Annotated in this window: 56 protein-coding genes and 1 pseudogene (2 of these 57 running past the window's edge); 11 read left to right on the forward strand and 46 right to left on the reverse strand. The window is 62.7% G+C overall.

Annotation, left to right across the window (positions count from 1 at the left end; all coding sequences use genetic code 11):
• From pgsA to SB659_RS16175, 17 genes are all read right to left on the reverse strand, one after another.
• Positions 1–310 carry the 5' portion of a CDP-diacylglycerol--glycerol-3-phosphate 3-phosphatidyltransferase gene (pgsA, locus tag SB659_RS16095; protein ID WP_284980013.1) on the reverse strand. 293 nt of this gene lie to the left of the window's left edge, so 310 of the gene's 603 nt are visible here — the first part of the coding sequence; its start codon is at positions 308–310; its stop codon lies beyond the left edge, outside the window.
• A gap of 24 nt (positions 311–334) precedes the next feature.
• A complete protein-coding gene (locus SB659_RS16100) occupies positions 335–3,253 on the reverse strand; it encodes a DNA translocase FtsK (RefSeq protein ID WP_410551052.1) in 2,919 nt (972 codons plus the stop codon).
• A 108-nt stretch (positions 3,254–3,361) separates the two neighbouring features.
• Positions 3,362–5,053 (reverse strand): ribonuclease J, encoded by a 1,692-nt coding sequence (locus tag SB659_RS16105; protein WP_284976609.1) that lies wholly within the window; start codon positions 5,051–5,053, stop codon positions 3,362–3,364.
• 27 nt (positions 5,054–5,080) lie between these two features.
• A complete protein-coding gene (dapA, locus tag SB659_RS16110; protein WP_284980010.1) occupies positions 5,081–5,992 on the reverse strand; it encodes a 4-hydroxy-tetrahydrodipicolinate synthase in 912 nt (303 codons plus the stop codon).
• Positions 5,993–6,072: 80 nt separating this feature from the next.
• Positions 6,073–6,408 (reverse strand): hypothetical protein, encoded by a 336-nt coding sequence (locus tag SB659_RS16115; RefSeq protein ID WP_284980009.1) that lies wholly within the window; start codon positions 6,406–6,408, stop codon positions 6,073–6,075.
• A gap of 88 nt (positions 6,409–6,496) precedes the next feature.
• On the reverse strand, positions 6,497–6,985 hold the full coding sequence (locus SB659_RS16120; protein WP_284976606.1) for a hypothetical protein: 489 nt from the start codon (positions 6,983–6,985) through the stop codon (positions 6,497–6,499).
• Between the two features lie 3 nt (positions 6,986–6,988).
• Positions 6,989–7,747, reverse strand: coding sequence for a 4-hydroxy-tetrahydrodipicolinate reductase (gene dapB, locus SB659_RS16125; protein ID WP_284980008.1), 759 nt, complete (start codon positions 7,745–7,747; stop codon positions 6,989–6,991).
• Between the two features lie 51 nt (positions 7,748–7,798).
• Positions 7,799–8,254, reverse strand: coding sequence for a molybdenum cofactor biosynthesis protein MoaE (locus SB659_RS16130; RefSeq protein WP_284980007.1), 456 nt, complete (start codon positions 8,252–8,254; stop codon positions 7,799–7,801).
• The gene (locus tag SB659_RS16135; RefSeq protein ID WP_410551126.1) at positions 8,244–8,744 is read right to left on the reverse strand and encodes a molybdenum cofactor biosynthesis protein B; all 501 of its coding nucleotides are present in this window, start codon (positions 8,742–8,744) and stop codon (positions 8,244–8,246) included. Before SB659_RS16135 ends, SB659_RS16130 begins: the two co-directional genes overlap by 11 nt.
• A complete protein-coding gene (gene moaC / locus SB659_RS16140) occupies positions 8,741–9,274 on the reverse strand; it encodes a cyclic pyranopterin monophosphate synthase MoaC (protein ID WP_410551053.1) in 534 nt (177 codons plus the stop codon). Before moaC ends, SB659_RS16135 begins: the two co-directional genes overlap by 4 nt.
• Entirely contained in the window at positions 9,262–10,482 is a 1,221-nt protein-coding gene (glp, locus tag SB659_RS16145; RefSeq protein ID WP_410551054.1) for a gephyrin-like molybdotransferase Glp, read from the reverse strand. Before glp ends, moaC begins: the two co-directional genes overlap by 13 nt.
• A 125-nt stretch (positions 10,483–10,607) precedes the next feature.
• Complete coding sequence (locus SB659_RS16150) at positions 10,608–12,155, reverse strand: molybdopterin-dependent oxidoreductase (RefSeq protein ID WP_410551055.1); 1,548 nt, start codon at positions 12,153–12,155, stop codon at positions 10,608–10,610.
• Complete coding sequence (locus SB659_RS16155; protein WP_410551056.1) at positions 12,142–13,365, reverse strand: sensor histidine kinase; 1,224 nt, start codon at positions 13,363–13,365, stop codon at positions 12,142–12,144. Before SB659_RS16155 ends, SB659_RS16150 begins: the two co-directional genes overlap by 14 nt.
• Complete coding sequence (locus SB659_RS16160) at positions 13,352–14,086, reverse strand: response regulator transcription factor (RefSeq protein ID WP_284980002.1); 735 nt, start codon at positions 14,084–14,086, stop codon at positions 13,352–13,354. The genes SB659_RS16155 and SB659_RS16160 overlap by 14 nt, the downstream gene beginning before the upstream one ends.
• Before the next feature lie 350 nt (positions 14,087–14,436).
• The gene (locus tag SB659_RS16165; protein ID WP_410551057.1) at positions 14,437–15,903 is read right to left on the reverse strand and encodes a protein adenylyltransferase SelO; all 1,467 of its coding nucleotides are present in this window, start codon (positions 15,901–15,903) and stop codon (positions 14,437–14,439) included.
• A gap of 89 nt (positions 15,904–15,992) precedes the next feature.
• The gene (locus SB659_RS16170; protein ID WP_410551058.1) at positions 15,993–16,304 is read right to left on the reverse strand and encodes a hypothetical protein; all 312 of its coding nucleotides are present in this window, start codon (positions 16,302–16,304) and stop codon (positions 15,993–15,995) included.
• Between the two features lie 80 nt (positions 16,305–16,384).
• Positions 16,385–17,128: a hypothetical protein gene (locus SB659_RS16175; protein WP_410551059.1), complete on the reverse strand. Its 744-nt coding sequence runs from the start codon at positions 17,126–17,128 to the stop codon at positions 16,385–16,387.
• A gap of 361 nt (positions 17,129–17,489) precedes the next feature.
• On the opposite strand from SB659_RS16175, the gene SB659_RS16180 reads away from it, so the two are divergent.
• From SB659_RS16180 to SB659_RS16195, 4 genes are all read left to right on the forward strand, one after another.
• Positions 17,490–17,786, forward strand: a complete 297-nt coding sequence (locus tag SB659_RS16180) for a hypothetical protein (RefSeq protein ID WP_410551060.1) — start codon at positions 17,490–17,492, stop codon at positions 17,784–17,786.
• 162 nt (positions 17,787–17,948) lie between these two features.
• Positions 17,949–18,569, forward strand: coding sequence for a hypothetical protein (locus SB659_RS16185; RefSeq protein WP_410551061.1), 621 nt, complete (start codon positions 17,949–17,951; stop codon positions 18,567–18,569).
• Positions 18,570–18,604: 35 nt separating this feature from the next.
• Positions 18,605–19,192: an RBBP9/YdeN family alpha/beta hydrolase gene (locus SB659_RS16190; protein WP_284979997.1), complete on the forward strand. Its 588-nt coding sequence runs from the start codon at positions 18,605–18,607 to the stop codon at positions 19,190–19,192.
• A 477-nt stretch (positions 19,193–19,669) separates the two neighbouring features.
• Complete coding sequence (locus tag SB659_RS16195) at positions 19,670–19,873, forward strand: hypothetical protein (RefSeq protein WP_410551062.1); 204 nt, start codon at positions 19,670–19,672, stop codon at positions 19,871–19,873.
• A 153-nt stretch (positions 19,874–20,026) separates the two neighbouring features.
• Here SB659_RS16195 and SB659_RS16200 read toward each other — a convergent pair whose 3' ends face one another.
• The 3 genes from SB659_RS16200 to SB659_RS16210 all read right to left on the reverse strand — a co-directional run bounded on the left by SB659_RS16200 (position 20,027) and on the right by SB659_RS16210 (position 24,015).
• Positions 20,027–21,538, reverse strand: a complete 1,512-nt coding sequence (locus SB659_RS16200; RefSeq protein WP_410551063.1) for an oligosaccharide flippase family protein — start codon at positions 21,536–21,538, stop codon at positions 20,027–20,029.
• A gap of 133 nt (positions 21,539–21,671) precedes the next feature.
• Entirely contained in the window at positions 21,672–22,787 is a 1,116-nt protein-coding gene (locus SB659_RS16205; protein ID WP_410551064.1) for a GNAT family N-acetyltransferase, read from the reverse strand.
• 250 nt (positions 22,788–23,037) lie between these two features.
• Positions 23,038–24,015, reverse strand: coding sequence for a GNAT family N-acetyltransferase (locus SB659_RS16210; protein WP_284979993.1), 978 nt, complete (start codon positions 24,013–24,015; stop codon positions 23,038–23,040).
• Positions 24,016–24,697: 682 nt separating this feature from the next.
• Between SB659_RS16210 and SB659_RS16215 the strand changes: the two genes are divergently transcribed.
• The gene (locus SB659_RS16215; protein ID WP_284979992.1) at positions 24,698–26,281 is read left to right on the forward strand and encodes an ArnT family glycosyltransferase; all 1,584 of its coding nucleotides are present in this window, start codon (positions 24,698–24,700) and stop codon (positions 26,279–26,281) included.
• Positions 26,282–26,342: 61 nt separating this feature from the next.
• On the opposite strand, the gene SB659_RS16220 is transcribed toward SB659_RS16215, so the two are convergent.
• The 6 genes from SB659_RS16220 to speB form a co-directional block, all read right to left on the reverse strand.
• Positions 26,343–27,431, reverse strand: coding sequence for a glycosyl hydrolase family 28-related protein (locus SB659_RS16220; RefSeq protein WP_284979991.1), 1,089 nt, complete (start codon positions 27,429–27,431; stop codon positions 26,343–26,345).
• Positions 27,432–27,869: 438 nt separating this feature from the next.
• Positions 27,870–28,088: a hypothetical protein gene (locus SB659_RS16225; RefSeq protein ID WP_410551065.1), complete on the reverse strand. Its 219-nt coding sequence runs from the start codon at positions 28,086–28,088 to the stop codon at positions 27,870–27,872.
• 194 nt (positions 28,089–28,282) lie between these two features.
• Positions 28,283–29,605 carry a D-arabinono-1,4-lactone oxidase gene (locus tag SB659_RS16230; RefSeq protein ID WP_410551066.1) on the reverse strand — a complete coding sequence of 441 codons (1,323 nt, stop codon included), beginning with the start codon at positions 29,603–29,605 and terminating at the stop codon, positions 28,283–28,285.
• The gene (locus SB659_RS16235; RefSeq protein ID WP_410551067.1) at positions 29,602–31,104 is read right to left on the reverse strand and encodes an aminobutyraldehyde dehydrogenase; all 1,503 of its coding nucleotides are present in this window, start codon (positions 31,102–31,104) and stop codon (positions 29,602–29,604) included. Before SB659_RS16235 ends, SB659_RS16230 begins: the two co-directional genes overlap by 4 nt.
• A gap of 29 nt (positions 31,105–31,133) precedes the next feature.
• Complete coding sequence (locus SB659_RS16240) at positions 31,134–32,576, reverse strand: purine-cytosine permease family protein (RefSeq protein ID WP_410551068.1); 1,443 nt, start codon at positions 32,574–32,576, stop codon at positions 31,134–31,136.
• On the reverse strand, positions 32,573–33,571 hold the full coding sequence (speB, locus tag SB659_RS16245) for an agmatinase (protein ID WP_284979986.1): 999 nt from the start codon (positions 33,569–33,571) through the stop codon (positions 32,573–32,575). Before speB ends, SB659_RS16240 begins: the two co-directional genes overlap by 4 nt.
• Positions 33,572–33,758: 187 nt before the next feature.
• Between speB and SB659_RS16250 the strand changes: the two genes are divergently transcribed.
• A complete protein-coding gene (locus SB659_RS16250; protein ID WP_410551069.1) occupies positions 33,759–35,252 on the forward strand; it encodes a PucR family transcriptional regulator in 1,494 nt (497 codons plus the stop codon).
• On the opposite strand, the gene SB659_RS16255 is transcribed toward SB659_RS16250, so the two are convergent.
• The 7 genes and pseudogenes from SB659_RS16255 to SB659_RS16285 form a co-directional block, all read right to left on the reverse strand.
• A complete protein-coding gene (locus SB659_RS16255) occupies positions 35,140–35,688 on the reverse strand; it encodes a GNAT family N-acetyltransferase (protein ID WP_410551070.1) in 549 nt (182 codons plus the stop codon). The genes SB659_RS16250 and SB659_RS16255 overlap by 113 nt on opposite strands.
• Positions 35,657–36,082 carry a hypothetical protein gene (locus SB659_RS16260; RefSeq protein WP_410551071.1) on the reverse strand — a complete coding sequence of 142 codons (426 nt, stop codon included), beginning with the start codon at positions 36,080–36,082 and terminating at the stop codon, positions 35,657–35,659. The genes SB659_RS16255 and SB659_RS16260 overlap by 32 nt, the downstream gene beginning before the upstream one ends.
• 115 nt (positions 36,083–36,197) lie before the next feature.
• A pseudogene (locus SB659_RS16265) lies at positions 36,198–36,659 on the reverse strand (flavoprotein); the annotation flags it as partial.
• Between the two features lie 235 nt (positions 36,660–36,894).
• Positions 36,895–37,911 (reverse strand): NAD-dependent epimerase/dehydratase family protein, encoded by a 1,017-nt coding sequence (locus tag SB659_RS16270; protein ID WP_410551072.1) that lies wholly within the window; start codon positions 37,909–37,911, stop codon positions 36,895–36,897.
• Between the two features lie 103 nt (positions 37,912–38,014).
• On the reverse strand, positions 38,015–38,425 hold the full coding sequence (locus SB659_RS16275; RefSeq protein ID WP_410551073.1) for a hypothetical protein: 411 nt from the start codon (positions 38,423–38,425) through the stop codon (positions 38,015–38,017).
• 164 nt (positions 38,426–38,589) lie between these two features.
• Positions 38,590–38,811 (reverse strand): hypothetical protein, encoded by a 222-nt coding sequence (locus SB659_RS16280; RefSeq protein WP_284980462.1) that lies wholly within the window; start codon positions 38,809–38,811, stop codon positions 38,590–38,592.
• Positions 38,812–38,933: 122 nt separating this feature from the next.
• Positions 38,934–39,272: a DUF1801 domain-containing protein gene (locus SB659_RS16285; protein ID WP_284980463.1), complete on the reverse strand. Its 339-nt coding sequence runs from the start codon at positions 39,270–39,272 to the stop codon at positions 38,934–38,936.
• Positions 39,273–39,536: 264 nt separating this feature from the next.
• Here SB659_RS16285 and SB659_RS16290 point away from each other — a divergent pair, with 264 nt between their 5' ends.
• From SB659_RS16290 to SB659_RS16305, 4 genes are all read left to right on the forward strand, one after another.
• On the forward strand, positions 39,537–40,091 hold the full coding sequence (locus SB659_RS16290; RefSeq protein WP_410551074.1) for a formate/nitrite transporter family protein: 555 nt from the start codon (positions 39,537–39,539) through the stop codon (positions 40,089–40,091).
• Complete coding sequence (locus SB659_RS16295; RefSeq protein WP_410551075.1) at positions 40,088–40,399, forward strand: hypothetical protein; 312 nt, start codon at positions 40,088–40,090, stop codon at positions 40,397–40,399. The genes SB659_RS16290 and SB659_RS16295 overlap by 4 nt, the downstream gene beginning before the upstream one ends.
• Before the next feature lie 77 nt (positions 40,400–40,476).
• Positions 40,477–41,616 (forward strand): GTP 3',8-cyclase MoaA, encoded by a 1,140-nt coding sequence (gene moaA / locus SB659_RS16300; RefSeq protein WP_410551076.1) that lies wholly within the window; start codon positions 40,477–40,479, stop codon positions 41,614–41,616.
• Between the two features lie 4 nt (positions 41,617–41,620).
• On the forward strand, positions 41,621–41,887 hold the full coding sequence (locus SB659_RS16305) for a MoaD/ThiS family protein (RefSeq protein ID WP_410551077.1): 267 nt from the start codon (positions 41,621–41,623) through the stop codon (positions 41,885–41,887).
• Between the two features lie 28 nt (positions 41,888–41,915).
• On the opposite strand, the gene SB659_RS16310 is transcribed toward SB659_RS16305, so the two are convergent.
• The 7 genes from SB659_RS16310 to truB form a co-directional block, all read right to left on the reverse strand.
• The gene (locus SB659_RS16310) at positions 41,916–43,259 is read right to left on the reverse strand and encodes a M16 family metallopeptidase (RefSeq protein ID WP_284979975.1); all 1,344 of its coding nucleotides are present in this window, start codon (positions 43,257–43,259) and stop codon (positions 41,916–41,918) included.
• 82 nt (positions 43,260–43,341) lie between these two features.
• Positions 43,342–45,594 carry a polyribonucleotide nucleotidyltransferase gene (locus tag SB659_RS16315; RefSeq protein WP_284979974.1) on the reverse strand — a complete coding sequence of 751 codons (2,253 nt, stop codon included), beginning with the start codon at positions 45,592–45,594 and terminating at the stop codon, positions 43,342–43,344.
• A 242-nt stretch (positions 45,595–45,836) separates the two neighbouring features.
• On the reverse strand, positions 45,837–46,106 hold the full coding sequence (gene rpsO, locus SB659_RS16320) for a 30S ribosomal protein S15 (protein WP_039240590.1): 270 nt from the start codon (positions 46,104–46,106) through the stop codon (positions 45,837–45,839).
• Between the two features lie 135 nt (positions 46,107–46,241).
• Entirely contained in the window at positions 46,242–47,240 is a 999-nt protein-coding gene (locus SB659_RS16325) for a bifunctional riboflavin kinase/FAD synthetase (RefSeq protein WP_410551078.1), read from the reverse strand.
• A gap of 87 nt (positions 47,241–47,327) precedes the next feature.
• Positions 47,328–47,777, reverse strand: a complete 450-nt coding sequence (locus SB659_RS16330; protein WP_410551079.1) for a hypothetical protein — start codon at positions 47,775–47,777, stop codon at positions 47,328–47,330.
• A gap of 1 nt (position 47,778) precedes the next feature.
• Positions 47,779–48,132: a hypothetical protein gene (locus SB659_RS16335; protein ID WP_410551080.1), complete on the reverse strand. Its 354-nt coding sequence runs from the start codon at positions 48,130–48,132 to the stop codon at positions 47,779–47,781.
• A gap of 2 nt (positions 48,133–48,134) precedes the next feature.
• Entirely contained in the window at positions 48,135–49,088 is a 954-nt protein-coding gene (gene truB, locus SB659_RS16340) for a tRNA pseudouridine(55) synthase TruB (RefSeq protein WP_410551081.1), read from the reverse strand.
• Positions 49,089–49,122: 34 nt separating this feature from the next.
• Between truB and SB659_RS16345 the strand changes: the two genes are divergently transcribed.
• Entirely contained in the window at positions 49,123–50,286 is a 1,164-nt protein-coding gene (locus tag SB659_RS16345; RefSeq protein WP_284979969.1) for a pyridoxal phosphate-dependent aminotransferase, read from the forward strand.
• Between the two features lie 10 nt (positions 50,287–50,296).
• Here SB659_RS16345 and SB659_RS16350 read toward each other — a convergent pair whose 3' ends face one another.
• The 6 genes from SB659_RS16350 to rimP all read right to left on the reverse strand — a co-directional run.
• The gene (locus SB659_RS16350; RefSeq protein WP_284979968.1) at positions 50,297–50,797 is read right to left on the reverse strand and encodes a nucleoside deaminase; all 501 of its coding nucleotides are present in this window, start codon (positions 50,795–50,797) and stop codon (positions 50,297–50,299) included.
• 72 nt (positions 50,798–50,869) lie between these two features.
• A complete protein-coding gene (gene rbfA, locus SB659_RS16355; protein WP_284976586.1) occupies positions 50,870–51,361 on the reverse strand; it encodes a 30S ribosome-binding factor RbfA in 492 nt (163 codons plus the stop codon).
• Between the two features lie 77 nt (positions 51,362–51,438).
• Positions 51,439–54,378, reverse strand: coding sequence for a translation initiation factor IF-2 (gene infB / locus SB659_RS16360; RefSeq protein WP_410551082.1), 2,940 nt, complete (start codon positions 54,376–54,378; stop codon positions 51,439–51,441).
• 152 nt (positions 54,379–54,530) lie between these two features.
• Positions 54,531–54,872 carry a YlxR family protein gene (locus SB659_RS16365; protein WP_410551083.1) on the reverse strand — a complete coding sequence of 114 codons (342 nt, stop codon included), beginning with the start codon at positions 54,870–54,872 and terminating at the stop codon, positions 54,531–54,533.
• A gap of 176 nt (positions 54,873–55,048) precedes the next feature.
• A complete protein-coding gene (nusA, locus tag SB659_RS16370) occupies positions 55,049–56,029 on the reverse strand; it encodes a transcription termination factor NusA (protein ID WP_410551084.1) in 981 nt (326 codons plus the stop codon).
• Positions 56,029–56,553, reverse strand: the 3' portion of a protein-coding gene (rimP, locus tag SB659_RS16375) for a ribosome maturation factor RimP (protein WP_284979963.1). It continues 87 nt past the right edge of the window; 525 of the gene's 612 nt are visible here — the last part of the coding sequence; its start codon lies beyond the right edge, outside the window; its stop codon occupies positions 56,029–56,031. Before rimP ends, nusA begins: the two co-directional genes overlap by 1 nt.

The raw sequence follows: 56,553 nt of genomic DNA on the forward strand, positions 1-56,553 counted from the left end.
CGCCGAGTACGGACAGAAGGACCAAGGCCGAGCCGATCAGCAGTTTATCGGCAATGGGATCGGCGATCTTCCCGAAGTTCGTGACGAGGCCACGGGCCCTGGCGATGTCGCCGTCGAGCTTGTCTGTGTAGATCGCGACCGCAAAAGTGAGCACGGCGGCCCAGCGCCACAAGCCGTTCCGGGAATCGTCCGCGAGCAGGAACCAGATAAAGAACGGGACCAGGACGATGCGCAGCATCGTGAGGATGTTGGGCAGGTTCCAGATGTCGGAACTTCTCGACGCGGTGGTATCGCCCTCGGCTGTAGTCACCCTTCTAGGCTACAGTCTTTGGAGCTACCGCCCGGTGAGCGACCAGGCGTCCTCGCCGCCGTCGTCGTCATCCGGACCGTCGGCACCGTCGTGGTACTCAATGGCCTTCGTGCGATTGTCCAGGTCTGCTGCCACAAGGTCTTCTGCGTAACCGCCGACGGCGATATTCGAGTTTGCGTTGTCGCTGAGGGCAGCCGTGTACGCGTCAGGAGCAGCCGGTGATTCCTGGCCCTTCATCGCTGCGAGGACCGCCGCGAGATCGTCCGGCTTGACCAGGACGTCCCGCGCTTTGGAGCCTTCGGAAGGGCCCACCACGCCCCGCGATTCAAGAAGATCCATGAGCCTGCCGGCCTTCGCGAAGCCGACGCGAAGCTTGCGCTGGAGCATTGAGGTGGAGCCGAACTGCGTGGTGACCACCAACTCGGTTGCCTGCAACAGGACCTCGAGATCGTCTCCGATGTCGTCGTCGATCTGCTTCTTGGGCGCCTCTGCGGCAACGTCGTCACGGTAGACGGCTTGGAGCTGTCCCTTGACGTGCTCCACCACCTTATGGATCTCCGACTCGGTGACCCAGGCGCCCTGGACGCGCATCGCTTTGGAGGCACCCATCGGCAGGAACAAGGCGTCACCTTGGCCGATGAGTTTCTCGGCACCCGGCTGGTCCAGCACAACGCGGGAGTCGGTAACAGACGAGGTAGCGAAAGCCATCCGGGACGGAACGTTGGCCTTGATCAAACCTGTGACCACGTCAACGGACGGGCGCTGGGTCGCAAGGACCAAGTGGATGCCAGCGGCGCGGGCGAGCTGGGTGATGCGGACAATCGAGTCTTCGACGTCGCGGGGAGCCACCATCATGAGGTCGGCGAGTTCGTCCACGATCACCAGCAAGTACGGGTAGGGCTTGATGACGCGCTTGGAGTCCACAGGCGGCACTACCTTGCCCGCCCTGACCGCTTTGTTGAAGTCGTCGATGTGCTTGTAGCCGTAATTTGCGAGGTCGTCGTAGCGGGCGTCCATTTCCCGGACGACCCACTGCAACGCCTCGGCTGCCTTCTTCGGGTTGGTGATGATGGGCGTGATGAGGTGCGGAACGCCCTCATAAGCCGTCAGTTCCACCCGTTTGGGGTCCACCATGACCATACGGACTTCGTCGGGGGTGGCCCGCATGAGGATCGACGTAATCATGGAGTTCACGAAGCTGGACTTACCGGCACCGGTAGCACCGGCCACCAGCAAGTGCGGCATCTTGGCAAGGTTGGCTACCACGTAGCCGCCCTCAACGTCTTTGCCCACACCCATGACCATGGGGTGGTCCGTTCGGCGGGCATTCTGGCTCCGCAGGACATCGCCCAAAGAGACAGTTTCGCGGTCCGTGTTGGGAATTTCGATGCCGATGGCGGATTTGCCCGGGATGGGGCTCAGGATGCGGACATCGCTCGACGCCACGGCGTACGAAATGTTTTTGGACAGCGCCGTGACGCGTTCAACTTTGGTGCCGGGCGAGAGCTCGATCTCGTAGCGGGTGACCGTTGGACCACGGCTGAACCCGGTCACCGCGGCGTCGACGTTGAACTGGGTGAGCGTATCGGTCAAAGCAGCGACGACGGCGTCATTGGCCTCCGTGCGCTCCTTCGGAATGGAGCCCGGCGCCAGGTAATCGGAGGAAGGCAGCGTATACGTGACATCTCCGGCGAGCGAGAGTTGCTCGGTGCGTTGCGGGATGGGGGTGGGAGGTGGTGCCGGCGCGGCCGGACGGGCCGGAACCTGTTCCATGGCGTGCGCGCTGACCTGCGGCGCCGCCTGTGGCGTGATCATCGGGATGGCTTCGGTGGGGTTGTCTATGCCGGCAGCCCCACCCACGCCTTGGGCGGCCTTGATCTTGCCCACTGCGATCTCGGCCTGCGTGGGCCGCCGCACGCCCGGCGGCACACGGGGACCGGAACTACCCGCTGCATGGGAGTCGTCGGAAGCTTGGGTCGATTCGTCGTCGTCGATGATTGCGTGCTCAAAGGCCTCGTCACCGACGTAACCCTCAAGTCCGGGGCCAGGGTCCGTATCCTTGCCGAAGAAGCGAGAGCGCCTCTTTTTCTTTGGAGCGGCGGCGGCCTGGCTCTGGTACAGGTAGCTGCGATCGTGGCCGTCATCGCTGGCGTCGTCCATCAGGTCAATGCCCATGAGGTGGTCATAAGCCCCGCGGATACGGGACGGAATGGCGCCAAAGGGTGTCGCCGTCACAATCAACACGGACACGAAGGCCAAGAAAGCGTAGAGAGCCAGCGGAACGGCACGATGAATTGCTGCCAAGGGCGCTGCTGCCAGGAAGCCGAGCATTCCGCCCGCGTTCCGGAGGCCTTCGAATCCATCGCCCACCGTGGGGAGGCCGCCGAAGACATGGGCGAGCCCGCATCCGGCAAGGGTCATGATCATGAATCCGATGCCAACGCGGTTGTTCCCCCGCCCATCCTGGGGACGGCGGAACAGCCGGAAGGCGCACACAAAAAGCATGAACGGCAGCAACAGCGTCATCCAGCCGAAAGTTCCGTTGACGACGGCATGAATGGCGTCAGGAAGCCAGCCTGTTAGGCCCCACCAAGCGAAAGTGGCAATAGCCACCGCCAGCACGAGATTGAAAAGTGCCGCTCCGTCCCGACGGTCGGCCGCATCAAGGTCGCTGACGTCTTGGCCTATACGGCGGACCCCTGCGCCTACAAGATGGCCCAGTCCTTGCCACGCGCCTGAAAGCATGCGCAGCGGCGGCGGAACCACAGGCTCGACGGCGGCTGCTTGCTTGCTGCGGGCAGTGCTGCCGCGACCGGTCCTGACGGCAGATGAACCGCTTTTCGATGCGGCTGCGCTGGTTTTGGATGCGGCTCCGCTCCGGCCTGTTCCGCCGGGTTTACTGCTGGAGCTGCCTCGTGGCGTGGAGGTAGTACGGGTCGCCATACAAGCCACGCTACCTCAAGGGGGCCTGAAATCCGGGGATTTCAGGCCCCCTTGGGGAACATGTTCAATGGCATGGACGGCCCATGCCCGCAGACCGGTTACTGAGGACTACGCCTCCAGGACCACCGGGATGATCATGGGACGCCGGCGGAGCTTGCGGTTGACCCAGGTGCCAATGATTCGCCGGACCACCTGTTGCAACTGGTGGGTAGTGTGGTCCGCGTGGTTGAGTACCGCTTCTTCGAGGGCGGCATTGATCTTGGGGATGATCTCGTCAAAGACGGAATCGTCCTCAGCAACTCCCCTGGCGTGGATTTCCGGTCCGGACACGATCTTTCCGGTGTTTCTGTTGATGACCGTGATGATGGAAATGAATCCCTCATCGCCCAGGATGCGGCGGTCCTTCAAATCGGCGTCGGTAATTTCTCCCACGCTGGACCCGTCCACATAAACGAAGCCCACCTCCACTTGGCCCACAATGTTGGCCACGTGGTCTTTCAGGTCGATCACGGTGCCGTTGTCGCTGAGGATGATGCCGTCGGACGGCACTCCTGACTCCAGCGCAATGTTGCCGTTGGCAATGAGGTGCCGCGTTTCGCCGTGGACCGGCATGGCATTGAGCGGCTCGAGAATGTTGTAGCAGTAAAGGAGTTCGCCTGCTGCGGCGTGCCCGGAGACGTGGACTTTTGCCGTGCCCTTGTGTATTACGTCAGCGCCGAGCTTCAGGAGTCCGTTGATGATGCGGAAGACTGCATTCTCGTTACCCGGAATCAGGCTGGAGGCGAGGATCACGGTATCGCCTTGGCCTACGACCACGCGGTGATCGCCGTTGGCCATGCGGGAAAGCGCAGCCATGGGTTCACCTTGGGAACCCGTGGACATGAGGACCACACGGTCATCGGGCATAGTGTCAATGTTCTTGATGTCCACCACGATGTTTGGCGGCACATCCAGGTAGCCGAGCTTGGCGGCAATGGCCATGTTGCGCACCATCGACCGGCCCACGAACGCGACTTTGCGGTTGTGCTTTGCAGCCGCATCCAGCACCTGCTGTACACGGTGCACGTGGGACGAGAAAGACGCCACGATGATGCGCTTCTTGGCCTGGCCGAACAGGCGATCCAGAGTGGGACCGATCTCCTTTTCGGCCGTGGTGAACCCGGGCACGTCGGCATTGGTGGAATCTGCCATGAAAAGGTCCACGCCTTCTTCACCCAAGCGGGCGAAGTGCCGGAGATCGGTGATTCGGCCATCCAACGGCAACTGGTCCATCTTGAAGTCGCCTGTATGGAGGACGTTTCCGCCGTCGGTCCGGATAAAGACCGCCAAGGCATCCGGGATGGAGTGGTTGACAGCAACGAATTCACATTCGAACGGCCCGAACTGCTCCACCTGGCCCTCGGTCACGGTCAGCGTGTACGGCTTGATCCGGTGTTCCTGCAGCTTTGCCTCGACCAGCGCGAGGGTCAGCTGGGACCCGATCAGCGGGATATCAGCCTTCAGGCGCAGAAGATACGGGACAGCACCAATGTGGTCTTCGTGGCCGTGCGTCAGCACAACTCCAACGACGTCCTGCAGACGGTCCTCGATGTACGAGAAATCGGGCAGGATCAAATCGACTCCGGGTTGGGTCTCCTCAGGGAAGAGCACGCCACAGTCAACCACCAACAACTTGCCGTCGATTTCGAAGACAGCCATGTTGCGGCCGATCTCTCCCAGTCCACCAAGCGGAACTATCCGCAACGTACCTTTCGGCAATTTAGGCGGAGTAACCAGTCCAGGAAGGGCGGTTTGGGTCATATTTTGCTACTTTCCGGCGAAACGGTCCTAGACAGAGAAGTCCATTCCGGCTTCGGCCAAATCCCCGCGGATGGTGTCGATCTCGGCCTCGTCCGGCTCCACGAGGGGCAAACGGACAACCGAGTTGGGCAGGACTCCCTGCCACTTGAGAATCTGCTTGGCGGCTACTGCGCCTTGGACCCGGGTCATGGTTGCACGGACCACAGGCTCCAATTCAAAATTGATGGCTCGCGCTGTGGCGAGGTCACTGGCGTTCATGGCGTCTACCAAGTCACGGAAGCGACGCGTGGCAACATGGGTGGTCACACCTACGAGCCCCACTGCCCCCAGCGCCATCCACTGCAGCGTCAATCCGTCATCGCCGGAGTAGAACACCAGATCCGTCTCGGCCATGACGCGGGTGGCGGCGGCGAAATCGGCTTTGGCGTCCTTGACGGCCACGATGTTCCGGTGCTTGGACAACGCGATCATGGTTTCGGGTGCGATCGCCACCGATGAACGGCCCGGGATGTCGTACAGCATCACCGGCAGGTCCGTAGATGAGGCAACAGCCTCGAAGTGCGCACGAAGCCCCGACTGACTCGGCTTGTTGTAGTAAGGGGTAACCACGAGAAGGCCGTCGACGCCGACTTCGGCAGCGCGCTGGGAGAGATGCACGGAGTGCGCCGTGTCGTTGGTCCCGGTCCCCGCGATGATGGCAGCTTTGCCACCGACAGCTTCCTTGACTGCGCGGAACATGCCCAGGTTCTCGTCGTCCGTAAGGGTGGACGTCTCGCCGGTGGTGCCCGTGACCACCAGGCCATCGCAACCGTCCTCGACGAGTTTTTCCGCAAGGGCCGCGGCCTGGTGGTAATCCACCTTGCCGTCCTCGGTGAACGGAGTAACCATGGCGGTCAGCAGGGTACCAAGGGCGGGAATGCGGGCGTGCGAGTCAGACATAGGAAAAACGTTACCTTGTCCGGGGCATGTTAGAAGAATGGGTCCGTGTGATGGTACTCATCCAGGCTGTTGGGCAGGGGTTACGGGGTGACTGTCCGCCGACCGGGATGGCCGGCACAATACTGCTCCACGGCCCGTTCCTTGAGGTGCTCGGCCCAGCCGACCAGGCGCTGCGCAGCCCTGACGTATTCGAAAAGTTCCAACGGCGTCAGGGAGTCCAGGTCCGTTTCCGACAAGCGGCGCGCCAACTCTGCCCCGGGCTCCTGTTCGGCAAGCACTTTGCCCTCCCGGTGCCACTGGGTGTCTTCCGGGGACTTACCCGTGACGAGTTGCCGGAACAGAAAGTCAACCACTCCCGGACTCATGGCTTTCATCGGCTCATGGAGGCCTTCGGGCAGCTTGGCTACATCACTCATGCAGCAATGCTATTCGAACATATATTCGAACACAAGGCTCATCCAAAGTCCGGAACCGGGGAAAGGAAGGGGGCGCTTTCGGCTGAGGCTACCGTCCAGCCGTCGTTGCTTGGGACCGGAAGAGCCTGACGGCATCCCTCATGGACTCCCGCGCCCGCTTCCGATCCCCTGATGCGTCGTAGGCGCAGCTCAAACGGAACCACGAACGCCAATCCCCGGGCGCTGCCTCCGCCTCCGCACGGTACTTCTCGAACTCGGCGTCGGCGGCCGCACGTACTATCCGACCCGCAGGTGTCCGGGGCAGCTCGTCGACCGGCAAACCACCCTCGGCCTCCAGGACCTTGGCCATTTGCTCAGTCCTGGCACCGAACAGGAGCTCGCGGATCATCGCCCACGCGCCGATGAGGGGCAGGACAAGGTAAGCGGCACCGATTGCCTTGGCAATGAGGTTGGCATCGCCAAGCAGGAGGATTGAACGCTGCAGGGACACCACCAGATACAGCACGAGTAACAGGGTGATGGCGCCGACCCACACTTTGGTGCGGTTTTTCTTCAGCACGCTCCAGAAGTTCCCCATGTCCTAGAGCCCCAGATCCAAGTAGCCGTCCAAGCTAACGGTCAGGCCGGGGTGGGACGAAACCTGGCGCAATCCCAGCAACACGCCGGGCATGAACGAGGCTCGATCGAAGGAATCGTGGCGGAGCGTCAACTGCTCCCCCGGCCCGCCGAACAGGACCTCTTGGTGTGCCACGAGGCCGCGGAGTCGCACGCTGTGGACGCGCACGCCGTCGACATCGCAACCGCGAGCCCCCTCCAGGGACGACTCCGTAGCGTCCGGGCTGATCGGAACTCCAGCTTCCTGGCGGGCTTGGGCGATGAGTTGGGCGGTGCGGACGGAGGTGCCGGACGGAGCATCGACCTTGTTTGGGTGATGCAATTCAATGATTTCCACTGACTCGAAGTATTGCGCGGCTTTGGCGGCGAACGCCGAAGCCAGCACTGACCCCAAGGCAAAGTTGGGTGCAATGAGGACACCGGTTTCGGTGTGGGCTTCCAGCAGTTTCCGCAAAGATGCCAACCGGTCCGCGTCCCACCCGGTCGTTCCCACCACAGCGTGGATGCCATGCTCGACGGCGAAGCGGACGTTTGCCTCGGTGGTGTCCGGAACCGTGAGGTCCACAACATACTGTGCACCGGCGTCGAGAAGTGTATCCAGGGAATCTCCGCGGCCCAGGGCCGCCACGAGCTTCATGTCGGCAGCTGCGTCGACGGCCTTGACAGCTTCACGTCCCATGCGTCCGTTGGCGCCAAGTACTGCAACAGCAAGTTGTTCGGTCATGGCGTTAACCCTACCGCCGGGCTACCCGCCGGCTGGAACCGTGACCCGACGCTACTGCCCCGCACCAACCCATTCCACGGAGCCATCCGCGAAGAACTGCTCCTTCCAAATGGGGACCTGCGCTTTGATCCGGTCCACGAGCTCCGAGCACACCGCGAACGCTTGGCCGCGGTGTGCTGCGGCCACGGCGCACACCAGCGCGGGATCGCCGATCTCCAGCATGCCGATCCGGTGTGCGGCCCAGATCCGGACGGGCTGCTCGGCTTCTCCGTGGTGCTCGGCGACGAGCTGCGCCACGACGTCGGACATGACCTTGTGCGCCGTGGGATGGGCGCTGTAGCTCAACCGCTCCACTGCCTTGCCGCCGTCGTGATTCCTGACGACGCCGCTGAAGCTGACCACTGCCCCGGCGGTGTCGGATTCAACGGCTGTCACCGCTTGGTCCACGGAGATGGGCTCGGCACTCAGCACGGCGTTCAGGACTTCGAAGTCCGTTTCAGTGCCCATGACTTCCTTCCATTTGCTCGCAGAGATGCCCGATCACGGGGTCAAGGACGGCCAGTCCATCCATGACACCCTTCGGGGATCCCGGGAGGTTGATAATAAAGGTCTTCCCCGAAACGCCGGCGTGGCCACGGCTCAACATCGCCAAGGGTGTTTTGGCAACTCCTGCCCGCCTGATGCCCTCCATGAGGCCGGGAATATGCCGATCCAGTAGCGGCAACGTCATCTCGGGAGTCCGGTCGTCGGCGCTGAGGCCGGTACCTCCGCTGGTGATCACCACCACAGGATCCTGCGTAAGGAGCGCCCTCAATGCAGCGCCCACCGGTTCGCCGTCGGGAACCACCATGGTGGGGAACGTGGTAAAGCCGTGTTCGGTGAGCCAATCCTGGATGACCGGACCGGTCTCGTCCGGGTAAAGGCCCGCCGCCGCGCGGGTGGAGGCAATCACGACGCCGGCCTTCCGCGGCCCGTGGTGCGGCTCGCAGGCGTTCATGAGCGGGGCTCGGGTGACGCGGGCTGCTCGGCGTCCAGCGACCAATCGCCGCTCTTTCCGCCACTCTTGGCGAGGACCAGAATGTCGGTCAAAACGGCATGCTTGTCCACGGCTTTGATCATGTCGTAGATGCTGAGCGCGGCAACGGACACTGCCGTCAGCGCTTCCATTTCCACGCCGGTAACTCCCCGGGTCTTCACGCTCGCCAGAATCCGGACCGCGTCGGCTGACAATTCAAAGTCCACGGTGACTTTGGCCAGGGGCAGCGGATGGCACAGCGGAATGAGCTCAGGAGTTTTCTTGGCGGCCATAATCCCCGCCACCCTGGCCACCGCGAGCGCATCGCCCTTGGGCAGCTCGCCTGCGCCAAGCAGGGCCAGGACGTCGGGCGTGCTCCGGACAGTCGCGGTGGCAGTTGCCTCGCGGGTTGTCTCGGTCTTCCCGGACACGTCCACCATCTGGGCGGTGCCGTCATGCCGCAGGTGGGTCAGGCCGGGAGGGTTTTCGGGATGTTGATTCACAGCATCCATACTTCCACCTCGGCGCCGTCGGGAAGTTCTGTGACATCGCCGGGGATGTGCACCAAAGCGTTGGAACGGGCCAGCGCGTGGACCAGGTGGGAACCTTCCCCGCCTTCCAAGCGGACTGAACCGTCCCCTTGCAGTGTGCCGCGTCGAACCTGGTGCTTACCCTGTGGAGAGGTCAGGCTCTCCCCCAAGCGTGCAGTCCGGGACGTCCGCAGTGCCGGGGCGCCGTGAACCAAGGACAACGCGGGCCGGAGGAACATTTCGAAAGAGACCAGGCAGCTGACCGGATTACCCGGGAAGCCCAGGAACGGCACCTCGTCGAACGTGCCCAAGCCTTGCGGCCCCCCGGGTTGCATGGCAACATGCACAAACTCCACGGGCTGGGCCGCCATGGCCTGGCGGACCACCTCATAGGCGCCCTTGCTCACTCCCCCGGTGGTGAGGATCAGATCCACCGGGTCCTCCGAAGCTCCCGTATGCCGGCGCAGCAGCCGCAGGAGGCTGCCGGGATCGTCGTCATTGATTCCGGCCCTCACTACTCCGAGGCCCGCCTGGCGCATGGAAGCTTCCAAGAGGGTTCCGTTGGAATCGTAGATTTTTCCTGCTGCGAGCTCCTGCCCCGGCTCCACCACTTCGTCTCCGGTGGTGACCAGGAGCGCGCGCAAGGGCTTACGGGTCTGGACGGTCGTCATTCCGAAGGCCGCCAGGAGGCCGAGTTGGGCGGGGCCCAGCAAAGTGCCTGCGGCGAGGGCCACGGTGCCTGCTGCGATGTCGCTTCCCGCGCCCCGAACGTAGGTGCCCGGTTTCACTGGCGGCAGCTGCACCACGGCGTCGGTTGTTTCAGGGCGCGGAAAGGAGTCCGGCGTCGCCTTTTCGATGGGCACGACGGCGTCTGCCCCCTCGGGGATCATTGCCCCGGTCATGATCGGTGCGGCGAAGCCGGGGCGGAGCGGTGCTGGCACCGCACCTGCCGGGACCGGTTCAGCGACACTGAGCTGCGCGCCGTCGTCGGGAATGTCCTGGGAGCGCACCGCAAAACCGTCCATCTGGGAATTCGCGAATGGCGGCAGCGACAACGGCGCTCGGACATCCACGGCGAGCACTGCGCCCAGCGCTTCCAGCAACGGCAGGTCCTGGGCGCCCTTGGACCCGGAGATCCCCGATAAGAGGTCCACTACTGCCTGGCGATGGTCCTGGACGCTTCTGGGCACGGTTTTCCTCCTGCGGCATGCCGGCTCAACGTTAGGGTCCGGACGTAACCAGCGTAGTTCTTCGGGTCAAGGTTCTTTCAGGTCACGGTTCTTTCAGGTCACTGTTCTTTCGGGTCACAGTTCTTTCAGGTCACTTTGAGATTGATGGTGTGGTAGCCCGTAGCACCGTCCGGGGCCGCAGGAGCCCGGTCTTCGGTCTGCGCAGTGCCGGTGGAATCGGTGGCGCGCACCTGGACTTCGTAGTCACCGGGGCCGAGGTCGAAGCTGCATTGCCACTGGTACCACGTGTCCGTGGAAATCGCGCTGGCAAGGGTCGCCTGTTGCCATGGTCCACGGTTGGTCCGCAGCTCTACACGCTCGATCCCCCGGTGCTGGGCCCAGGCAACTCCACCGAACTGCACCCTGCCGTGTTGGACACTGCGGCCGGTGCGTGGCACATCGATCCGTGATTCGGTCTTGATGGGTCCGTGATCACTCCATCCGCGCGGCGTCCAGTAACCGATGTCATCGGCGAACCGCGTGACTTTCAGCTCCGTGAGCCACTTGGTGGCAGAGACAAAACCATAGAGCCCAGGCACGATCATCCGGACGGGGAAACCGTGCTCCAGGGGTAGCGGTTCACCGTTCATTCCTACGGCCAGGAGCGCATCCCGGCTGTCGGTCAAGGCCTCCAAAGGCGTGCCGGCTGTCCAACCGTCGCTGCTGGTGGAGAGCACCATGTCTGCTCCCGCCTTGGGTCCGGCCATGGCCAGGAGTTCCCGGACGGGCCATCCGAGCCACAAAGCGTTGCCGATCAGATCTCCGCCTACCTCGTTGGAAACGCACGCTATGGTGATGTGCCGGGCCGTCATGGGCTTGGTCAAGAGGGTGGCGAAATCGAGTTCAACTTCCCGGTCCACCATCCCTGTGACCTTGAGTTTCCAGGTAGGCGGATCGATCCCCGGCACCGTCAAAGCGGTGTCGATGCGGTAAAAGTCCCGGTTCGGGGTGACGAGCGGGCTGATACCGTCCACGGGCAAGGTCGCCCCCGGCGGGATGGCTTGCGCTGCTGTTGCCGGCGCCGGGAGTGCCAGGGAACTCCGAAACCCGGAGGCAGCCGCTGTGGCCCTCGTCATCACGGTGGTGAGGGTTCCGGCAACGACGGCGGCGATGGACGTTCCCGCCAGGGTGTTCAGGAAACTGCGCCGCGCAATGGGCGCCGGGGCGTGAGCTTCCATTCCCGGTGCGGGCGGGCGCGGGGTCCAGGTGGCGAGCCGCCGGATCAGCGCCCGGAGCAGCAACATCGTCACCACGGCGGCAACGATCGGCGCGAAGGCCGCTTGCGTGGTGGCCTGCGCACGGGTCACGACGGCGGTCAGCCCGGCGATCCCTGCCAGTCCAGCCAGTGCCAGGCCCAGGCCCGCCCGACGACGCTCCAGGATGCCGGCCAGCGCTGAGAGGACAGCGGCTACTACCACGATGGAAACGATGAGTACGGCCTTGTCCGAGGTGCCGAAGAGTTGGATCACCAGATCCTTGACACCTGGCGGCACAGCATCGATCACTGCGCCGCCGAGGGCTGTTACCGGCGAAACTGACGGGCTCAGGAGGCCGGCGACCAGCTCACCGACGGCGACTCCGGCTGCACCGGCGGCGAGGCCAGCGGCCGCGGCCCACAACCTAGGCCTGTTCATGAAGTGCCTCCCGGGCAGTGGTGGGTGGTTCGAGGTGCCGCGCATTTCGGGTCGGTGGTGTGGTGGGAAGGGACAAAACGAAGCGGCAGCCGCCGTCGACGTTCTGGACGGCGACCGCCCCGCCATGTGCCTTCACGATCCCCGCCACCATGCTCAGTCCGATTCCGGCCCCGTTGTAGCGTCCTTGCAAGGGGTCGGAACTGCTGCGCGACGAATCCTTTTGCCAGCCTGTTTCGAACAGGTGCGGCAGATCCTCCGCCGGAATGCCACCGCAATGGTCCTGCACTGAAACCACTGCGTTCCCGTCATCGCTCCCGACGCTGACATGGACATCAGTATCCGGTTTGCTGTAGAGGATGGCGTTGTGAAGCACGTTCCTCACGGCGCGGGCCAGGCTGGGTCCATCGGCCACCGCCATGCACTCCCTGTTGCCGCCGCCGTCGAGCCTGATACCGCGTTGCGCGGCCAAGGGTGTGAGGTCTGAGATGGCGTCGCTGACTAAGTCATAGAGATCCAGGGCCTCAGCCCGGAGCAGGAGGCTCCCGGCCTGGATTTTGGACAGTTCCAGAAGATCGTTGACCATGGCCGTCATCTGTTCGGTCTGGCCGATGATTTTCCGGTAGTAGCCAGGGACATCGGTGGCCATGCCGTCCTCGAGCGCTTCGGTCATGGCGCGCACACTCGCCAGGGGTGTCCGCAGATCGTGCGAGATCCAGGACATCAGCTCCCGGCGCGCGGTCTCCATGGCCGCTTCACGTTTCCGGGACTCGGCCAAGTTGCGGCTGCTTGCTTCCAATTCGGTGGCGAGCTCTGCCAGTTCTGACGTCATGGCCGGAACGGGCCTACGGCGGTCTTCGACGCCCGAATCGAGTGTTTCACCCCGGCCCAGGCGACGCGCGGACTCCACCAGCTTGGCGGCGTTGCGGGAAACGCCCGCCCCGAGCATGAGGGACAAGCAAACAGCCACCGCCGATGCCATGCCCAGGATGTACCACATGACTTCGAGGTCCCTGGCGGAGATGAACATGGCGTTGAAGGCGCTGACCATGCCGGCCACCAGGACGGCTACGGTGGCCAGGACCACGAGGCAAATTTGGGTCAGCACCGAAGCCCTGCCAAGTGCCCGCAGCAGCGCCAGCGCTCCTGCTCCAATCACCACGGCCCACAGCAGGACCCAGGCGAGGATCGTGACGAGTTCATTGCCCTGCATGCCCGGATCCTTTCGCCTCGAAGCGATAACCGACGCCCCACACGGTCTTGATGAGTTCGGGCTTGGTGGGGTTGACCTCAATTTTTTCCCGCAAGCGGCGAACGTGCACCGTCACCGTGGAAAGGTCTCCGAAGTCCCAGCCCCACACGGCCTTGATGAGGTCTTCCCTGCTGAATACCTGGTTTGGCCGCCGCATGAGGAATGCCAAGAGATCGAATTCCCGGGCGGTCAGGGCCAAGGGCGTGCCGTGATGCTTGACCGTGCGGGCCGCTGGATCGAGTTCGATTCCGCCGGCTTCCACCGGAGGTTCAGGCGCGAAATCCTTGATGCTCCGGCGCAATACGGACTTCACCCGCAGGACCAGTTCCCGGGGTGAGAAGGGTTTGGTGACGTAGTCGTCAGCACCCATCTCCAAGCCCAGGACGCGATCTTCTTCTGCCCCCAGGGCGGTCACCATGATCACCGGGACGGTCATGCTCAGGCGCAGCCGCCGGCACACCTCAACTCCGTCCAAGCCGGGAAGCATCCTGTCCAGGATCACCAAGTCCGGTTTACGTTCCGCTGCCAGGGCCAGCGCGGTGAACCCGTCCCCCGCGACATCCACTTGGAATCCGGCCTTGAAGAGATATCCGCGGACAACATCGGCGATGGTCTGTTCGTCCTCTACCAAAAGGATCCGACGGTTTCCCGGATCCGCCGATACCGCCGCATGTGTGGTCACGCTTTCAGCATAGGTACGCGAAGGTGCCTCGGCACGCGCTGCGGGCACCAAGTGGGCAAGTGTACGAATTCCGTAAGGACTTCGAAGCGCTACAGCGGCGAATGGTCACGTCCCGGGCGCCGATGCCGGCCTTGGTTCAGGAGTTGCCGGCTACCGGGGTGGAAGGGCCAGCGCAGCCCGGCCATCCCTGGCCCGCCTGGCGCGAAGAGATCACCTCGAGGAACAGATTCAGCAAAAACTAAGGGACGGTACGGCTGACATTGGTCGAACCGTTCGATGTGGAGAACGCGTCCGACGTCGCATGGACCGGCAAGAACCTCCGTCCTGGTTTTTAGAGTTCCTCGGCCAGGTCAGGTTCCGCAGAAAGTCGAGTAGTTGCCGAAATCCTCCGGCGCGCCCTCCGCGTATCGTTCCAGGCCGGGACGCTCGGTAAAGGGCTCGGTGACGGCCACGAGAAGTTCGTGCAGCGGAGCAAGCTTTCCATTCGTAGCCGCTGCAAGCGCCTCTTCCACGAGGTGGTTCCGGGGAATATACGCCGGGTTTACACTGTCCATCAGTTCCGCGTCGGGTTCAAGCGCAAGCCACCGCTCCGCCCAGGCGTCAAAGGCCGCAAGGTCAAGGACCATCCCGTGCACGGGACCGAGGTCTCCGCGGGCGGCCTTGCCCAGGCGCCGGAAGAACAGGGTGTAATCCACCGGGCCGTCTTTCAGGATGGCAATAACGTCATCGACCAGACTGGACGCGGCTATGTCTTCTTTTGCGCCGCTTGCGAGGCCGAGTTTGGCCTTCATACCTTCGGACCAGGCTTTGCTGTAGTTTTCGCGGAACCCGCCGAGCGCCTCCATTGCCGGAGCCACGGCCTTCTCCTGGTCCTCGTGGATGAGCGGCAATATGGCCTCGGCGAGGCGGGCAAGGTTCCATTCGGCCAGCACAGGCTGGTTGGCGTAGGCATAGCGTCCGCTGACGTCGATGGAACTGTAGACGGCGGCAGGATTGAACGCGTCCATGAACGCACACGGGCCGTAGTCGATGGTTTCCCCCGAGATGGTCATGTTGTCCGTATTCATGACCCCGTGCACGAATCCCACCAGCATCCAGCGCGCCACCAGGGCTGCCTGTGCAGCGCCGACGGACGAGAGCAATGCAAGGTAGGGGTTTTCCGCCTCGGCATCCTGCGGGTAGTGCCGGCTGATGGCATGGTCTGCCAGCCGTTTCAGCAGGTCCATGTTTTCAGTTGCCCGGGCATATTGGAAACTACCGACGCGCAGGTGGCTGCCCGCTACCCGCGCCAGGACCGCGCCGGGCAGCATAGTGCTGCGGCGGACTTGCCTCCCCGTTGCGACGACGGCCAGCGAGCGGGTGGTGGGGATGCGCAGCGCGTGCATCGACTCACTGATGAGGTACTCCCGCAGCATAGGCCCGAGGACTGCCCGGCCGTCTCCCGCACGGGCGAAGGGCGTGCGGCCCGAACCTTTCAGGTGGATGTCGAGGACGCGTCCGGCGCGATCGGTAACCTCACCCATAAGTAGGGCGCGTCCGTCGCCGAGCAAGGGCGAATAGCCGCCGAACTGGTGGCCGGCGTAGGCCTGTGCCACGGGCGTGGCACCGTCGGGAACGTGGTTCCCGACGAGGAACCGCACCCCTTCGAGGTTGCGCAGGTACTCAGGGTCGAGGTCCAGGTCCTTAGCCAAGGCCTCGTTCAGCACGAGGAGCTCGGGGCCCGGCGCTTCCTCGGCCTGCCAAGGGACGGCGAGTTCGGGCAGTTCGCGGGCGAAACGGCCGTCAATAGTGACAGTGGACTCGGCTGCTGCCGTCATGGTTCATCCTTCTCGCTGTGATTTGGAGATGATTCGCCCATTCGTTGCCGCGAATTGGGACAGCAATCGGTACTAGGGGGGCAGTCCCGCTAGTGTTCCAGGTCGTCGGGCTCGAACTCACTGAGCGGTGACCCGCCGAATTCTTCCTCTTCGTCGTTGGCGTCCGCTTCCCGTCCGGTGGGGGCTTCACCGAAATCGATGTCTGCTGCTGCTTCCTCAAGTGTGGGCGTGTCCGGCTTGGCCCGCTCGTCCCCGAGGCGGGTAAGCGGCTGGGCGGCTTGTTCCCGCGTCTTCCCGTCGCTCAGGAAGTCTTCCTCTTCACCCGAGACAGCCTCGTCTGACGGCAAAGGGTCCTCCTGCGCAACGTCCAGCTCATCGTCAGGGAGGTTCTGCTCAGTCATGATGATGCCTTCCGCGTTGACCTGAGAGCATGTAGTACTAAGCCTACTGACGATTGCTGGGGATGTGAACATCGAGGGGTTCAGAGTCCGAGGTCGTTGACAGCGGTGACCCAGTTGGTCGCGATCGCCTTCTGGGCGGTGGCGAGGGTGACCTTGTGCCAGCACACGGCCTTGTTCAGTTTGGTCTCGACGGCGTCTTTCGGGTTGGTGGTGCCCGGGGCGCCGACCCGGTTCGGTTCCGGCCACAGGTTGGAGACAGCATTGGTACCGCCCAGCTGGAGCGAAATCAGGTGGTCGTACTCAGTGGAGGACGCACGGGTTTGGCCGTACTGGGTCAGGCTCAGGGCCTTGATCTTGTCGGTATCGGAGGAGGGGGCCCGCACGGTGTTCGTGTAGCCGGACTTGCAGATCGTGGAGCCCAGGTTGTCCTGCGTGACGGCGGGGTCCACAGCGCCGGGGGTACAGGCCGAGTCTGGCAGGTACAGCCCGGCCGGCGCGTCCACGGTGCGCACCTTGCACTGGCCGGCAGCGAGGTTTTCATCGATGGCGACCTTATCCGGTGAATGCACGACCCTCACGTCCGCCGCGGTGCCGGGAAGCGGTCCCGCCGGGACCGCTGAAACGGAAGGGGCGGTCCCTACGGCCGGCGCCGAATCGGCTGAGCTGTCCTCGCGGTCGGCCGGAGAGGACGGGGCTGCGGTGGCTGCAGCCTTCGGCGAAGCACTGCGGGTCTTCTGGGAGTTGGCGTAAAGGAAACCGACGACCACGAGTGCGGCAATAATCAGTGCGGCGAACAGAACAAGGCGTTTGCGGGAGAAAGTCATGGGTCCTATGTGTACGGCGGGCGGCGATTCTGTCCTCAAGCGTTTGTAGGACGCAGAGTATCTTCCCACCTCAAGCGGTCAAGCGCTGTCAGGCGCGACGGTTGGAATGTCTAAGACCGACCGGTCATTTCGCCACCGCAGCCTGTCTCGAGGTCAAGTTCGTGATCTGACACTCTCTGAGTTTCCGGGCAGCGTTATCCATCTTCAATACGTTCCTTCTGTGGCTCGGGATCATCTTCTTCGTTGCGATGCTGACCGGGCTGTATACCCTGGCCGCGGGTCGGCGTTCATGGGTCCCCGTGGACAGGCGAGGAAGCGGAGGAATCCTGCTTGTTGCAGGGACAATTGGCTGGACCGTCTCATGGGGGTCTTTGGGTCGTCGCTGCCAAGGCAGGATGCCCTAGAGGCCGAGGCGTTCGGCGATGCGCATCAGCTGGTTGGGCCGGTCCTCGTGATCCAGGACGATCATCGCCCCGGCGCAGTGCTTGGATGCGGCGGTGACCTCCAGGGTGTCGCCCTCTTCATCTGCGTCGAGTGTCTTGTGGCAGTGGAACGAAACGTCAGCGTGCAGTGCGTCAGCGATGTCCTGAGCGCGCTCCTGCGACAGGAACGGGACGTGGTCGGTGCGGAAGGGACCAGTCCCCGCAGGGCCGCTTGAGGTTGAAGGCGGTGGCGGGTGAGGTGGCCATGGATCTCATGTGTCCTGAGTTTCCCCTCGCCAGCGTCAATAGGTGCCGCCGCGCCTATCCGAGCTCTCACTCGCGTCTCGGTAGCATGGTGATGATCACCGGCTTGCGGAGGGAAACGAGGTTGCCTTGAAATGTCCGCGTCGCTGTTTCAGGTGAGCGTCCTCCGTGCCGTCGGCTGCTCGCTTGCCGTCCTGACGCTGACCTTGGCCATGGGACTCTCGCCGGCCCTGGCACAGGACTGCGGTGTTCTCACGGTCGTTCCAGGGGCGTGCCAAAGTCCGTCTACCCAGCCGCGTCCGGGCCCAACAACCAAAGCAACTGCAACCCCGGCGGCGTCTCCAGCAGCGGCGTCCCCTGCAGTGGCAACCCGTGGCCCGGCAGCACCCCCGGTGGCAGTACCTGCGCAGGAAGCCCCCGTTGTGGCTCCCGCTGTGCCTGCTACGTCCCGTCCAACTGCCTCCGTGCCCGAGGTAGGCCCGCAGACCGGCGCCGCGCCGATTCCTGCCATCGCGGCTCCTGTGGGGCCTACCGCTGCAGTCACTGCCGCCGCACCCGCCACCGAGTCACCTGCCATCGCCCCGTCAGGGGCGCCGGCTGGAGCCACCAATTATCCGCAGCCCCCGGGAAGGACTGGGAAGACTGTGGCGGGTGCCGGGTTGCTGGCGCTGGGCGGGCTATTCGTTGCCGGCGCCGCCCTTGCTGGTCTCACAGGGTGCCGGCCCTGGCGTGGCCAAGGTGGACAGGGAAGGTAAGCCCAGAGGTTCGCTGAGCTATAGAGTATGTGGCTATGACCGCATCAGTCAGCAAGGTCCCGGGCCGAACCGTCCAGCGCGTCGTCATTGTCCACGGGTATGAATCTTCGCCGGATGCAAACTGGTTTCCCTGGCTCCAGAGGGTTCTCGAAGCTGAGGGCAAAGCAGTCACCGTGGTTCCTCTCCCCGATCCGGACTCTCCTGACAAGGGAGCATGGAAGGACGCTGTCAGCTCGGCGCTGGGTGTGCCCGATGCGAGAACGGTAGTTGTGGCACATTCACTTGGGGCGGTCACCTCCCTCCGAGCACTCGCGGCGCTGCCTGAGCCGTGGGAACTGGGCGGCCTGGTCTTGGTGGCCGGCTTCACGGACCCGCTGGAAGCACTGCCGGAACTCGATGGCTTCCTGGCATCGGAGGTTGACGTTGAGCGGGTAGCAAAGAGCATTGGGCAACGAACAGTCATCCGCTCCGAGACCGACCCCTTCGTACCACCTGAAGCATCCGATGACCTCGCCCGGCGCCTGGACGCGCGGCTGCAGGTTTACCCGGGAGCCGGACACTTCATGGCAGAAGACGGCGTCACAAAGTTCCCGGCTCTTCTTGACGCGATTCGGCTCAGGTAGGGGCTCCGGTGAATTAGAGCCCGGGCGGCCAGCTCCGCTTGCCGGGCCTCCGGCGCAGACCCGGCATCAAGCCTCCGGTGTGGTCCTACGGGAGAGGTAGAGACCCACGATGTCGCCGCCGGTTTTGAGCAGCATCTTCCTGAGTCCTGGCCGTTTCAGCTTCCCGGTTCTCGCGTTCCCCCGCCTTCTGTTGACCCGTCTTAACCCGAGCAGGTCGTTAATCGAGGTCTGACACTCCAGCTCGTCCCCGCGCTCCGCCACACCACCGATTTATGTGCCCTGCAGGCGGCGGCCACCGTGACACACCGGGCTCAGGTCAACAACCTCGGATCGGAGGTGCCAGCCGTGTCACCATGAAGGAGCTCGAACGTGGTCGGGTGCTCCGGCCGTGGCGTTGGACGGTTCCCAAAACTCTCTTCCCTTTGCGTAGATTCGTCAGCATACTTACTATTCAAAGTGTCCAGGAAGGAGTCCGCCATGAGCATCACCGAAGCTACTCTTACCGCAGTCCTAAACCTGCATGATGTACCGATAGAGCTGCACCGTGATCCGGAGCTGCGCGCCGTCGCGTACGTCTTAGCAGCCCTGCAGGGACCAAGCAACGACGTAGAACGGCGCTTCTACGACGCTAAAACGACTCTCTCGACCGTGCCGCGCCGGGCGAAACACCCCGCGAGGTAACCAACCGCGAGATGCTCACGGAGATCCATACAACCCGGCTGTTCTACCGACTCGGCCAACTGCACACCGGGGTGGATCTCCCACCCCACGAAACGGGCTGATCCTGCGTATGCCTGCAGGAAGGATCGGTCCGCGTCGGCGGAGAGTGCGAGGTTACTGCCGCCTACGAAGCGCTAGGCCTACAAGAACTTGCCGTGCGCGTAGCACGTCCGTGTCAGTGACGAGTCGCAACATCCGCGCAGTGACCAAGTGCAGGAGGACGCCAATTCCGATCAACAGAATACCCGGGAAGGGAAGCAGTAGCCGGGCGATGAGCAATGCCGGCAGCATCCCGCCTAACGCCACTGCGTGTCGGAAAGGTCCGGACAGTGGAAGACCCTTCCGAGGCTGCAATTGTAGGTACGCGTGAGCCAACAGGCCGGTTGCCGCCCAGGTGCCGATCCCGAACGCAATTGCTGCTCCGGCTGCTCCGGCCCGCGGCACAAGAAGGAAGAGGGCCAATACCTCGGTCGCCGCTGCCAGACTCGCCCGGACGGCGACCTGCCTAGCTGCGCCGAGCGCCACGAGTGCCTGGAGAAGCATCTGGGCAAGCAGGAGACCAAGCGCACCGATCGCTAGAACGCGGACGAGAGAAGAGGCGTGACTATAACTTGCCGGAAAGGCAATCGCCAGTATCGGCTCCGGCGCGATAATTAACGCGAACTGTATGGGCAGGAGGCTTAGAGGCACGTACCGCAGAGCAGCTAGGAACCATGCATGAGAATCGGGGCCGGGACCATGATGCGCCAGGTAGGGAAACACTACGCTGGACAATGTTATCCCGACGAAGAAAACGGCGCGTGCCAAGATGTTGGCGACCTGGTACTCCGCTACAGCGGCGTTGCCCCCTGGCCCGTACGCAGATAAATAGAGCACGTCAACCGTCATCACAACACCTAGGGCTATTATCCCGATACCAATGGGGACAGACTGGCGGAACGTCGCGAACGCAGCCAAGGGTCCTCGCCTTGGGATTCGACTCGCCAACGCGAAGAGTCCACCTAGCGTCGCAGCCAAGGAGCCGAGCAAGAAAGCCAGTGCGACTCCCGGCACTCCCAAGCCCAGAACCCCGCCCAGCGACACTCCCACTACGAATCGAATCGCTGTTTCCACTGACTGAACGAAAGCCATGCCGCCAAACAGACGGCAACCTTGAAATGCGCCCAGGAACACATTGTTAATGGCGATCAGCGGTATCGTGCAAGCGACTAGTCCGATGACGATCGGTCCTGCGTCCGGCAGTGGTACTCCCGCGACTCCCTGCGCTACCAGCAGACCGACTAACAGAGCTAGGCCCAATGCGGCATTGCCTACAAGCGCAGAGCGGAACGTTGCGGCGCTGCCGTCCTCCAGGCCGTCCTCCGCCTGCGCCATTCGACGGGCAAGTATCGGGGGCAGCGCCGCGTTCAGAATGAAAGAGCTCAACCCGAAGAAGGACTGCATGACGCTAACGCGTCCGAAATTTTCCGCAGTAAGAAACCAGGCAAGCGCAACCCCGAAACCATAGTTCAAGGCTGAGTTGAATACGAGCCGAAGGACCAGTATGGCACCGCCTGCAGCCCCGCTTGCGGGCTGGCGCACCCCTTGGACTACCGAGATGCGCCAATCGCGCCACGATCTGGTCATGCGCCCCATCTCCAACGGTAGGAATGGATACCTCGGACGGCAAACCCCCAATGGGCCTCGGCGGCCAACGAGTCATCGCACGCCACTCTTACGTAGTGACCCAGCTACCGGGACGCGTATAAGCTCACGACACTTATCGCACGAGCCTCGTTGACCTCGCGAACTGTGTCATGCGCCTCCTCGTAGAAGCCGAGAGGTGCTGCCGAGCCTGGCCCCGCAATCGATCGACAGCTACGCTCTGCATCCAAGCTGTCGATCCGACGAGGCTGCCCGAGAACATTGAAATTTTCAGCTGCTCTTGCACTCCGGTTGCGAACTCTCGTTTATGAGGCTCGTCCTCGCCGGCTATCTGCACCAAGCGCAGATGTGGCTGCTCACAGGCATATGTCAGAACGTCTTCGAACATCTGGATGCCCGGCGCATATTGCCGAAAATTCTCATCGTAAGCGGTCTTCAGCGCGTATACGACACCCGACTGTTCGAGTGACAAACTGATCGCGATTAGCTTGCCGCTCAACCTCAGGAAGTGCAGTCTGAGTAGTCCCTGATCCGCCGCCCACGCAGATAGCTCCTGGTAGAACTGCGTCGTGGAGGGTCGCGACAGGATGGCAGTTCCTTCGTTTCCCTTCCACCCTGCCGCTTCCAAGGTGAGTGCTTGGGCGAGTAGATTCTGCAGATCTTCCTTGCCGTCATGGACCGAGGACGAGATCTCTCCGAGTTGAGCCAGCTTGCGGCGCCTACGCGCCATATCCTGACGACGCGATCGCCCCAGCACCGCGTTCCGGACTGTCTCCCAGGGCTGGCTCACGTCAACGTAGGTCGATCGTCGGATGACATCCCGGCTTACCCGGTAGTCCTGCTCCGCAGCTGCTTCAACGATGGCTTGTTCCGTTGCGCCCACTGGGATAAACCGCATATCCACGCGCTGAGCATTCTCAAGAAGCCGCGGTACTAGGACCCGAGTCGCATTTTCATCGGTCGATAGAGGTTCGAATGCAGGCGTTTCAGCATTGACCGGGGCGCGGAAGCCCAGTTGCGTTGGATTGAGAGGCAGCAGGGCAGCCAACTGTCCCCCTCGATGCGCCGAGAGCACCTGCAGCGACCGCCCGGGCTGGAAAGCCCTCATCCACGGGCGGAACCAACCTGGGCGCATGTAGGGCGGGGCGTCGGACGACAGGGCAAAGTCGTCCCATTCCTGCTCCAATGAGTCGTCCAGCGGCCGCAACGCACAGATGTATTCAGCTGACATGATCAACCTCGCCCGACTCGTGGAGTTTCCCTTGGCACGGCACGATCCTCACTATCGCCCATCCTGGAACCCGTTGTCCAGAGCCGTACCGAAAAGCCCCTGTACCCCATTGGAAACAAAACCCACCGGGTCCGTTTTCCCGTTGTCACTGGGAATTCCATCTCGGGGGAGCTCATTTCTCAGCGCGTGCGGAGCTACTCCGACGGGAAGCTGCTTTGGATGCGAGCGGACATTCGGCATTTCGCAGAGCTCAGCGGCCAACTTGCCGATTGACAACCGTGTTCCGCAACCGCCTGGTGGCCAGAATAGTTTTCTTCACGCCATAGAAAACTTTGGGTGAGCTGCGGACCAGAGCTGTCTTCGTTGCAGTTTCGGCGCGTGCCTTGGCTCTGTAGGTCAGGGGCGGATTTCCCAAGGGCTCGATGATCTGCGAGTGGGTCGCGAAGTCGAATTTGTAAGGCTCGGCGCCCTGCAGGAAATCGAATGATTTATGGCCTTGCCGGAAGCTGTCCTCCATCATCCGAATGAGGAGTTCCTTGCCGACACCGTACGCGGCAAAGGCGGGGTCATAGGCAGGAATAAGGGCCAGGTATTCGTCGTGCCAAAGGAACCCGGCGTGTAGCGCCACGTATTGATCCGCAACTTTCAGCGACGAGACTATCAGGTGCCCGTCCAGGAAGAGGCGTCTCAGCATCGCGCGCGCCCGGACGTTGTCCAGTGTTTCGTTACCGCCCCCGTACTGCTCGCATTTCCAGGCACAAAGGAGTTCTAAAGCCTGGATGTCGCGGTCATCAAACAGGTAGGCAACCTCCGCAAAGTTGGCGAGAAGCTTGGCACGCCGTTGGCGCATATGTCTCAGCAGATTCCTGCTGCGGGCGTGGATGAACTCTTCGTAGTTCTCCCAGCTGCCAAATCTATCCCAGACGACGAGAGGCGCGGGTTCCTGCCCGGTGTAGGAGGCGCTTGCCTCGGGATGGAGGTCGTCGAGCGTCTGGGTAGACGTAACCACCTTAGGAATGAAGCGCACAGGCTCGGCGGCGGCCTCGTGCTGCGGGAGAGGCTTTATGTAGTCATAGAAGGGACCGCTGACAAGAGGCCTTTTGCCGTCAACTTCTGCTAGGCGAAAGAAGTGTCCGTTTACGCTGTATATCTTGAATCGAAAGTCCTTGGCCTGATAGAAGTCGCTGGCCAGCGCTGTGAGGAACTCGTCAGAAGCAAAAAAGTCCACGCCGGACCCCCGTTGTTGGCCGTCCAATAAGTAGACTTATTATTGCCCGATCGACACTGGCGGACAATACTTATTTTGCCACAGTCCCTTAGTCCTACGGTTTCCGTTCTTGGCCAAGCGGTCATGCCTTCCCGATGGGAGCATCCGTACTCCCTGTAGCCTCGCATCAATAGGTACGGTAAAGGCGGGTTCCCTCCTGAGGTGAAAGGTCCGTCCGGGCCCGCAGCGCCCCCAGCACTTGATCAGGGCGGCCAACAACTTCGGCCCTACACCGGCCTCCTGCCCGGCCGGGCTTGACGGCTCTTAAGACACAGGCACCCCACAACGCCGCCCTGCCATGCTCCCGCCGCCCTGTCCGGATCAGTTCATCCCAGGATCCTGGACTTCACTGTACGGAGCCGCCCCGATACGTTCGGGCCTTAGGCTGCGCCGAGGTTTTCAATGAGTCAACTCGAGGCCTTGCCGTCTCCTCCAGCTGCCCGATAGTCTGGCCGGGAAATACGTACCATGAAAGCGGCATCCGGCGGACCTCTAGGCGGAACCCTTCCCTGCGGGGCCATCACGTGCCGTACCGCGCGGGGCCTTTGGCTCGTAAAGGGGAGCAAGGTTTTAGTCGGCTGCTCATTGTCGTCCCATCCGGACGCAACTGGGCACCAAACCAGGAACAGCGATCGGACGAAGGATGCAGGATGCCGCGCAGGCAGTGACCGAAGAGGCCACGCACCCCAGACATCGCCAGACAGCGCCGGTACGGGGCTCCATGAGCCCTCCGGTCATGGCAAGGCTAAGGGGCTTCTGCGTATTTGCGGGCTGGGTTGCCGCAGCCTTTGGGGTCCGGGCCATCGGCCTGACCAAGGGTTTCGAGCTCTGGGTGGACGAGATGCTCTATGCCCTTCTCGGCGATTCGGTTAGCAGGGGGCACATTCTTCCCACACTGCCGGACGGCCCGTTTTTTCTGCATCCGCCCGGATTCTTTTGGGTTGAAGGCGCAGTTATCCACCTGTTTGGAATAACCGGCAATAATGTGGATTTGGTTATGCAGCTTCGGTGGCTCAACGCCGTTCTGGGTGCTGTGACAGTGGGGCTCGCCTTCCTGCTGGTGAGGCATACGGCGAACAGAACCGCGGCCTGGTTGACGGGTGGCTTGTTGTCCTTCGAGCCTTTCGTGCTACGCAGCAACAGCCATGTCTTCCTGGAAACACTCGCCATGGCAGCTGTCCTGGGCGGGCTGCTCATTGTCGTAACTCAAATGGGCTCCCGATCAACCGGCAAACGTACACTGCTCCTCGTCCTCGCCGGCCTCCTGCTGGGGTACAGCGTCCTGACGAAGGACTTCTTTGCCCTCTGCACGGTGGTTCCTGTGGGTGCCGCCACGGTTTGGCGACAAACCCTGCGCCGGCGTGAGGCCGCCGGAATTCTCTCGGCCATGTTGCTGCCTTACTTGATCTATATGTCCATAGTCGTCGGGCAAGGGATGTTTCCGGACTGGCTCCGGGCCAAAACGGCTGGCATTATGCGCCTCATTGGGGTGCAAAAAGATACAGGCTTTTCTGCGGCGGGTTCACCCAGCCTGGTCTCGCGCCTGATTGATAACGCCAGTCACTTTGGTTCCAGCTACATCCTGCTCGGATTGTGCCCCGTGGCCGCCACGCTACTGTGTCTCAGTCGGCGTCCTGAGCGCCGGCTCATTGGCCTGATAAGCCTCAGCCTTGGAGTGTACGGGGTCTACAGTGCGGTTTTTGGAACCTTCGAGGAGCAATACGGCTACGGCGTGATGATCGCGGGGGTGCTGAGCATCGCGGTGTTAAGTGCGGAAGTTTTTGAACGCGGTCGCCGGTCGCTCAGGTCCATCCTCCTAGTCAGCGCCGTCCTGTTGCTGCTGCTCACCACGGTCCTCGGCGTGAGGCTAGAAACGTCCACTGACAACGGCTTTGCGCAGGCCCGACGGTGGGTCCAGGAAAATTTGCCGGCACAGGCCAAGGTCAGTGTCACTAACGACACCGGAGAGCTCGCTTTCGCCGACGATCCTCGCTTCGGCGTTTGGCCGTCCCCCTCCTTGATGCTTGGTAGCGGGGCGAACTACGTCTTGACCGCTTCTCTTCCCGCTAGTCAGGGCTACGCATATATGGACCCGGGGATGCTGCCGTGGTTGGAGAAGAACGCCAAGCCAGTGTTCTCAGTGGCAGGCTTAACGAACGGTACAACTACCCTGTGGTTCGTCGACACTGCAACTCTCGATGCCGGGGTGCGTGCCGGAGTCAGATAGCCATCGTTCTGCCCATGACCTGGGTGTATGAGCCGGGACCTGCCTATTCCCCGTTGCACATTCAGGGCTCGCAGGAAGTCACGTTGCCTCTTATTTGGTTGTTCGGACCGGCCGCCACGTTGAAGTCCCCGCTTCGGCAAAAGCGATTATCCGTCACTTGGATGTTCTCGAGCTGCCCAGAGAGATCGGTGGAGGCGCCCTCCAAGTCGACAAAGATATTGCCCTTCACCGTGACATCGTGCACCGCTTTGCTTGCGCCGCCGTAATAGCCCGTTCTAATGCCGGAGGGAGATCCCCAGAACCGGTTGTTAGCGATGGTGATGTTATAGATCTCAGACCCCGCCACAGCTAGTTGCATTGCCGCTCCATGGGAGCCGCCGCGGACGTCGTTTTCCAAATATGCGACGTCATGGACCGTGCCGCCGATCGTCTGCGCTACCAGGCCGTCGTCGCCGTCCTCCCCCTGACGTTGGTCTACGTGGTTGCCGACAACCAGCCCGGAATATGAGTCCGTTATGTGGATTCCGTCGAGCTGATCATACTTGCCGCTGGTCGCAACCACTGTTGAATTGTTGTGTACGCAGAAGTTGCTGCTGCCCACTACCGCTATCGAATAAGTGAAGGGGTTCTTGGTTGCCACCCCTTCCACCACGGCGTTCGTGGAGTTCCGTACGTCGACAAGATATTCTTTCAGCCGCCCGGACACATTGCCATCAATAACATCCCCGCTCTGGTCGGCGGTTAGGTCGGCTATGGTGACGTTCTGCGATCCATTGGTAGTGATGAGCGGGTGCCCGCCGAGGGGGCCTTTGGCCTTGAGGAAACGTGACGTCGCCTTTAGCACGGTGCCCGGTCCCGAGCCCTTTAGTGCGACGTTGGCCCTAAGGACCAAGGGCTGATTGATCTGGAATTCTCCAACGGACAGCTGGACTATCCCCCCGCCGCTGGCCGTGGCCTGATCGATCGCTTTCTGGATTGCTGTTGAGTCCCCTGCGTCGGACGCACTAAGGAGAGAGACAGAGGTGGCGCCGCTACCTGTGGCGGTACATGGCCCCACTTTTTTCCCGTTCTGGCTAAAAGCCGAGATGGTCACTATAGCGACAAGCACAACGCCCACCAAGAGGAGCACTTGGAGTCGGTTAGCCCTCATGAATGAACCTTCGCACGCACCGCAAATACATTTCACCGAACGGGGCCATGCGGCGTGCCCAGCTGAACGTTACCGGGACCTGAATAACGTGAATTCAGCATAGCGGACCTACGTGCCCGCGTCCTGTCCTCTCAGCCCCGAAATACCCAGCCCTACACAGGGGCGGATACGAAGCGGCATGGCGGGTTGGGTTGCTGTTTCAGTTTCATCCTCTGGATGCTCCTATGGTCGTCAAATTCAGACATCGCTTCACAGTCTCGGTCTTGAGGACGGCAGTGATAGCCGCGGTGGCGCGCTAGGTGATCAGCGGCACCGCGAGAGACAGCCGGTTCCTTGAAATACCGGGTCAGGCCCATCACGTCCAGTATGCGGCGGCCGCCCCCACCGCAGCCGGCGTTCTCAGCGCCAGCTCCTGACCAGTGTCGGCCCAGCCTTGGATTAGAGTTTTTGGGCCTCCAGCGTCTGTGTGTTCACCGCATCGAACACCGCTCCGACGTCCTGGGGTGGCAAGTCCAGTCCGTAGATCTTCTTTGCGGCCACCGGCTTCTGCTCGTAGGTGAGAATGGTCAGAAACCTCTCGGGGCAGGAGACAGGCCAGCCGGCGTCAAAACGAAGCTCAGGCCACAGCAACAAACGCAGGTTCGGCAATGGCACCATATTTCTGAGCTACGCGGTGAAGGCGTGATGCGCCTTGAGCGGAGCCAGAAGTCGCACTCCTCCCCGGTTAGTGCAAGCCCTACCCGGCGTCCCCACACAAGAGCCCGGCGTCCTCGCCGGAGGACGCCGGGCAGCGGAGGCGAAGTGTGGGAGAGCATGGGTCTGCTTGCCCGCGCTCACATTCCGCCAGTCATTCAAGCAAGGAGGGAGCGGGTGTGGTCGTTAAGGAACATGCCCCGGGGGTCGAACTCCCGGCGAACCTGGATGAAGGTGTCCAGCTCCGGATACAGGCGCTCGAGCCGACTTCGGGTCATGAAGTGAATCTTCCCCCAGTGCGCACGCGGCTCGAATTCCTGCAGTACGGAATCGGCGTCACGGAAAAACTGCCAGTAGTCGGTTCCGGGCTCGGTGGTCAGGGTGATGACAGTGCTGTGGCGGCCTTGGAACTGGGACATGTAGGCGTCGTCGGCCTTCACCCAGCGCACTTCCACAGGGTATTTCTGCTCGCGGTACCTGGTGCGGATCAGGTCCTGGATGGCTTCGACGGCGGCTAAGCCGTCCTCGCTGGCGACAAAATACTCGAGTTCGTGGAACTGGGTGGTGAACCCGCCCGGGTAGATCCGGTATGACCGGTCCAGCCGGGCTCCTTCAACATTGGAGAGTTGCCGTTCGTCCTCAATGAAAGCTACGTTGTAGCGCTTGGTGTAGCTGCGGCCGGCCATTCGGTGATCGGGCGATCCGGGGAGATCCAGCAGCTCGCAAGAGTCGTTCTCAGGGCACCAGAGGAACGAGTAGTGCCTGTTGCCGTCAATGTCCGACTGCCACGTCGAGGTGGTTTCCAGCCACGTAGGGTAGGTGATCTGCTCCTGCAGGTAGTAGCTGTCCTCGACGGCCAACTCGACTTCCAGGAAGATCCCCAACGTGCCCAATGCCACCTGCGCGGCCCTGAGTTCGCGGAGTTGGCCTTCGCCAATCTCCACGATCTCGCCATAGCCGTTGATCAGTTTCACCCAGCGGAGGTTGGAGGAGAAACTGCCCAAGTCTTTCCCCGAGCCGTGGGTGCTGGTGGCGAGTGCGCCCGCGATTTGCTGCTTGTCGATGTCCCCTTGGTTACCTAAGGCCAGCCCTTGATCCCACAACGCGTCGCCGAAGGCGTTGATGGTGGTGCCGGCCAGTGCCCTGGCCCGGCGGCCCAAGCGATCGGTTCCGGTGATGGCCGAGAGGCCGGACATGTCCATCAGGACCCCGCCCGTCTGGACCAGCGGGGAGGATGAGTGGCCTGAGCCGACCGCCCGTACCGGCAAGCCTTCGCGAATAGCGAAACGGACGGCGTCGAGGGCTTCTTGTTCGTTCCTGGGCCGCACGGTGAAGGCAGGTGTCGCGCTTTGGTTCCCGCCCCAGTTGGTCCACGTGGCATCGGTGTCGAAAGGGGCCGTGGGGGTAGAGGTGGAGGGTGCACCCACTGCTGGAATGTTGGTGGTCATGGTGGAAGCTCCGTTGCTTTGTTGTGTGCTCATGCGCCGTGGTTGATCATCACATGCTTGGTGCGCGAATAATCGTCCAAGGCATAGAGGGAGAGGTCGCGGCCGTAGCCGGAGCCTTTGAATCCGCCCCACGGTACCTCGCAGGCCAGGACCAAGTGCGCGTTAACCCAGACCGTGCCGAAGTCGAGCTGCTTGGGGATGCGGAGCGAGAGGCTGGAATCCTTCGTCCACACCGACGCGGACAGTCCGTACGGGCTCTCGTTGGCCCTGGTGACTGCCTCCTCCGTGGAAGAAAACGTCTCCACGGTGACTACCGGGCCGAAGATCTCGTGCGTGGCGATGTGCGCCCCGGCCGGAACATCGCTGATGACTGTGGGCTCGATGAAGTAGCCGGGGCCTTCGATTGCCGAACCTCCGATAGCCACGTTGAGCCCCGCTGCCCGGGCCTCAGCCAAGGATTCCTTGACCCGTTCGAAATGTGGGAGCGAGATCATGGGGCCGATTTCGATGTCGTCCCCCGCCTCGGGTGACCCGAGAACCAAAGTGCTGACTTCACGGACCAGGTGCTCGGTGAACTCTTCGGCCACGGACTCGTGGACCAGCACGCGGCAGGCGGCGCCGCAGTCCTGGCCGGCGTTCCAGAACCCGGCATTGCGGACGCCCGCGGCGGCTGCACGGAGATCGGCGTCGGGAAAGACAACAACCGGGGCTTTCCCACCGAGCTCCAAGTGGACTCGCTTGACCGACTTCGCGGCGGTTTCCGCCACGGCCTGGCCACTGACGACGCTGCCGGTCAGGGCGACCAACGCGATGGAGGGGTGCTCGGACAACCGCTGCCCAACGGTCCGTCCGCGGCCGGTGACCACGTTGAGGATGCCGTGCGGGATGCGTCCGGCCACGAGTTCAGCAAGTTTCAGTGTGGACAACGGGGTCTGCTCGGAGGGCTTGATGACGATACTGTTGCCGGCGGCGAGGATGGGAGCGATCTTCCAGGCGGCCATCAACAGCGGGTAGTTCCACGGGGTGATGACGCCCACCACGCCCACGGGTTCGCGGAGGATCACGGACGTATGGTCTGTGGCGTAGTCGCCGCCGGCCATGGATGTCAGGGCGCGGGAGGCGCCGGCCATGAACCGGAAGGTGTCCACTGTGCTGGTGACGTCGTCCGCGGCCACTGCCTGGGGCTTGCCGGTGTTGGCGGACTCGAGGACTTCGAACGCAGCACGGTTCTCTTCGATGATGTTGGCGATGAGGTTCAGGACATCGGCGCGTTCCTTGGGGGTGGTGGCACCCCAGGTTTTTTGGGCCGCGACGGCGGCGCTCACCGCTGCGTCGACGTCCTCAGCCGTCCCGGCCTGTACGGAGGTAATGACTGCTTCGGTGGTGGGATTTACGACGTCGATCAGCAGGCCCGCGGAACCCGGGACGAATGATCCGTTGATGAAGTGTCCCGAGGGAGGGAGCGGCAGGGCTGTGCCGGAAGGAGAGGTGGAGCGTCGGACAGCGAACTGCTCGGTCTGGGTGGTAGTCATGATGGTTCTCTTTCAGATGAGGGGGCTGATCAGATCAGATCTGCGGTGACAGCGGCAGCGGGGAAGGGTGCGGGTTCAGTTTGCCGACGGAACACGCGGGCCGCGACGTAGTAGAGGGGAGCCACCACCACGAGTCCGACGATCCAGGAAATGTCCACGCCGCCCATCGCCGCGGCCACAGGGCCCGTGTAGATGGCGGTGGCCGAGAAGGGGAACTGGATCAGGGCACCTGTCAGGTAGGAGCCGATGGCGATCCAGTTGAACCGCCCATACACACCGCCGTCGCGCTTGAAGAAGTCTTCAACCTTGTAATCGCCGTGCCGCAGAAGGTAGTAATCCACCAGGTTGATGGCCGTCCAAGGGACCAAGACGTACATCAGGAAGGACAGGAAGTTTGTGTAGAAGAGGATGAAATTGTCCCGGGCAAAGAGCGCGATGCTGACTGCGACAACGAAGAGGATGACCGCCCCAATGCTGCGGGTTTTGGCGCGCGGCAACCAGGTGGGCCTGAACGTTTGCCCGATGGTAAGGGTGCATAGGACGCCGCAGTAGAGATTCATGGCGTTCGACGCCGCGACGCCGAGGCAGAAGATGCCGACAATGATCAGGGTCCATGGTTGGAGCAATGCACCGAGGCTGCCGACGATTTCGACGTCGCCGGTGCTCATGGACACGGCGAGCGTGCCGACCAAAGCGCCGAGGATCATAGGGAACAGGGTTCCCAGGACACAGCCTGAGTAGGAGGCCCAGAACGCGGGCGCGGACCCCGTGCCCTGCGGCATGTAGCGGGAGTAGTCGGAAACGTAGGGCGCGTACGCCAACTGCCACAGGGCAGAGACGGAGATGGTTCCCATGAAGCCGACCCAGTTGAAGTTGCCCTTCTCCAGGAAGTTCGCGGGCAAGCCGTGGACCACCAGGATCCAGCCGAACGCAAGCAGCAATGCCAACCCTGCGGCCACGCTCAGGACCCGGGCGTATGCGTGGATCAACCTGTAGCCGAAGATGGTGGCGATGACGCTGACCACGCCGATGATGAGGATGCCGCCATCAACGCTGATGCCTGGGCTGACTGCGGCCATGGCCTCGCCGCCGAACACCAGGTTCGCGGCGAAGAACCCGAGGTACATCACAACTACGATGACAACAATCAACAAGGCGCCGAAGGAGCCGAATTGCCCGCGGGTCTGGATCATCTGGGCCACACCCAGTTGGGGGCCTTGGGCGGAGTGGAGCGCCATGAAGATGCCGCCCACCACGTTCCCGATGATGATGCCAACGATCGCCGGAACGAAACCCAGGCCGAACACCGTGGTGGCGAGCCCGCCGGTCACGATGGTCATGATCATGATGTTCGAGCCGAACCAGATGGTGAAGAGGTCCCGGGCCTTGCCGTGACGCTCATTCAACGGGATGGGCTGGATGGTTTTGTCTTCGAGCCGGGGAACTTCGGCGGAAGCATTGGGCTTGCTCATGACGCGCTCGATGAGGCAGATTGGAGTTCACGGGCAGCCGAGGCGTTGCTACGGTTGACCATCAATCCGAGCAAGTCGAAGACCAGGGTCGCCGCTGCAACGGAGGTGATGTCCGCATGATCGTAGGCGGGAGAGACTTCCACGACGTCGGCACCAACGATGTTGATGCCGTCCAGGCCGCGGAGCAGCGCCAGGAGTTCGCGGGAGTGAAGCCCGCCCATCTCTGGGGTGCCCGTGCCGGGGGCAAAAGCCGGGTCCAGGACGTCAATGTCGATGGAGACGTAGACCGGGGTGTCGCCGATCCTCTCCTTTACCCGCTGGATTGCTGCGGGGACGCCAATCACGTCCAGGTCCGAGCAGCGTAGGATCTGGAAGCCGAACTCGTGGTCGCGGAGGAAATCGTTTCGGTCATAGACCGGACCGCGGATACCAACATGCATCGACTTATCCTCCACAAGGAGGCCCTCCTCGAATGCCCGACGGAAGATGGTTCCGTGGGTAATGGGCTGGTCGAAGTAGGTATCCCAGGTGTCCAGATGGGCGTCGAAGTGCAGCAGAGCCACCGGACCACGAACCTTGTTCAAGGCCCGGAGCATAGGCAGTGCGATGGTGTGGTCGCCGCCAACGGCGATGAGCCTTTTGTCCTCCCCGATAAGGGGCAATGCCTGCTCTTCGATCTCGCGGACTGCGCGGGTGATGTCGTAGGGGGTGCAGGCGATGTCGCCGGCGTCCACCACTTGAGCTTCATAGACCGGTTCAACGTTCAGCTCCGGGTGGTATCCGGGGCGGAGGAGCCGGGAGGCCTCGCGGACTGCGGCAGGACCGAAACGGGCTCCGGGCCGGAAGGAAGTTCCGCCGTCGAACGGGACTCCGACGATCGCGACGTCGTAGTCCGGGACGCGGTCAATTTGGGGGAGACGTGCAAACGTGCCGAGACCTGCGTACCGGGGCACTTTGGTTGCGTCGACAGGGCCGATGGGCTGGTGCGTTGTCATTCCGGGTCCTTAGCGTGAGGGGTGTGCTCGCCGTTGAGCGGGAAGTAAGTAATTCCATTCTTGGTGACACGGATCACTCGGAATAGGGTTACATTGACTACAAATGGCGGAGCCGTTTAGACGAATGTCTAAACGGCTCTGAGTCCGCGCCATCGCCGCAAGAACAAGGGAACTGGAGCGCGTCGGAATGGCAATTACCGTGGCTGAACTCATAGACGAACCTCAACTCGGCCTTGCGCTCTTGGCCGGATCCGCGGGCCTCGACAACCGCATCACCTGGGCGCACACGTCCGACCTGCCCAAGTTGTGGGAATGGGTCACAGGCGGTGAACTCATGATGACCAATGGCCTGTCCATACCCCCCGACGCGGAGGGCCAAGTGGCGCTGGCCGAAGCCCTCATGGACAGTGGTGCGAGTGCTTTGGCCATCGGCGAGAAGATGCACGCACCGCCGCTCACCAAGGAATTCCTTGAGGCCTGCAACAAACTGCCGCTGCCCTTGCTCAGCATCCCCTATCCCCTGCCCTTCATCGCCATCGCCCGTTCTGTCGCCGAGTCCTCCCTGCTCGAAGAATCTCGGCGACTGCGCCAGACAGCCCGCGTTTACGATCTGCTTCGAACAGCCGGGGCCTCGGAGGACGACTGGCAGAGCCTTGTCCAGAGGCTGGCAACGGAGCTCGACGCGGATCTGTTCGTAGTGGATCGTCGCTGTCTCCATCCTTGGCACCCAGACGGACACGAACTGCCGGACTTCCTCGCCGATTCCTGGGCTCCGATGTCCGGGCAGGTATCCCTCGCCGGGAAGAATTTCCAATGGCATCGGACACGGGGCAGGCACGTGCTGACCATGGATATTCCGACGCATGCCAACGCGCTACTGGTGGTGCTGCCCAAGAGCGAACCACACCCGGACGCCGTCGTACTACTTCACGCCGCAACCGTGCTGGGACTGCAGCTTTCCCGCATCGTCCTGTCACTGGAAGGCCGCCACCGTCTGGCCGGCGAGTTCATGCTGCAGGCCATGGATGGACGCTTGGGCGTTGCCGAGATGGAGAGCCGACTGGCAGATTTCGAGGTTCCTGCCCAGAATTTCTTGCTCGCCTCCCTGACGGTGGAGGACGGCGGCAGGCTTGCTGACGTACACATCGAATTGTGGAGGCACGGTGTTGCTTCGGCATCCCTGAAGCGGAACAACAGGCTTCATGTGGCGGTCTCGGCTGATGTGGCCGACGATCTACTGGTGCATTGCGCAGGTGTGGCCGCCTCGATCGGTATCAGCGCCCCGTCGGCCGTTGCTAACATCCAGCGGGCACTGCAGGAATCACTCTGGGCCCTGGGTTCCGCCCGCGCGAACAAGGTGGGACTGGCCCACTATGCGCAGGGACCGTCATGGCTGGGACTCACCGGGTTCGAGGAAGGAACCGCGCTGGTCCGGCGACTACTGGGGCCCATTTTCGACTACGAGCAGAGCCAGGACGGGGACCTCATTCTCACGCTACGGACGTATCTGAACTCGCAGCGTTCGTGGCAAAAGACGGCTGCGGCGTTGTTCGCACACCGGCAAACCATCATCTACCGGATGCGGAAAATCGGTGAACTGACAGGGCTGGACATGGGTGAAACATCGACGGTGGCCCAGTTGTGGTTCGCACTCCAGATTCACGAGGCGATGCACCAATAGCTTGTGCTTCTTCCGACGGACCCGCTATGGTGCGAACCGTGTCACCAGGTCGTACAACGCTTTTGATCGCCGTCGGAACTGCGTGCAGGGCTATGGAAGCGGTGTTCTCGGGGAAGATGTTGGATTGGATGGTCGACATCCCGTTCGCCTCGGACCTCTGGATGAAGGCGTCGAGAAGTTGGTTCCCGAGCCCGCGGCCGCAGGCTTCCTGGGCAATGAAGATGGAGTGCTCGACGACGCCGCGGTAGACCGTCCTTGAGGATATCGGGGAGGCGGCGACCCACCCCACGATGTTGCCGTGGTCTTCGGCAACGAGGCGCAGCTCCGGGTGGCGGGTAGCGTTGAAGTCTCCAGCTTGGCGGTGCGGTTTCGAAGGTGGCATGGCCTGTACCGATGCCAGCAGCTCAGATGGCCTCGACCGCTGACCAGTCGCCATGTTCCATCGGGCGGACTACCAAATGGTTGGTGCTGGTCATGGTGTGGCTGGTTCCCTGCTGCCCGTGGTGCGGCCCGGTAGCGAAACCAATCGTGACCGGGACGGGTTCCGACGATGCGCAGCACGAAACTGCCGCGTCTGCCGTATCGGCGGGAAGGCTGGTGGAGCAGACCCCGGTTTCGGGCAGTTCCAGTTCCAGTGCATCTGCTGCTGCTGTGTCTCCGGCGAGGGCGGCTGCGATGGAGCGGACTTGTTCGTAGCCGGTGGCCATGAGGAAGGTTGGTGCCCGGCCGTAGGACTTCATTCCTGCCAGGTAGAAGTCTTTCTCGGGGTGGGCTAGGAGCCGTGCGCCGTTGGGGCGGGACAGTTCCGCAACTGTGGAAGTCCGGATCAATCAATGGTCCCAGCGCTTTAGGGGCGTCGAGTGCCGGGTCCAGGTCCAGCCGCAGTTCGGAAAGGATGCCCAGGTCCGGGCGAAAGCCGGTGGCCGGGATGACTTGGTCGACCTCCACCGCCCGGCCGTCGGTTGCGTGGACAGCCACGCCGGTGTCGGTGGTCTCGATGCGGCGGGTGTGGAAGCTTGTCAGGAGCTGGACGGCACCGGAGTCGACTGCGGTGCGCAGGCGGGTGCCGAGCTGGCCCCGGGCGGGGAGTTCGTCGGCGTTGCCGCCGCCGTAAGCCCTGGCGGGGGTGGCGGCGCGGATGGCCCAGACGACTTCGGTTCCGGGATTGGTGCGTGCAAGGCGGGCGAGGTCCAGGACCATGTTCGCGGCCGAGTGCCCGGACCCGATGACGAGGGTCCGGTGGCCGGCGAAATGGCCTCGCGTGACGTCAGGCAGGGCCCCGGTGATGGTCCCGGCGGCGCGGGCTTCGGTTTCGCCGGGGACGGGAAGCCCGTTGGAGCCCAGCGGTGCGGGGGTGTTCCAGGTTCCGGAGGCGTCGATTACTGCCCGTGCCGGAACCTCGGTCATTTCTCCGTTGTGATGTTGGATGTGGAGCAGGAACGGTACTTCGTCGCGGCCCTGGCACGCTGCGCTGCGTGGGTGCCGGAGGGTGAACTGGGGAAATCGAACTGCTCAGGACCATAACCAATCGTGCAAACGGTGACAATTTCAGGCGTGAGAACCCGCAAGGCTGGTTCTCACCAAAGAAACTTTACGGGGACCACACCATGAAATCCAGAACCACGCCTGGAACGAGCCTCACCTAGTTCTCTCCCGAGAAGCCGCCCAAGTGTAGCTCGTTGAGCAGATTGTTTTCTTCTGCGTCGGTGAGGCCGGCGCCACGATTCTCAGCTGAAGTCAATGGAGGCTCTTGCGCCAGGATGTCTGTGAGCGTGTCGCGAAGGGGACGCAGTGTCAGCCCCGCTGCAACCGCGCGCGTATTGGCGCGCGCGTTCATGCCGTACCAGGCATGGTCTGCCAGCCACAAGGGCAAGGACCGCTTACCGGACCACGGGTTCACCCCCTGAGCCAGGAGCCAGTCCTCTGACGCTGTGACCACAGGACCTGCATGGTGGGCGACTGATCGCGCGATCTCGATGTGTTCCGGGAACCGCACAGGATTCCCGACGGCGTTGAAGATCCCGCTACTTTTCTCCTCCGCGAGGTGGAGGAGCCAAGTAGCGAGGTCGCGGACATCAATGAGCGCGGTCGGGAGTTCCGCCGTGTCTGGCACAAGCACCGCGCCGGCGTCGTTCGAGGGGTTTGCGAACCGGCGAACCCAATACGTTGTGCGCTCCGAAGGATCACCAGGTCCGCCGATGAGTCCGGCACGAGCGATGGCGGTACGGTCGGGACCGTAGGCTTCCAAGACAGCATCCTCACAGGCCACCTTCGCAGGCCCGTAGTCATCGGGTGGGCCTATTCTGTCTGCTTCCAGTGGAGGTAGGCGTGGCGCGTCCTCGTCAGCACCTACTTCTTCCTGACAGGCATATACGTTGCAGGTCGAAACGAACACATACCGGTCCGCGAGCCCTTGAGGGTCTCGGACTGCCCTGCGGACATGAATGGGCTGCCTTGCCACATCGATAACCGCGTCCCAGTGTTCCGCCGCGACTCCAGTCAAAGCAGTGTCATCATCCCGATCGGCGCGAACGAGCCGAACTCCGGAAGGCACGGCATCTCCTCTAGCAAGGCATGTGACCTCATACCCCGACGTCAGAGCAGTCTTTGCCACCGTGTATCCGAGCCACGCCGTTCCCCCGAGCACAAGAATCTTCATGACTGGAGAATTCCAGCATTCATTCAGCAACGCATCAGTTTTCACCCTCAGCACAATCAACCAAAGTGTGGCCGGGACAGTACGCCGAGGAAGTCGGTGGTAATCAGGATCTCTCCTCCCATGGCGTGTCTTGGGCAAGGTTGTGAGACCGGTGCCGTGCCTCCCAGATCAAAGCGTGGAGCGTCAGCGCAGTCACCATCGCCAACGCTGCAGCCGTGAGGAAGAACGGAGTGAACTGTCCGAGATAGAAGTACCACGGCGGCGGAAGTTCCTGCTGGAAAGCGCTGGAGTAGCCGGCAAAAGATGAGTAAGCCATGGATCCGTAAGCACCTACGCAGCCAATTGAGCCTAAGATCACGGCTAAAACCCACAGGACCACGACGAAGGGGTTGACCCTCGGCCGGTGCCGGGATGCTATCACCGGGGTCTCCGCTGAACCCCGTTCCTTGACTTCGCGGACCTCGACCCGCTCGATCCTCTCGCGGGCGGGTACCCCGTCCAATTCATTCTCCATGACCCGTTCCTCTTGAACACCGTGCCACCTGTAGTCACGCGTCGTACGCGCTATGCCTGGACATCGCTCGCCTCTTTCTGCCCGTCGTGTCCATCGTGCCAGAGAGGGATACGACCGCTAAGGCGCAGCGTTCAACAAGGAGGCCGTCGCGCCCCGACATATTTCTATCGGCCCGGAGCGGAGGGCTCCGCAGGGCTGTCCCCCGTATCCTCTGTGCCTTGGGCGACGGCTTCGGGCTCTTCCTCCGGCTCGAAGGTGTTCAGCTCCGTGCCCGCACCCAAGCGCACACCGCTTGCCGGGTCCGCAGCGATGCCATCTCGCCCCAAACCATCGGGACCGGCATCCCCGCTCTTGGCGGGATCTTGTTCACTACTGTCTGCCGTCATAGTCGCCTCCAGGATCAAACAGCTGCCGACGGGCCCACCGTAACACTCAGATTCGGGCAGAGTAAGCACGCTGCATGTTTCGCCTTGGGCACGGCAAACACCACATCCAGGACGCGTTCGGGTCAGGCAACTGCTTTCTCGACAAGGCTGCGGATCTTTGCCTCCGTCGCGGCATCCAGCGAGGTGATGTTCCAGGCAACCGGGTGCATGTGTACACCCTCCTCGAAGGCAGGGTTCACAACCTCACCGAAGCCGAACGCGATAAAGTCCTTATCCGGTTTGATGTAGCAGACGTCCTTTCCGTCCTTCACGTAGAAAGGTAGCCCCCAGCGGACGATCGGCTCTAACGAGGGCGCGGCCTCCCGGATGATGCTATGGAGGCGTTCGCCTATCTCGCGGTACTGCGCCGGGGCTTCACCGAGTTTGGCGAGGACGGCCGCGTCACCCTTTTTCGTGAACATCGTGGTCAGGTCTCCTTCATGTAGTCCCTAGGCAATTGTTATAGCCGGCTCCGGCTACCGCACTCATGACGTGATCGTACGCCCGCGTCGGATACCCAATCGACTTCAACCGTGCAGTCGGTCGATCTCATCGTACAAATCCTTGTCGTCTACCCCCCGATAACGGCACGACCATCTTCGCAACTGGACGCCGAGACCCATGTCCCGCAAGATAATAAGTATGCTGAGGAATTCGACGTCGAAAGAGCGCCCTGCGGAACACCCATGGCAGGAAAAGTCATGGAGGGAACAGTCATGAGCGAACAGCGACGACGGGACCTCGGTGAGTCTGATGCCCCCATTGAACACCAGCTCAAAGAGTCGTTCGACAAGACGATCGGTGAGGGTGCCGAACGCCTGCACCGCACAACGAGGAACATCCTCGTTACAGGCGTGTTCGGTGGTTTCGAGATCGGCCTCGGAATCATGGCGTACCTCGCTGTCTTGCACGAGACGGGGAACCATCTGCTGGCAGGGCTGGCTTTCAGCATCGGGCTGGTTGCCCTCCTGCTCGCCCACAGCGAGCTGTTCACCGAAAACTTCCTGATGCCTGTTGCCGCTGTGGTTGCGAAGGAAGGCAGCCTCCCTCAACTGGCAAAGCTCTGGGTTGGCACCCTCGTGGGGAACCTGGCTGGTGGCTGGGTGTTCGTATGGATCGTGATGCAGGCGTTTCCCGAGTGGTCCAAGGTGGTGGCTGAGAGCGCGCACCACTACATTGACGTCCCCTTGTCGCTGCAGACGATTGCCCTTGCGGTCCTTGGCGGCAGCACCATCACATGAGCCGGATGCAACAAGGCACCAACAACGACGTTGCCAGGATCGTTGCCACGATCATCGGCGGGTTCCTGCTTGCCGGACTACCGCTCTTCCACTCAGTACTGGACTCCTTGTTGATCTTCGCCGCGATCCATTCCGGCACAGGCATCGGCTATGGCCAATGGCTGGGCTGGTTCGGCTATACCCTCCTGTTCAACGTAGTGGGCGGGATCGCACTGGTGACTCTTCTCCGGCTTGTGCGCACCAAGGAGCTGATCGAGGAACGGCGCGCAGAAGTGTCGGCCGATCCTGGCCCACGCAGGGAATCATGAAGCAGTCACGTTTCCCAGGAGACGCCGAAGCGGGCTTCGATGTGTCACTGCTCACCAGTGTGGCGTAGCCTGAATTTATGACTGTTCAGCTGGGCATCCCGGCACTTCCCAGTGGTGACCGTGCCGGCGGAAACCTTGCAAGCGGCTTGGTACCGCCTCCACGCCCGGCTGATACACCAGCCGGGCTGTGGGATCGTTACGGTCGGCGCGCCACGGACATGCGCCTGTCTTTGACGGACAAATGCAACTTAAGATGCACCTACTGCATGCCGGCCGAAGGGTTGGAGTGGCTCTCCAAACAAGCTGTCATGACCAAGGACGAGATCGTCCGGATCGTTCGGCTAGGAGTGGAAGCACTGGGAGTGCGGGAGTTGCGGCTTACCGGAGGTGAGCCGCTGGTCCGCGCCGACTTGCCGGACATCATCGCGGCCATCCGCGGTAACCATCCGGAACTGCCCATCTCCATGACCACCAACGGCGTCGGGCTGGACAAGAAAGCCGCCAGCCTCAAGGCCGCCGGCCTGACCCGTATCAATGTCTCACTTGATTCCCTCCACGAGGAAACCTTCACCAAACTTACCCGGCGCCCCTTCCTGGACCGCGTCCTCGCCGGCGTCGATGCCGCTTGGGCCGCAGGCCTCGGACCGGTCAAGCTCAACGCGGTCCTCATGCGGGGCATCAATGACACCGAGTCCCCCGACCTCTTGGAGTGGGCTCTGGGACGCGGTTACGAACTGCGATTTATTGAACAGATGCCCCTTGACGCTGACCACGGCTGGACTCGTCGCACCATGATCACGGCCGCGGAAATCCGCACTCTCTTGTCCCGCGACTTTGTACTCAGCCCGGACAGCCGCGCAAGGGATGGCGCCCCGGCCGAAAGATTTGACGTTCGACGCCGGGACGAGGCGTCCGGTGAAGCCACCGGCCCGGTGCTTGGCACGGTAGGGATCATCGCCTCAGTCACCGAGCCCTTCTGTTCGGACTGCCGCCGCACCCGCATCACGGCTGAAGGCAAGATCATGAGTTGCCTGTTTTCCCGTGAAGAATTCGACCTGTTGGGCCTGTTGCGCTCCGGTGCCACGGACGCGGAGCTGGTGGCGCGTTGGCAGGACGCGATGTGGGCAAAGCCCAAAGCCCACGGCATGGACCACACGGGCCTGGGAGCACCGGACTTCGTCCAGCCGGACCGCAGCATGAGCGCCATCGGAGGCTGAATCCTTGCTTGTACGATACTTCGCTGCCGCACGCGCAGCGGCAGGTGTGGACGAGGAAGTGCACGCGCTTCCGGAAGGAACCAGCCTGCACGCGCTACTCGAGGTGGCCCTCGCCGTCGAACGTCCACTTCCTCCCGAAGGCACTCCGCCGCTGGCGCGTATCGTGGCCCGGAGCAGCTTCCTACGCAATGAGGTTGCCGTCCGGGACCACTCCATGGAATTGGGCTCGGAGGACGTCATCGACGTCCTGCCTCCCTTCGCCGGAGGCTAGAGCCCTCACCCGCCAAAGACCCGGCCCGCTAGAGCCCGAAGGTCTCGTTGTCCTCGAAAGGCCCGACGACGGTGATGGTGCGCGGAGCCTCGGCAAGTTCCCGGGCCAGTTCCTGGACCTCGTCAACGGTCACTGCTTGGATTCGTGCGAGCGTCTCATCAATGTCCTGGAACTCTCCGGACACCAGTTCCGCCCGTCCCAGCCTGGACATCCGGGAGCCGGTGTCTTCCAGTGCCAAGACGATCCCGCCACTCAGTTGGCCAACAGCCTTCCGGAGCTCTTCCTCGGTGATCCCATCCTGGGCGAGCTTATCCAGCTCAACACCGAGCAGATCCACCACCTGCCGAACCTTCGACGGCGTGCATCCGGCGTACATGCCGAAGTACCCGGCGTCGGCGTAAGCGGCCGTGAAGGAGTAGGTGGAGTAAACAAGGCCGCGCTTTTCCCGGATCTCCTGGAACAACCTGGAGGACATTCCCCCGCCCAGGACAGCGTTCAGGACGCTCATCACGAACCGACGATCGTCCGTGGCTACCATCGTGGGGCAACCCATAATGATGTTGGCCTGCTCCACCGGACGTTTGACCACATGGAGGCCAGGCGTTCCGGAAATGACGGCCTGGTTCGTCGCACGGCGCTGGACAGGGGAAACTCCCGGCTCAAGCTGCCAGCCGGCCGCGGTCAGGGCATCGAGCACCAGGTTGCAGACGACGTCGTGATCCAAGCCACCGGCGGCGGTAATGACAAGTTCCTCGGGCCGGTAATACCGCTGGTAGTGCTCCCAAACCGAGTCCCTTGCCACAGCTCTGATGGCATCCGGAGTTCCACCGATCGGACGGGCCAACGGGTGGGTGCCCAGCACCGCCTCAACGAACTTTTCATGGGCAACATCTGTGGGGTCATCGCTATCCATGGCGATTTCCTCAAGGATCACATCGCGTTCCTGCTCAAGTTCAGCGGGATCCAGCACGGCACCTGTGACCATGTCCGCAATCACATCGATCGCCATGGGGAGGTCGGTGTCGAGCACCCGGGCGAAGTAGCAGGTGCTCTCCTTTGCCGTCGCCGCGTTGGATTCCCCGCCCACCTCGTCAAAGGCGGACGCGATCTCCAGTGCTGTGCGGCGCTTGGTGCCCTTGAAGAGCAAATGCTCAAGAAAGTGCGTGGACCCGTGCTGGCCCTCGGCCTCATCACGCGAGCCAACTGCCACCCAGAAGCCAATAGTCGCCGAACGCTGCCCGGGCATGGCCTCGGTGAGGACGCGGACGCCGCCCGGTAGCACCGAGCGCCGAACCACAGACCCGCCTTCGGCTCCGTGGATCAATTCGCCACCAGGGAGAGTTTGCTCCAAGGGCAAGGGTACGACTGTCATCAAAGCCTTTCGGGTTAAGGTCCGAAGGGGCCGGTGGAGCTTTTTCAAGCCCACCAGCCCCGCCGGGTACTACTTCAAGGAACTACTCTGCGGAAGCTTCTACAGCCTCAGCCGCTACGTCCTCGGAGGCTGCGCCTTCTTCATCGGCGACAACCGGTGACAGCGAGAGCTTGCCGCGGTCATCGATCTTGGTGATCTCCACCTGGACCTTCTGGCCCACGGAGACGACGTCATCAACGTTGTCCACGCGCTTGCCGTTGGCCAGCTTGCGGAGCTCGGAGATGTGCAGCAGGCCGTCCTTGCCCGGGGTAAGGGAAATGAAAGCGCCGAAGGTGGTGGTCTTGACGACCGTACCCAGGTAGCGCTCGCCGATTTCCGGAACCTGCGGGTTGGCAATGGCGTTGATAGCGGTGCGTGCTGCATCTGCAGACGGACCGTTGGTGGCGCCAATGTAGACGGTGCCGTCATCTTCGATGGAGATGTCCGCGCCGGTGTCTTCCTGGATCTGGTTGATCATCTTGCCCTTGGGGCCAATGACCTCGCCGATCTTGTCCACGGGGATCTTGACGGCGATGACGCGCGGGGCGAACTCGGAGAGCTCGTCCGGGGTGTCGATCGCGGCGTTGATGACCTCGAGGATGTGGAGGCGCGCTTCACGGGCCTGCTTCAGTGCTGCTGCCAGCACGGAGGCGGGAATGCCGTCAAGCTTGGTGTCCAGCTGGATAGCTGTGACGAACTCCGACGTACCGGCTACCTTGAAGTCCATGTCACCGAAAGCGTCTTCGGCACCAAGGATGTCAGTCAAGGCTGCGTAGCGGGTCTGGCCGTCAACCTGGTCAGAGACCAAGCCCATGGCGATACCGGCAACGGCTGCCTTCAGCGGCACACCGGCGTTGAGCATGGAGAGCGTCGAGGCACACACCGAGCCCATGGACGTCGAACCGTTGGAACCGAGAGCCTCGGATACCTGGCGGATGGCGTACGGGAACTCTTCACGGCTCGGCAGGACCGGAACCAAAGCGCGCTCTGCGAGGGCGCCATGGCCGATTTCGCGGCGCTTCGGGGAACCAACGCGGCCCGTCTCACCGGTGGAGTACGGCGGGAAGTTGTAGTTGTGCATGTAGCGCTTGCGGGTTACCGGCGACAACGAGTCGATCTGCTGTTCCATCTTGAGCATGTTCAGCGTGGTGACACCCATGATCTGGGTTTCGCCGCGCTCGAAGATGGCCGAACCGTGAACGCGCGGCAAGACCTCAACCTCAGCGGTGAGCTGGCGGATGTCCGTCAGGCCACGGCCATCGATGCGGATCTGGTCCTTGAGGATGCGCTGGCGGACAACCTGCTTGGTCACGGAGCGGAAAGCTGCGGACAGCTCCTTCTCGCGGCCTTCGAAGTTTCCGGCAAGTGCCCCAAGGACCTCGTCCTTGAGCTCGTCGGAAGCGGCGTCGCGCTCCTGCTTGTCGGCGATCTGGAACACAGCGGCCAGCTTCTCGGCCGCGGCAGACTCAACTGCGGCGTAGACGTCGTCCTGGTAGTCAAGGAAGACGGGGAACTCGACAGTGGGCTTGGCAGCGCGGGCTGCCAGGTCTGCCTGTGCATCGCACAGTGCCTTGATGAACGGCTTGGCAGCCTCGAGGCCCTCGGAAACAACCTCTTCGGTGGGAGCGGTGGCGCCCTGTTCCTTGATGAGGTTCCAGGAGTTGTCGGTGGCTTCTGCTTCGACCATCATGATGGCGACATCGTCACCTGCAACGCGGCCGGCAACGACCATGTTGAACACAGCGTTCTCGAGCTGCGAGTGCTTCGGGAAGGCAACCCACTGCGAACCCTGCTCATCGGCGATCAGTGCAACACGGACACCGCCGATCGGGCCCGAGAACGGGAGGCCGGAAAGCTGCGTGGACATCGACGACGCGTTGATCGCGACGACGTCGTACAGCTCATCGGGGTTGATCGCCAGGACGGTGACGACGATCTGGACCTCGTTGCGCAAGCCCTTAACGAAGGCAGGGCGCAGCGGGCGGTCCATGAGGCGGCAAGCCAAGATGGCTTCGGTGGACGGGCGTCCCTCGCGGCGGAAGAACGAACCCGGGATGCGGCCGGCAGCGTACATGCGCTCTTCGACGTCGACCGTCAGCGGGAAGAAGTCAAAACCCTCGCGCGGCTGCTTGCCTGCCGTGGTGGCCGAAAGCAACGCAGTGTCGTCGTCGATGTAGACCATCGAGGCGCCAGCGGCCTGCTTGGCGAGGCGGCCGGTTTCGAAGCGAATGACGCGCTTGCCGAAACGGCCGTTGTCGATAATGGCTTCGGAGAACTGGATTTCGGGACCCTCCATAGAGAGTCACCTCCGTTTCTGTTAGCGGAAGTCCGCCGCATCAACCCAGGCCTCTTCTTTATTCCTGGCCTGTACGACACCCGGTCATCGATCGAGATCCACGGGCGTTCACGGCCACAGAGGGCCTTCCCGGGAATCACTACCGAGGACCGCGAATGCGCGATGCGGTTGATTCCTGTTTTTAGTTTTTGGTGAAGAAGGTGGCCCGTTCCGCCGGGGTCCGGGCCACCCCTAAAGGCAGACTAGCGACGCAGGCCGAGGCGCTCGATGAGCGAACGGTAGCGGGCGATGTCAGTGTTCTTCAGGTAGGAAAGCATGCGCTTGCGACGACCAACCATGGCCAGCAAACCGCGCTGGGTGTGGAAGTCGTGCTTGTGCTCCTTCATGTGCTCAGTCAGATCCTTGATCCGCTGGGTCAGGACAGCAACCTGCACCTCGGGCGAACCGGTGTCGCCTTCAGAGGTTGCGTATTCCTTGATGATGGACTGCTTGACAGCGGCTTCAAGTGCCACGTGAACTCCTAGAGTTGTGCCGTGCGTCCCGATGCAGCGCCTCGCTGACGGGTTGCCCTTGCTGCGTCGCCGCACACAAAAACAGGTCCAGCCGCCACGGACTGCAGCCGGACCACTTATCAGTTTACCGGGAGGTCAGCGTTGTTGTCGAAATGCCTCGGGCCCGGTCAACAACTCATGGGCCTGGGCTACGTCCAGGCGCATCTGCTCCACGAGGGCTTCGGGCCCGCGATAGGCCACCATGCCCCGCAGGCGGCGGGTGAATTCGACGGCGACGCATTGGCCGTAGAGGTTGAAGTCCTCCACGTTTTCCTCCGGGCGATCGATAACGTGTGCTTCCACTTGACGGCTGACGCCATCGAAGGTGGGGTTGGACCCCACGGAGATCGCGGCGGGCCACCGCGTGCCGGACTGATCGACCAGCCAACCGGCGTAGATGCCATCCGCCGGGATGAACCCGGTGGAGTCGTGGGCGAGGTTTGCGGTTGGGAAGCCAAGGTCACGGCCACGGGCAGCACCGTGAACCACTTCGCCGCGCATGCGATGGGGCCTGCCCAGCAAGGCTGCCGCCGTCGTGACGTCGCCCTCTGACAATGCTTCCCGGACCCAGGTCGAAGAGCAGCGGCGGTCAGTGCCGCCGTCGTCGATGGATACTCCGGCGCCGTACTCGTTGACCACCTGGACGCCAAAGCCAAACTGCTCGCCCAAGTCCTCCATGGTGGCTACATCGCCGGAGTTGCCGGCGCCAAAACGGAGATCGTGGCCGATCACCACGTGGCTTGCCTGGAGACCATCCAGAAGCACGTCGCGGACAAAAGCCTCCGGCGACATGGCGGCCAGGTCAAGGGTGTACTTCATGACGAGCACGGCATCCACGCCCGCCGCACCGAGGGCCTGGAGCTTGTCCTCAAGCCCCATGAGCAGCTCCGGCGCGGAACCCGGCCGGTGGACCTGGGCCGGATGGGGATCAAACGTCACGGCAACCGAAGGGATGTCGTGGCGCTTAGCGGCGTCGGTCAACTGCGAAAGAACATGCTGATGGCCCCGGTGGACGCCGTCGAAATTACCGATCGTAACGGCAGTCGGGCCGAAGTCCCTGGGGACCTCGGTGGGATCGTTCCAAATGTGGACCATCAACCTCGCCTTTTACTGCAGATGTTCATTGTGCCCGGCAGCTTCCGGCGCCGGAACATATTAAGGTTACCCGCCGCTCGCAGCGGCTCAGGACGGCCTCCGGCGGTTCAGCCACAACAGCCCGAGGATAGGCAGCACCAGGGGCACAAAACCGTACCCGCGGCCGAACAGCGACCACACGGTATCGTGCGGGAACAGGACCGGATCGAAGAGGCTAATGGCCCCCACCACGAGCACACCCACAAGTTCGGTCAGCACCGCAGCCAGGGACACCTTGAACCAGGTGCGCCCCGGCTTGGCCAGGGAGACCGTTGCGAGGATATAGACGACGGCGGCAAAGGCCGACAGGATGTGCGAAAGCGGCGCATCAGCGAACTTCGTAGCTATTTGATAGCCTGCCCGAGCTGTTGCGGAGAGCGCGAATATCGCATACACGGCAATCAGCAGACGCCCCGGGCCCGTATTCCGGGTGTCCTTGGCAGGCTGTTGAAGCTGCTGGTTGCGTTCAGTTCCAGTCACGTTGTGCTCTTCCTTCAAGTCAGTACCAGATCTGGTTCATGCGTGCGGCCATGACCACGATGGTCACGCCCACCGCTGCGAGGACAAAGTTGGACCAGCGCGTGCGTTCCAGCACGGCCCAATACACAGCGCCCAGCGGAATCATCAGCGCAGTGATCATGTAGCCCCAGAACTCCCAGGTCTCCCCCGCAATCCGCTCACCCAACGCTACGCGCACAATCGAGCCCACAAGGTAGACCAGCAGGGCAAGTTCGACGGCGAGCACGGAAAGGATGGTGGGGTCGTTGGGGGCTTTCTTCATGAGACCGGCGACCAAGCACATGACGGTGGAGACGAGACCGACCACGAGGATTGAGTAGAAGTAACCGTCCATGCCTACTTCGCCTCCCGCGCGTCGGCGCCCGCATCTGAGCCAGGTCCGGCGCCTGTACCCGGGGCAAACACCAGTACGGGTTTGGCGAAGCTGCCCGTATCGGCCAACAGAGCAACAAGCTCCCCCGACGGCGCGAACGCCGCCGCCGGCCTCTCGGCCGTCGCGGCATCCGGAGTGCCGGCTCCCGGACCTCCGGAGATACGGCGCCCATAGGAGATTTCTATTGCTTCGTCTTCGGTCAGTTCCCGATTGGGCATCAGGGCGCGCGCCGCCAAGGACATGTCCAAGACGTCGAGTTCCTCGGCCAGTTCAGCCAGGGTGTGGGCTTGGTCCAGCGTGTAGGGACCCACCTGCGTCCTGCGCAATACGGTGAGGTGTCCTCCCACGCCTAAGCCTGCGCCCAGGTCCCGTGCGAGGGCCCGGATGTACGTTCCGGAGGAACACTCCACGGTGACGTCGACGTCGATGACCCTGCCGCCGTCGACCCGTTGGACATTGTGGACGTCAAAGCGGTGAATAGTGACCGGGCGGGGAGCAAGCTTGACCTCTTGGCCGGAACGGACGCGCGCGTAGGAACGTTCGCCATCGACCTTGATGGCGCTGACGCTGCTGGGAACCTGTTGGATAGTCCCGGACAGGGCTGCGACCCCTGCTGCAATGGCAGCGTCCGTGACATCAACCGCGCTGCGTGATTCAGTGACCTCACCCTCGGCATCGTCCGTGATGGTGGATTCGCCCAGCCTGATGGTGGCCGTGTACGTCTTGGAGGTGCCCACGATGTAGGTCAGCAGGCGGGTTGCCTTATTGATTCCAAGCACCAGGACACCTGTGGCCATGGGATCAAGGGTGCCCGCGTGACCAACTTTCCGGGTGCCGGCCAGTCGCCGCATCCGGCCAACCACATCGTGGCTGGTCCATCCCTGCGGTTTGTCAACGATCACCAGTCCAGAAAGCACGCTTACCAGTATATGGGTGGCTAGGATGGCTCCCATGCCTGAGCTTGCCGCGCACGTCCGCGAAGTCCCCGTGAACCAGATCCGTGAGATCACCGAAGCCGCGTGGGCGACGCCTAACGCAATCGTCCTCAGCATCGGGGAACCCGGCTTTGCCCTGCCGCGGCACGTCCTCGATGCCGGAATCGCGTGCTTGGACCGGGACGAGACCAATTACACGCCCAATGCCGGGATACCTGCCTTGCGCGAGGCTTTCGCCGCCCGCTTCCGGGAGCAGCAGGGCGTGGATATCAACGCCGAGCGGGTGTACGTGGTGGACGGGGCGCAGCAGGGCCTTCACTTGGCCATGAGCCTCTTGCTGTCCCCCGGCGACGAGATCCTGATCCCGAACCCCGGCTATCCCACTTTTGCCATGACCAGCCGCCTGCTCCATGCCGTCCCGGTGCAGTATCCGCTTTACCCGCACAATGATTTCCAGCCGCATATCGAGGACATCGAAGCCCTGATCACCCCGCGGACCAAAGTGCTCATGCTGAACTCGCCGTCGAATCCCCTGGGCGCCGTCATCAGCGAAGAAAGCACCCGCCAACTCGTGGAACTCGCTGTCCGCCACGATCTCTGGATCATCTCCGACGAATGCTACGAGGCCTTCACCTTCGACGTCCCGCACGTCAGCGCGGCCCGGTTCGACAGCAACGTCCCTGGCGAGGCGCGGGTCTTCACGTCCCTGACGCTGTCCAAAACGTACGGCCTCACCGGCCTCCGTATCGGTGCGCTCATCTGTCCTCCCGGCCTCGAGCAGAAGATGAACAACGTCATGGAGGCCATTGTCTCCTGCGTTGCATCGCCCTCGCAGTACGCCGCGTTGGCAGCGCTGACGGGCCCGCAGGACTACGTGATGTCGGCGTGGGAGCACTACCGCAGCAACCGGGATGTAGCTTCGGCTGTCCTTGCGGCCAAGGGAATTCCCTTCCTGGGAGCCCAGGGGGCGTTTTATCTATGGGCCGATGTCTCACATGTAAGCCGCGGGAATGTCCGCGCCTGGGTGCGACAGTTTTTGGCCGACGCGAGCGTATCGTTCGCGCCGGGAACCGCCTTCGGGTCGATTGGCGAGGGCTGGATCAGGATCGCCCTTTGCGGCAGCCAGCAAGAACTGCTCGACGGCGTCGGCAAGCTGCCGGCCCGGGAAGAGCCCACGTGAAACCGGCTGGCTAATAGGCAGTGCGCCGGGTGTGGTGCCGCCAGGCTTCGAAGGGCTGCCCGGACGATTCCAGGGGTGAGTGCTCCACGGGAAGCAACTCGGGCCTGGAACCGGCGAAATACTCGTAAAACACGGCGTCACTGAAGCCCGCGCGGGCAGCGCCGTACCGGTCCGCCGCATAGTAGACGCGGCCAATCCTGGCCCACAGCGTTGCGGACAAGCACAGCGGGCACGGTTCACAGCTTGTGTAGAGCACGGCACCGGACAGATCGAAGCGATGGGTAGCCGCCGCGGCCCGCCGGATCGCCACTACCTCCGCGTGCGCCGTGGGGTCGAAGTCACGTGTTACCCGGTTCACGCCTTCATGCACAGTTCCGTCCGCCATCACCACGACGGCGCCAAAGGGGCCGCCGCCGTCGGCTACGTTTTGCACGGCTAGCTGCACGGCACGATTCAGGAACTCATCGCGCGTCAGGGATTCCTCAGGCTGCTGGGCACTGTGCGTCGACATGCTCTGATCTTAGCGAGGCCGGGCAGCAAAAAGACCGGTTCCCAGTGCGGAAACCGGTCTTTCTGTTGTCCTTTAGCGGTTGGCGTCCTCATCGAGTTCGTCGTCGCCGGCGAGGTCAGTGTCCTCTTCGTCGAAGTCGTCCTCGTCGATGTCGCCCTTGTACGGGTCGGCTTCGCCTGCGTGCTTCGCGTTGGCAGCCAAGGCGGCCACCTCGGCGTCGCGCCGCTTGGCTTCGCGGAGCAGTTCTTCAAGGTTCGAGGCGTTGACCGGAATCTGATCGGCTACGAACTCGAGCGTGGGCGTCAGGCGCACGGTGATGTTGCGGCCAACTTCCTGCCTCAGCACACCCTTGGCCTTCTCCAATGCCTTGGCGGCATCGGAATGGGCTACTTCGTCACCGAACACGGTGTAGTAGATGGTGGCGTGCTGAAGGTCGTTGGTGACGCGGGCGTCAGTGACCGTGATGCCCTCGACGCGCGGATCCTTGACCCGACGTCCGAGGGCCTCAGCTACGACGACCTTTATCCGCTGTGCCAGCTTGGCAGCGCGTGCGGGATCAGCCATGACTTCCTCCTGGGAAAGTAGAAACGGGTATGGAACGGGTCCGCCGGGGTAACCCGACGGACCCGTTCCAACGGAACCTAAACGCGCGGCTTCTCGCGCATTTCGAAGGTCTCGATGATGTCGCCTTCATTGATGTCATTGAAGGAGCCAAGACCGATACCACACTCGAAGTCGGTACGGACCTCGGTGGCGTCATCCTTGAAACGCTTGAGCGTCTCAACGGTGAGGTTGTCACCGATGACCTTGCCATCGCGGCTGACACGTGCCTTGGTGTTACGGCGGATGACGCCGCTGCGGACGATCGAGCCGGCGATGTTTCCGAACTTGGAGGAACGGAATACTTCGCGGACCTCGGCCGTACCGAGCTGGACTTCCTCGTACTCCGGCTTGAGCATGCCCTTGAGGGCCATCTCAATGTCATCGATTGCTGCGTAGATGACGGAGTAGAAGCGCATGTCCACGCCTTCGCGGTCGGCCAGTTCGGCCACCCGCTCGGCAGGCTTGACGTTGAAGCCGATGATGATGGCGTTGTCCACCGTGGCCAGGTTGACGTCGTTCTGCGTGATGGCACCCACACCGCGGTGGATGACACGGAGCTGAACGTCGTCGTCGCCGACGTCGATCTTGAGGAGGGCGTCTTCGAGCGCTTCCACGGCACCGGACACGTCACCCTTGAGGATGAGGTTGAGGGTGTCGATCTTGCCCGCGGCAACGGCCTGGTCGAAGTCTTCGAGGCTGATGCGCTTGCGGCGCTTGGCCAAGGCGGCGTTGCGGTCGGCAGCTTCACGCTTCTCAGCGATCTGACGTGCTGTCCGCTCGTCCGGGGTCACCAGGAAGGTGTCACCTGCACGCGGCACGTTCGAAAGACCCAGGACCTGGACCGGACGGGACGGGAGGGCGACGTCAAGCGCTTCGCCGTTCTCGTCGAACATCGCACGGACGCGTCCATGTGCTGTACCGGCCACGATCGTGTCACCCACGGCCAAGGTACCGGACTGGACCAGGACGGTAGCCACGGAACCGCGGCCCTTGTCCAGGTTCGCTTCGATGGCAATGCCTCGAGCGTCCTTGTCCGGGTTGGCCCGGAGATCCAGAGCGGCATCGGCCGTCAGGAGAACAGCGTCGATCAGTTCGTCAATGTTGAGGTTCTGGCGTGCAGAGACCTCAACGAACATGGTGTCGCCACCGTATTCTTCGGGAACCAGTCCGTACTCGGTCAGCTGACCCTTGACCTTGTCAGGGTTGGCGCCTTCCTTGTCGATCTTGTTGACCGCGACGACGATCGGCACGTTGGCCGCCTGGGCGTGGTTGAGTGCTTCCACCGTCTGCGGCATAACGCCGTCGTCGGCTGCAACAACCAGGATCGCGATGTCGGTGACCTTGGCACCACGAGCACGCATGGCCGTGAAGGCCTCGTGACCGGGGGTGTCAATGAAGGTGATGTCGCGGGCGTTGCCCTCGTGGACGTGGCTGATCTGGTAAGCACCGATGTGCTGGGTGATTCCACCGTGCTCGCCGGCCACAACGTTGGAGTTGCGGATGGCATCGAGCAGGCGGGTCTTACCGTGGTCAACGTGACCCATGACGGTGACGACCGGCGGGCGTGCCTCCAGGACGTCGTCGCCTTCGGCGTCGAGTTCATCCTGGATGTTGATGTCGAACTGGTCGAGCAGCTCGCGCTCTTCGTCCTCCGGCGAAACAACCTGGAGCTTGTAGCCAAGTTCGGCGCCAAGCAGGCCAAAGGTGTCTTCGTCCAGGGACTGGGTGGCCGTTGCCATTTCACCAAGGTGGAACAGCACGGTCACCAGCGAGGCGGGGTTCGCATCGATCTTCTCGGCGAAGTCCGTGATGGAGGAGCCACGACGCAAACGGATGATGGTCTCACCATCGCCGCGGGGTACCGATACGCCACCCAGCGACGGAGCACTCATCTGCTCCAGTTCCTGGCGCTTTGCACGCTTCGACTTGCGCTGCTTGCCACGACCGGCGCCGCCCTTACCGAAGGCACCCTGGGTACCACCGCGACCGCGGCCACCCTTGCCGAAGCCACCGCCGGCGGGAGCTCCGCCACCGGTACCTGCGCCAGGTGCGCCACCGGGACGACCCGGACCGCCGCCACCCGGACGGCCAGCGCCACCGGGGCGACCTGCGCCACCGGGAGCCGGACGCTCGGTGCGGTTGGGCATCATGCCCGGAGTAGGACGGTTTCCGCCGGGGCCTCCTGCGGGACGCGGGGCACCCGGACGGGGTGCACCGGGACGCGGAGCGCCCGGACGGGGACCACCGGTGCCTGCTGCCGGACGGGGACCGCCTGCACCAGCTGCGGGCCGGGGACCACCGGGACGTTCGCCGTCGTTACGGCCGCCCGCGCGGGGCATGCCCTGGGACGGTGCGAACGGGTTGTTACCCGGACGCGGCGGACGATCGCCGTCGCCGCCACGTCCACGGGGCATGCCCTGGGAGGTAGCAAACGGGTTGTTGCCCGGACGGGGACCGCCGGGACGCGGAGCCTGGCCGCCCTGACGGGACGGAGCCGGCGTCTCTGCCTTAGGGGCAGGACGGGCGCCGGGCTTCGCGGAAACGGACGACGTCGGAGTCGACGGCGTCGAAGCTGTGGGGCTGGGCGCGGGGCTGCCCTGTGCAGGACTGCCAGCAGCTTTGCCGGGCTCTGTCGGAGCAGCAAACGGGCTTGCGGCAGCGGGGTTCGGCGCAGCAGCTTGGCTGGGTGCCGAAGCGGCCGGAGTCGGTGCGGCGGGGGCCGGAGCCTTCGGCGCGGCAGGACCGGGAGCCGGCGCGGCCGGGCGGGATGCTGCGGGTGCTTTCGGTGCTGCTGCCGGCGCGGCGGACTTTGCAGCGCCTGCACCGGGGTATGCGTCGCGAAGCTTCTTCACGACCGGAGCCTCAATCGTTGATGAGGCGGAGCGAACGAATTCGCCCAATTCCTGCAGTTTTGTTACTGCATCTTTGGAAGTAATACCGAGCTCTTTGGCGAGCTCATGTACGCGGACCTTGGCCACATTTCTCCTGTCTCGGTCCGCACCGAGCCAGGCACGAACCGTCTACTTCTTACTGCGGGCCTTCACCGTTTGAGCGGCAGAAAGGCCCATTGCAGAGCGCAACAAAGTTGTCATCGTTACGCACTCATCGCTGGGAACTCATCGGGTTTCCATCAGTTTTCTGACCCGCTTTCAGGTTTGGACGGTTTTCCCGCGGCGGCCGGGGCCTCCACAGGTGGCATGCCAGGCAGGAAGAAGCGTTCGACGGCGGCAGTATCGCCGGCACCCCGAAGGGCCCTGCCAAACGCGCGCCGCTTGATCGCCAATGCCAAGCACTTGTCGTTGGGGTGCAGCCACGCACCCCTGCCGGCCATCCGGCGTCGAACGTCGACGATGACCGCGGACGAACCGCTGCCTTGGGCGACAAGCCGGACAAGCTGGGACCGGGAGCCTTGCTTCCGGCATCCGATGCAGGTACGAACCGGGCCGTGGCCGGGTTCAAGCAGTTCAGCCACGACGTGTCCAACCTGCCTTACGCTACTGGCACCCGATGCCCGAATTGCACAAGCAACCGAGGCACACCGAGGCGCGCGGATACCGGAGGTAAGCCCGGTTACTTCTAGTCTAGCCCCCCGGCGCCGCAGTACTGAAACCGCAGCACCGAAACTGCGGCACCGAAACGGCTGTAAGACTACTGGTTCTTGGGGGCGGCTGCGTCCGACACAATATCGATCCGCCAACCGGTCAGCTTCGCGGCGAGTCGTGCGTTCTGGCCTTCCTTGCCGATGGCCAACGACAACTGGTAATCCGGAACTACCACGCGGGCCGAGCGAGTGGCTTCGTCCGTGATGGTGACCGAATTCACCCGCGACGGCGAGAGTGAGTTGCCGATGAACGTGGCGGGGTCATCACTGTAGTCGACGATGTCGATCTTTTCGTCGTTGAGTTCGGTCATGACGGCCCGGACCCGCGAACCCATCTCGCCAATGCAAGCACCCTTGGCGTTGATGCCCGGAGCGTTTGCTTTGACGGCGATCTTGGTGCGGTGACCAGCTTCGCGAGCCAGCGCCACGATCTCGACCGAGTGGTCCGCAATCTCCGGAACTTCCATTTCGAAGAGCTTGCGAACAAGTCCCGGGTGCGAGCGGGACAACGTAATCGAGGGACCTTTTGCCCCGCGATGCACGTCAATGACGAAGGCGCGCAGACGGCTTCCATGCGTGTACTTTTCGCCGGGAACCTGCTCGGGCGGCGGCAGGAGTGCCTCCACGGTGCCGAGGTTGACCTGGACCATGTGCGGGTTGTTGCCCTGCTGGATCATTCCGGCTACGAGTTCACCTTCGCGGCCCTTGAACTCGCCGAGCACGTTGTCATCTTCAACGTCGCGGAGGCGCTGGAGGATGATTTGGCGCGCCGTGCTTGCCGCAATCCGGCCGAAACCCGCCGGGGTGTCCTCGAACTCGCCGATCGGCTCGCCGTCGTCGTCAATTTCGGTGGCCCAAATGGTCACGTGGCCGCTCTTGCGGTCCAACTCCGCCCTGGCCTTCTCGAAGGCACCGGGCGTCTTGTGGTAAGCCACCAGCAATGCTTGTTCGATGGTGGGAATCAGGAGATCCAGCGGGATTTCACGCTCACGCTCCAGGAGTCTCAGTGCGCTCATGTCAATATCCATTAGGCCTCCTCAGAAGGTCCATTGTGTTCGTCTTCCAGCGCAGCCTCGGGGAGGTGGCTGAACTCTATCTCGACTTTTCCTTGGCGGATCCTGTCGAAAGGAATGGTGATGGGGTCACCTTGCTTGGGCTTCATGCCCTTCTTGACTTCATGCTCGGGGATGAGCGTGACGTCCGAGGTCCCAACGGACGCAATCCTGCCCAGAATGTTCTCGCCTTGTTTGACATTGACCCGGACCATGCGACCGCGGGCGCGGTGCCAGTGGCGGGGTTCAGTCAGCGGACGCCCAATGCCGGGCGAAGAAACTTCGAGGTCGTATGGACGTCCGTCATCGTGGGGATCGTTGTCCAGAATATCCGACAATGCCTTGGAGACCTCCGCGATGGCATCGAGACTGACACCACCGGTTTGTTCCTGCGGCAGGTCGACGACGACGTGGACGGTCCGGTGCGATCCCGCAACATGGATGGCTACATCTTCGAGGAAGAGCCTGCTGGCGACGACGGCGGGCTCAAGCAGCGCTTT

Source organism: Arthrobacter sp. SIMBA_036, from assembly GCF_046535135.1.
Lineage (GTDB): Bacteria > Actinomycetota > Actinomycetes > Actinomycetales > Micrococcaceae > Arthrobacter.

What these genes read in the sequence shown, in the direction of transcription:
- SB659_RS16100 (WP_410551052.1), bottom strand. Translation starts at nt 3,253, where the DNA reads ATGGCGACCCGTACTACCTCCACGCCACGAGGCAGCTCCAGCAGTAAA.
- SB659_RS16105 (WP_284976609.1), bottom strand. Translation starts at nt 5,053, where the DNA reads ATGACCCAAACCGCCCTTCCTGGACTGGTTACTCCGCCTAAATTGCCG.
- dapA (WP_284980010.1), bottom strand. Translation starts at nt 5,992, where the DNA reads ATGTCTGACTCGCACGCCCGCATTCCCGCCCTTGGTACCCTGCTGACC.
- SB659_RS16115 (WP_284980009.1), bottom strand. Translation starts at nt 6,408, where the DNA reads ATGAGTGATGTAGCCAAGCTGCCCGAAGGCCTCCATGAGCCGATGAAA.
- SB659_RS16120 (WP_284976606.1), bottom strand. Translation starts at nt 6,985, where the DNA reads ATGGGGAACTTCTGGAGCGTGCTGAAGAAAAACCGCACCAAAGTGTGG.
- dapB (WP_284980008.1), bottom strand. Translation starts at nt 7,747, where the DNA reads ATGACCGAACAACTTGCTGTTGCAGTACTTGGCGCCAACGGACGCATG.
- SB659_RS16130 (WP_284980007.1), bottom strand. Translation starts at nt 8,254, where the DNA reads ATGGGCACTGAAACGGACTTCGAAGTCCTGAACGCCGTGCTGAGTGCC.
- SB659_RS16135 (WP_410551126.1), bottom strand. Translation starts at nt 8,744, where the DNA reads ATGAACGCCTGCGAGCCGCACCACGGGCCGCGGAAGGCCGGCGTCGTG.
- moaC (WP_410551053.1), bottom strand. Translation starts at nt 9,274, where the DNA reads ATGGATGCTGTGAATCAACATCCCGAAAACCCTCCCGGCCTGACCCAC.
- SB659_RS16150 (WP_410551055.1), bottom strand. Translation starts at nt 12,155, where the DNA reads ATGAACAGGCCTAGGTTGTGGGCCGCGGCCGCTGGCCTCGCCGCCGGT.
- SB659_RS16155 (WP_410551056.1), bottom strand. Translation starts at nt 13,365, where the DNA reads ATGCAGGGCAATGAACTCGTCACGATCCTCGCCTGGGTCCTGCTGTGG.
- SB659_RS16165 (WP_410551057.1), bottom strand. Translation starts at nt 15,903, where the DNA reads ATGACGGCAGCAGCCGAGTCCACTGTCACTATTGACGGCCGTTTCGCC.
- SB659_RS16170 (WP_410551058.1), bottom strand. Translation starts at nt 16,304, where the DNA reads ATGACTGAGCAGAACCTCCCTGACGATGAGCTGGACGTTGCGCAGGAG.
- SB659_RS16175 (WP_410551059.1), bottom strand. Translation starts at nt 17,128, where the DNA reads ATGACTTTCTCCCGCAAACGCCTTGTTCTGTTCGCCGCACTGATTATT.
- SB659_RS16180 (WP_410551060.1), top strand. Translation starts at nt 17,490, where the DNA reads ATGGGGGTCTTTGGGTCGTCGCTGCCAAGGCAGGATGCCCTAGAGGCC.
- SB659_RS16185 (WP_410551061.1), top strand. Translation starts at nt 17,949, where the DNA reads ATGTCCGCGTCGCTGTTTCAGGTGAGCGTCCTCCGTGCCGTCGGCTGC.
- SB659_RS16190 (WP_284979997.1), top strand. Translation starts at nt 18,605, where the DNA reads ATGACCGCATCAGTCAGCAAGGTCCCGGGCCGAACCGTCCAGCGCGTC.
- SB659_RS16195 (WP_410551062.1), top strand. Translation starts at nt 19,670, where the DNA reads ATGAGCATCACCGAAGCTACTCTTACCGCAGTCCTAAACCTGCATGAT.
- SB659_RS16200 (WP_410551063.1), bottom strand. Translation starts at nt 21,538, where the DNA reads ATGACCAGATCGTGGCGCGATTGGCGCATCTCGGTAGTCCAAGGGGTG.
- SB659_RS16205 (WP_410551064.1), bottom strand. Translation starts at nt 22,787, where the DNA reads ATGTCAGCTGAATACATCTGTGCGTTGCGGCCGCTGGACGACTCATTG.
- SB659_RS16215 (WP_284979992.1), top strand. Translation starts at nt 24,698, where the DNA reads ATGCAGGATGCCGCGCAGGCAGTGACCGAAGAGGCCACGCACCCCAGA.
- SB659_RS16220 (WP_284979991.1), bottom strand. Translation starts at nt 27,431, where the DNA reads ATGAGGGCTAACCGACTCCAAGTGCTCCTCTTGGTGGGCGTTGTGCTT.
- SB659_RS16225 (WP_410551065.1), bottom strand. Translation starts at nt 28,088, where the DNA reads ATGGTGCCATTGCCGAACCTGCGTTTGTTGCTGTGGCCTGAGCTTCGT.
- SB659_RS16230 (WP_410551066.1), bottom strand. Translation starts at nt 29,605, where the DNA reads ATGAGCACACAACAAAGCAACGGAGCTTCCACCATGACCACCAACATT.
- SB659_RS16235 (WP_410551067.1), bottom strand. Translation starts at nt 31,104, where the DNA reads ATGACTACCACCCAGACCGAGCAGTTCGCTGTCCGACGCTCCACCTCT.
- SB659_RS16240 (WP_410551068.1), bottom strand. Translation starts at nt 32,576, where the DNA reads ATGAGCAAGCCCAATGCTTCCGCCGAAGTTCCCCGGCTCGAAGACAAA.
- speB (WP_284979986.1), bottom strand. Translation starts at nt 33,571, where the DNA reads ATGACAACGCACCAGCCCATCGGCCCTGTCGACGCAACCAAAGTGCCC.
- SB659_RS16250 (WP_410551069.1), top strand. Translation starts at nt 33,759, where the DNA reads ATGGCAATTACCGTGGCTGAACTCATAGACGAACCTCAACTCGGCCTT.
- SB659_RS16255 (WP_410551070.1), bottom strand. Translation starts at nt 35,688, where the DNA reads ATGGCGACTGGTCAGCGGTCGAGGCCATCTGAGCTGCTGGCATCGGTA.
- SB659_RS16270 (WP_410551072.1), bottom strand. Translation starts at nt 37,911, where the DNA reads ATGAAGATTCTTGTGCTCGGGGGAACGGCGTGGCTCGGATACACGGTG.
- SB659_RS16275 (WP_410551073.1), bottom strand. Translation starts at nt 38,425, where the DNA reads ATGGAGAATGAATTGGACGGGGTACCCGCCCGCGAGAGGATCGAGCGG.
- SB659_RS16280 (WP_284980462.1), bottom strand. Translation starts at nt 38,811, where the DNA reads ATGACGGCAGACAGTAGTGAACAAGATCCCGCCAAGAGCGGGGATGCC.
- SB659_RS16285 (WP_284980463.1), bottom strand. Translation starts at nt 39,272, where the DNA reads ATGTTCACGAAAAAGGGTGACGCGGCCGTCCTCGCCAAACTCGGTGAA.
- SB659_RS16290 (WP_410551074.1), top strand. Translation starts at nt 39,537, where the DNA reads ATGGCAGGAAAAGTCATGGAGGGAACAGTCATGAGCGAACAGCGACGA.
- SB659_RS16295 (WP_410551075.1), top strand. Translation starts at nt 40,088, where the DNA reads ATGAGCCGGATGCAACAAGGCACCAACAACGACGTTGCCAGGATCGTT.
- moaA (WP_410551076.1), top strand. Translation starts at nt 40,477, where the DNA reads ATGACTGTTCAGCTGGGCATCCCGGCACTTCCCAGTGGTGACCGTGCC.
- SB659_RS16310 (WP_284979975.1), bottom strand. Translation starts at nt 43,259, where the DNA reads ATGACAGTCGTACCCTTGCCCTTGGAGCAAACTCTCCCTGGTGGCGAA.
- SB659_RS16315 (WP_284979974.1), bottom strand. Translation starts at nt 45,594, where the DNA reads ATGGAGGGTCCCGAAATCCAGTTCTCCGAAGCCATTATCGACAACGGC.
- SB659_RS16325 (WP_410551078.1), bottom strand. Translation starts at nt 47,240, where the DNA reads ATGGTCCACATTTGGAACGATCCCACCGAGGTCCCCAGGGACTTCGGC.
- SB659_RS16335 (WP_410551080.1), bottom strand. Translation starts at nt 48,132, where the DNA reads ATGGACGGTTACTTCTACTCAATCCTCGTGGTCGGTCTCGTCTCCACC.
- SB659_RS16345 (WP_284979969.1), top strand. Translation starts at nt 49,123, where the DNA reads ATGCCTGAGCTTGCCGCGCACGTCCGCGAAGTCCCCGTGAACCAGATC.
- SB659_RS16350 (WP_284979968.1), bottom strand. Translation starts at nt 50,797, where the DNA reads ATGTCGACGCACAGTGCCCAGCAGCCTGAGGAATCCCTGACGCGCGAT.
- rbfA (WP_284976586.1), bottom strand. Translation starts at nt 51,361, where the DNA reads ATGGCTGATCCCGCACGCGCTGCCAAGCTGGCACAGCGGATAAAGGTC.
- nusA (WP_410551084.1), bottom strand. Translation starts at nt 56,029, where the DNA reads ATGGATATTGACATGAGCGCACTGAGACTCCTGGAGCGTGAGCGTGAA.